The 56,416-nt window shown below is 71.4% G+C and carries 54 protein-coding genes (1 of these 54 only partly in view); 34 read left to right on the top strand and 20 right to left on the bottom strand.

From position 1 onward, the window contains the following. Positions 1-17: 17 nt before the first annotated feature. On the top strand, positions 18-314 hold the full coding sequence (locus AC067Z_RS01460; RefSeq protein WP_478787355.1) for a YggT family protein: 297 nt from the start codon (positions 18-20) through the stop codon (positions 312-314). A gap of 49 nt (positions 315-363) precedes the next feature. Then, complete coding sequence (locus AC067Z_RS01455; RefSeq protein ID WP_478787354.1) at positions 364-1,449, top strand: DivIVA domain-containing protein; 1,086 nt, start codon at positions 364-366, stop codon at positions 1,447-1,449. A 531-nt stretch (positions 1,450-1,980) separates the two neighbouring features. On the opposite strand, the gene ileS is transcribed toward AC067Z_RS01455, so the two are convergent. Next, on the bottom strand, positions 1,981-5,118 hold the full coding sequence (gene ileS / locus AC067Z_RS01450; protein ID WP_478787353.1) for an isoleucine--tRNA ligase: 3,138 nt from the start codon (positions 5,116-5,118) through the stop codon (positions 1,981-1,983). 568 nt (positions 5,119-5,686) lie between these two features. Between ileS and AC067Z_RS01445 the strand changes: the two genes are divergently transcribed. From AC067Z_RS01445 to AC067Z_RS01425, 5 genes are all read left to right on the top strand, one after another. Next, a complete protein-coding gene (locus AC067Z_RS01445; protein WP_478787352.1) occupies positions 5,687-6,688 on the top strand; it encodes a TraR/DksA family transcriptional regulator in 1,002 nt (333 codons plus the stop codon). A 249-nt stretch (positions 6,689-6,937) separates the two neighbouring features. After that, positions 6,938-7,498: a signal peptidase II gene (lspA, locus tag AC067Z_RS01440; protein ID WP_478787351.1), complete on the top strand. Its 561-nt coding sequence runs from the start codon at positions 6,938-6,940 to the stop codon at positions 7,496-7,498. 17 nt (positions 7,499-7,515) lie between these two features. Next, positions 7,516-8,457: an RluA family pseudouridine synthase gene (locus AC067Z_RS01435; RefSeq protein WP_478787350.1), complete on the top strand. Its 942-nt coding sequence runs from the start codon at positions 7,516-7,518 to the stop codon at positions 8,455-8,457. Then, complete coding sequence (locus AC067Z_RS01430; protein WP_478787349.1) at positions 8,454-8,933, top strand: GNAT family N-acetyltransferase; 480 nt, start codon at positions 8,454-8,456, stop codon at positions 8,931-8,933. The genes AC067Z_RS01435 and AC067Z_RS01430 overlap by 4 nt, the downstream gene beginning before the upstream one ends. 96 nt (positions 8,934-9,029) lie before the next feature. Further along, on the top strand, positions 9,030-10,616 hold the full coding sequence (locus tag AC067Z_RS01425) for a Na+/H+ antiporter (RefSeq protein WP_478787348.1): 1,587 nt from the start codon (positions 9,030-9,032) through the stop codon (positions 10,614-10,616). Between the two features lie 12 nt (positions 10,617-10,628). Here the strand turns inward: AC067Z_RS01425 and AC067Z_RS01420 are convergent, their stop codons facing one another. Both AC067Z_RS01420 and AC067Z_RS01415 read right to left on the bottom strand, forming a co-directional pair. Beyond that, positions 10,629-11,147 (bottom strand): SAM-dependent methyltransferase, encoded by a 519-nt coding sequence (locus AC067Z_RS01420; RefSeq protein WP_478787347.1) that lies wholly within the window; start codon positions 11,145-11,147, stop codon positions 10,629-10,631. 39 nt (positions 11,148-11,186) lie between these two features. Then, positions 11,187-12,326: a mechanosensitive ion channel family protein gene (locus AC067Z_RS01415; RefSeq protein WP_478787346.1), complete on the bottom strand. Its 1,140-nt coding sequence runs from the start codon at positions 12,324-12,326 to the stop codon at positions 11,187-11,189. An 87-nt stretch (positions 12,327-12,413) separates the two neighbouring features. On the opposite strand from AC067Z_RS01415, the gene AC067Z_RS01410 reads away from it, so the two are divergent. Further along, positions 12,414-12,983, top strand: a complete 570-nt coding sequence (locus AC067Z_RS01410) for a dienelactone hydrolase family protein (RefSeq protein ID WP_478787345.1) — start codon at positions 12,414-12,416, stop codon at positions 12,981-12,983. Positions 12,984-13,000: 17 nt separating this feature from the next. Here the strand turns inward: AC067Z_RS01410 and AC067Z_RS01405 are convergent, their stop codons facing one another. The 6 genes from AC067Z_RS01405 to AC067Z_RS01380 form a co-directional block, all read right to left on the bottom strand. Continuing rightward, entirely contained in the window at positions 13,001-14,527 is a 1,527-nt protein-coding gene (locus AC067Z_RS01405) for a serine/threonine-protein kinase (protein WP_478787344.1), read from the bottom strand. 27 nt (positions 14,528-14,554) lie between these two features. After that, positions 14,555-15,556: a zinc metalloprotease gene (locus AC067Z_RS01400; protein WP_478787343.1), complete on the bottom strand. Its 1,002-nt coding sequence runs from the start codon at positions 15,554-15,556 to the stop codon at positions 14,555-14,557. 295 nt (positions 15,557-15,851) lie between these two features. Next, a complete protein-coding gene (locus tag AC067Z_RS01395) occupies positions 15,852-17,501 on the bottom strand; it encodes an alkaline phosphatase D family protein (RefSeq protein WP_478787342.1) in 1,650 nt (549 codons plus the stop codon). 126 nt (positions 17,502-17,627) lie between these two features. Then, positions 17,628-18,443, bottom strand: a complete 816-nt coding sequence (locus tag AC067Z_RS01390; protein ID WP_478787341.1) for a DsbA family protein — start codon at positions 18,441-18,443, stop codon at positions 17,628-17,630. A 48-nt stretch (positions 18,444-18,491) separates the two neighbouring features. After that, a complete protein-coding gene (locus AC067Z_RS01385) occupies positions 18,492-19,181 on the bottom strand; it encodes a hypothetical protein (RefSeq protein WP_478787340.1) in 690 nt (229 codons plus the stop codon). A gap of 37 nt (positions 19,182-19,218) precedes the next feature. Continuing rightward, positions 19,219-20,568 (bottom strand): DUF2252 domain-containing protein, encoded by a 1,350-nt coding sequence (locus tag AC067Z_RS01380; RefSeq protein WP_478787339.1) that lies wholly within the window; start codon positions 20,566-20,568, stop codon positions 19,219-19,221. Between the two features lie 234 nt (positions 20,569-20,802). Between AC067Z_RS01380 and dnaE the strand changes: the two genes are divergently transcribed. After that, the gene (dnaE, locus tag AC067Z_RS01375) at positions 20,803-24,342 is read left to right on the top strand and encodes a DNA polymerase III subunit alpha (protein ID WP_478787338.1); all 3,540 of its coding nucleotides are present in this window, start codon (positions 20,803-20,805) and stop codon (positions 24,340-24,342) included. Between the two features lie 97 nt (positions 24,343-24,439). Here dnaE and AC067Z_RS01370 read toward each other — a convergent pair whose 3' ends face one another. Continuing rightward, a complete protein-coding gene (locus tag AC067Z_RS01370) occupies positions 24,440-24,610 on the bottom strand; it encodes a hypothetical protein (protein WP_478787337.1) in 171 nt (56 codons plus the stop codon). Positions 24,611-24,928: 318 nt separating this feature from the next. On the opposite strand from AC067Z_RS01370, the gene AC067Z_RS01365 reads away from it, so the two are divergent. The 4 genes from AC067Z_RS01365 to AC067Z_RS01350 are packed head-to-tail and all read left to right on the top strand — an operon-like array spanning position 24,929 to position 28,737. Then, positions 24,929-26,215, top strand: a complete 1,287-nt coding sequence (locus AC067Z_RS01365; RefSeq protein ID WP_478787336.1) for an NYN domain-containing protein — start codon at positions 24,929-24,931, stop codon at positions 26,213-26,215. A 29-nt stretch (positions 26,216-26,244) separates the two neighbouring features. Further along, positions 26,245-27,210, top strand: a complete 966-nt coding sequence (locus AC067Z_RS01360) for an ABC transporter ATP-binding protein (RefSeq protein WP_478787584.1) — start codon at positions 26,245-26,247, stop codon at positions 27,208-27,210. Further along, entirely contained in the window at positions 27,207-28,034 is an 828-nt protein-coding gene (locus tag AC067Z_RS01355; RefSeq protein ID WP_478787335.1) for an ABC transporter permease, read from the top strand. The genes AC067Z_RS01360 and AC067Z_RS01355 overlap by 4 nt, the downstream gene beginning before the upstream one ends. 34 nt (positions 28,035-28,068) lie before the next feature. Beyond that, positions 28,069-28,737, top strand: a complete 669-nt coding sequence (locus tag AC067Z_RS01350) for an ABC transporter permease (protein ID WP_478787334.1) — start codon at positions 28,069-28,071, stop codon at positions 28,735-28,737. Between the two features lie 59 nt (positions 28,738-28,796). Here the strand turns inward: AC067Z_RS01350 and ybaK are convergent, their stop codons facing one another. The 4 genes from ybaK to AC067Z_RS01330 all read right to left on the bottom strand — a co-directional run bounded on the left by ybaK (position 28,797) and on the right by AC067Z_RS01330 (position 32,852). Continuing rightward, on the bottom strand, positions 28,797-29,294 hold the full coding sequence (ybaK, locus tag AC067Z_RS01345) for a Cys-tRNA(Pro) deacylase (protein ID WP_478787333.1): 498 nt from the start codon (positions 29,292-29,294) through the stop codon (positions 28,797-28,799). 16 nt (positions 29,295-29,310) lie between these two features. After that, complete coding sequence (locus tag AC067Z_RS01340) at positions 29,311-30,051, bottom strand: LON peptidase substrate-binding domain-containing protein (protein WP_478787332.1); 741 nt, start codon at positions 30,049-30,051, stop codon at positions 29,311-29,313. 5 nt (positions 30,052-30,056) lie between these two features. Beyond that, on the bottom strand, positions 30,057-31,082 hold the full coding sequence (locus tag AC067Z_RS01335) for a hypothetical protein (protein WP_478787331.1): 1,026 nt from the start codon (positions 31,080-31,082) through the stop codon (positions 30,057-30,059). 168 nt (positions 31,083-31,250) lie between these two features. Further along, complete coding sequence (locus AC067Z_RS01330; protein ID WP_478787330.1) at positions 31,251-32,852, bottom strand: oxidoreductase; 1,602 nt, start codon at positions 32,850-32,852, stop codon at positions 31,251-31,253. Between the two features lie 201 nt (positions 32,853-33,053). On the opposite strand from AC067Z_RS01330, the gene hisD reads away from it, so the two are divergent. The 10 genes from hisD to AC067Z_RS01280 all read left to right on the top strand — a co-directional run bounded on the left by hisD (position 33,054) and on the right by AC067Z_RS01280 (position 41,904). Further along, positions 33,054-34,376, top strand: a complete 1,323-nt coding sequence (gene hisD / locus AC067Z_RS01325) for a histidinol dehydrogenase (RefSeq protein ID WP_478787329.1) — start codon at positions 33,054-33,056, stop codon at positions 34,374-34,376. Beyond that, entirely contained in the window at positions 34,373-35,479 is a 1,107-nt protein-coding gene (locus tag AC067Z_RS01320) for a histidinol-phosphate transaminase (RefSeq protein ID WP_478787328.1), read from the top strand. Before hisD ends, AC067Z_RS01320 begins: the two co-directional genes overlap by 4 nt. Further along, on the top strand, positions 35,476-36,072 hold the full coding sequence (gene hisB / locus AC067Z_RS01315) for an imidazoleglycerol-phosphate dehydratase HisB (protein ID WP_478787327.1): 597 nt from the start codon (positions 35,476-35,478) through the stop codon (positions 36,070-36,072). The genes AC067Z_RS01320 and hisB overlap by 4 nt, the downstream gene beginning before the upstream one ends. A 3-nt stretch (positions 36,073-36,075) precedes the next feature. Further along, positions 36,076-36,243: a hypothetical protein gene (locus AC067Z_RS01310; RefSeq protein WP_478787326.1), complete on the top strand. Its 168-nt coding sequence runs from the start codon at positions 36,076-36,078 to the stop codon at positions 36,241-36,243. Beyond that, entirely contained in the window at positions 36,234-36,881 is a 648-nt protein-coding gene (hisH, locus tag AC067Z_RS01305) for an imidazole glycerol phosphate synthase subunit HisH (RefSeq protein WP_478787583.1), read from the top strand. Before AC067Z_RS01310 ends, hisH begins: the two co-directional genes overlap by 10 nt. After that, positions 36,881-37,606: a bifunctional 1-(5-phosphoribosyl)-5-((5-phosphoribosylamino)methylideneamino)imidazole-4-carboxamide isomerase/phosphoribosylanthranilate isomerase PriA gene (priA, locus tag AC067Z_RS01300; RefSeq protein ID WP_478787325.1), complete on the top strand. Its 726-nt coding sequence runs from the start codon at positions 36,881-36,883 to the stop codon at positions 37,604-37,606. The genes hisH and priA overlap by 1 nt, the downstream gene beginning before the upstream one ends. Further along, positions 37,603-38,016, top strand: a complete 414-nt coding sequence (locus tag AC067Z_RS01295) for a RidA family protein (protein WP_478787324.1) — start codon at positions 37,603-37,605, stop codon at positions 38,014-38,016. Before priA ends, AC067Z_RS01295 begins: the two co-directional genes overlap by 4 nt. Beyond that, positions 38,013-38,768: an imidazole glycerol phosphate synthase subunit HisF gene (gene hisF / locus AC067Z_RS01290; RefSeq protein WP_478787323.1), complete on the top strand. Its 756-nt coding sequence runs from the start codon at positions 38,013-38,015 to the stop codon at positions 38,766-38,768. Before AC067Z_RS01295 ends, hisF begins: the two co-directional genes overlap by 4 nt. 552 nt (positions 38,769-39,320) lie before the next feature. Beyond that, on the top strand, positions 39,321-40,589 hold the full coding sequence (locus tag AC067Z_RS01285; RefSeq protein ID WP_478787322.1) for an MFS transporter: 1,269 nt from the start codon (positions 39,321-39,323) through the stop codon (positions 40,587-40,589). A gap of 112 nt (positions 40,590-40,701) precedes the next feature. After that, the gene (locus AC067Z_RS01280) at positions 40,702-41,904 is read left to right on the top strand and encodes a winged helix DNA-binding domain-containing protein (RefSeq protein WP_478787321.1); all 1,203 of its coding nucleotides are present in this window, start codon (positions 40,702-40,704) and stop codon (positions 41,902-41,904) included. Here the strand turns inward: AC067Z_RS01280 and AC067Z_RS01275 are convergent. Next, positions 41,888-42,520 carry a TIGR03085 family metal-binding protein gene (locus AC067Z_RS01275; RefSeq protein ID WP_478787320.1) on the bottom strand — a complete coding sequence of 211 codons (633 nt, stop codon included), beginning with the start codon at positions 42,518-42,520 and terminating at the stop codon, positions 41,888-41,890. The genes AC067Z_RS01280 and AC067Z_RS01275 overlap by 17 nt on opposite strands. An 84-nt stretch (positions 42,521-42,604) precedes the next feature. On the opposite strand from AC067Z_RS01275, the gene hisI reads away from it, so the two are divergent. The 11 genes from hisI (at position 42,605) to lgt (ending at position 51,751) form a co-directional block, all read left to right on the top strand. Next, complete coding sequence (gene hisI / locus AC067Z_RS01270; RefSeq protein ID WP_478787319.1) at positions 42,605-42,967, top strand: phosphoribosyl-AMP cyclohydrolase; 363 nt, start codon at positions 42,605-42,607, stop codon at positions 42,965-42,967. An 11-nt stretch (positions 42,968-42,978) separates the two neighbouring features. Beyond that, positions 42,979-44,481, top strand: coding sequence for an anthranilate synthase component I (locus tag AC067Z_RS01265; RefSeq protein ID WP_478787318.1), 1,503 nt, complete (start codon positions 42,979-42,981; stop codon positions 44,479-44,481). Next, positions 44,481-45,131, top strand: coding sequence for a TIGR02234 family membrane protein (locus tag AC067Z_RS01260; protein WP_478787317.1), 651 nt, complete (start codon positions 44,481-44,483; stop codon positions 45,129-45,131). The genes AC067Z_RS01265 and AC067Z_RS01260 overlap by 1 nt, the downstream gene beginning before the upstream one ends. A 108-nt stretch (positions 45,132-45,239) precedes the next feature. Further along, positions 45,240-45,494, top strand: a complete 255-nt coding sequence (locus tag AC067Z_RS01255) for an HGxxPAAW family protein (RefSeq protein WP_478787316.1) — start codon at positions 45,240-45,242, stop codon at positions 45,492-45,494. An 85-nt stretch (positions 45,495-45,579) separates the two neighbouring features. After that, complete coding sequence (locus tag AC067Z_RS01250; RefSeq protein WP_478787315.1) at positions 45,580-46,161, top strand: DUF2752 domain-containing protein; 582 nt, start codon at positions 45,580-45,582, stop codon at positions 46,159-46,161. Positions 46,162-46,277: 116 nt separating this feature from the next. Continuing rightward, positions 46,278-47,087, top strand: a complete 810-nt coding sequence (trpC, locus tag AC067Z_RS01245) for an indole-3-glycerol phosphate synthase TrpC (protein WP_478787314.1) — start codon at positions 46,278-46,280, stop codon at positions 47,085-47,087. Positions 47,088-47,094: 7 nt separating this feature from the next. After that, positions 47,095-47,340: a tryptophan biosynthesis modulator TrpM gene (gene trpM, locus AC067Z_RS01240; protein ID WP_478787313.1), complete on the top strand. Its 246-nt coding sequence runs from the start codon at positions 47,095-47,097 to the stop codon at positions 47,338-47,340. 304 nt (positions 47,341-47,644) lie between these two features. Next, positions 47,645-48,937: a tryptophan synthase subunit beta gene (trpB, locus tag AC067Z_RS01235; RefSeq protein ID WP_478787312.1), complete on the top strand. Its 1,293-nt coding sequence runs from the start codon at positions 47,645-47,647 to the stop codon at positions 48,935-48,937. After that, positions 48,934-49,749 (top strand): tryptophan synthase subunit alpha, encoded by an 816-nt coding sequence (trpA, locus tag AC067Z_RS01230; protein ID WP_478787311.1) that lies wholly within the window; start codon positions 48,934-48,936, stop codon positions 49,747-49,749. Before trpB ends, trpA begins: the two co-directional genes overlap by 4 nt. Before the next feature lie 63 nt (positions 49,750-49,812). Beyond that, positions 49,813-50,649: a DsbA family protein gene (locus AC067Z_RS01225; RefSeq protein ID WP_478787310.1), complete on the top strand. Its 837-nt coding sequence runs from the start codon at positions 49,813-49,815 to the stop codon at positions 50,647-50,649. A 139-nt stretch (positions 50,650-50,788) separates the two neighbouring features. Further along, positions 50,789-51,751 carry a prolipoprotein diacylglyceryl transferase gene (gene lgt, locus AC067Z_RS01220; RefSeq protein WP_478787309.1) on the top strand — a complete coding sequence of 321 codons (963 nt, stop codon included), beginning with the start codon at positions 50,789-50,791 and terminating at the stop codon, positions 51,749-51,751. Positions 51,752-51,817: 66 nt separating this feature from the next. Here the strand turns inward: lgt and AC067Z_RS01215 are convergent, their stop codons facing one another. The 5 genes in view from AC067Z_RS01215 to AC067Z_RS01195 are tightly spaced (each overlapping or abutting the next) and all read right to left on the bottom strand, a layout consistent with a single transcriptional unit that may run on beyond the window. After that, positions 51,818-52,621: an HpcH/HpaI aldolase/citrate lyase family protein gene (locus AC067Z_RS01215; RefSeq protein WP_478787308.1), complete on the bottom strand. Its 804-nt coding sequence runs from the start codon at positions 52,619-52,621 to the stop codon at positions 51,818-51,820. Beyond that, complete coding sequence (locus AC067Z_RS01210) at positions 52,618-53,841, bottom strand: CaiB/BaiF CoA transferase family protein (RefSeq protein WP_478787307.1); 1,224 nt, start codon at positions 53,839-53,841, stop codon at positions 52,618-52,620. The genes AC067Z_RS01215 and AC067Z_RS01210 overlap by 4 nt, the downstream gene beginning before the upstream one ends. Beyond that, entirely contained in the window at positions 53,838-54,725 is an 888-nt protein-coding gene (gene rbsK / locus AC067Z_RS01205; protein WP_478787306.1) for a ribokinase, read from the bottom strand. Before rbsK ends, AC067Z_RS01210 begins: the two co-directional genes overlap by 4 nt. Then, entirely contained in the window at positions 54,722-56,251 is a 1,530-nt protein-coding gene (locus AC067Z_RS01200) for an ADP-ribosylglycohydrolase family protein (protein ID WP_478787305.1), read from the bottom strand. The genes rbsK and AC067Z_RS01200 overlap by 4 nt, the downstream gene beginning before the upstream one ends. After that, positions 56,248-56,416 carry the final stretch of an ADP-ribosylglycohydrolase family protein gene (locus AC067Z_RS01195; protein ID WP_478787304.1) on the bottom strand. Its footprint extends 1,028 nt past the window's final position, so only the last 169 of its 1,197 coding nucleotides appear in the window; its start codon lies off the right edge, out of view; the stop codon is at positions 56,248-56,250. The genes AC067Z_RS01200 and AC067Z_RS01195 overlap by 4 nt, the downstream gene beginning before the upstream one ends.

The raw sequence follows: 56,416 nt of genomic DNA, 5'->3' as shown, positions 1-56,416 counted from the left end.
GAGAGGGAAGCGCGGGCATGGACGTCGCACTTTTCGTGGTCTACGTCGCGCTGATGTGCTTCCTGGTCGTGTTGATCTTCCGGCTCGTCATGGACTACGTCTTCCAGTTCGCCCGTTCATGGCAACCCGGCAAGGCGATGGTGGTCGTTCTGGAGGCCACCTACACTGTCACCGATCCACCGCTCAAGCTTCTGCGGCGGTTCATCCCGCCGCTGCGTCTCGGGGGCGTGGCACTCGACCTGTCCTTCTTCGTTCTGATGATCATCGTCTACATCCTGATCTCCATCGTCCGCGGAGTGGGGAACTCGATGTGAGCGATACGGTCCTGCCGACTGCCGACGACTACGTAGAGGTGAAGAAGAGATGCCGCTGACCCCCGAGGACGTGCGGAACAAGCAGTTCACGACCGTCCGCCTCCGAGAAGGCTATGACGAGGACGAGGTCGATGCCTTTCTCGACGAGGTCGAGGCCGAGCTGACCCGCCTGCTTCGCGAGAACGAGGACCTGCGCGCCAAGCTGGCCGCGGCGACCCGTGCGGCTGCGCAGAACCAGCAGCAGCAGGGCATGCGCAAACCGCCGGAGCCGCAGGACGGCCGCGGTCCGGGTGCGCCCGTCCCCGCTGCCATATCCGGTCCGCCGGTCCAGCAGCAGCCCCCGCAGATGGGTCCGCCCCAGCTGCCCGGTGGAGCGCCGCAGCTTCCGGCCGGTCCGAGCCACGGCGGCCCGCAGGGCCCCGGTCCGATGGGCCCCGGCCCGATGCAGGGCGGCCCCATGGGCGGTCCGATGGGTGGCCCCATGGGTCACGGCGGCCCGCAGGGTCCCGGCCCGATGGGTCAGGGTCCCGGCGGCGACAGCGCCGCGCGTGTCCTCTCGCTGGCCCAGCAGACCGCCGACCAGGCGATCGCCGAGGCCCGCTCCGAGGCCAACAAGATCGTCGGCGAGGCGCGCTCGCGCGCCGAGGGCCTGGAGCGCGACGCGCGCGCCAAGGCCGACGCCCTCGAGCGGGACGCCCAGGAGAAGCACCGCGTCGCGATGGGCTCCCTGGAGTCCGCGCGCGCGACGCTGGAGCGCAAGGTCGAGGACCTGCGGGGCTTCGAGCGCGAGTACCGCACGCGACTGAAGTCGTACCTGGAGAGCCAGCTGCGTCAGCTGGAGACCCAGTCCGACGACTCGCTGGCTCCGCCGCGCGCCCCGGCGGCCGCGTCGCTGCCGCCGTCCCCGGCGCCCTCCATGGCACCGGCCGGCGCGAGCGCGCCGTCCTACGGCGGCGGCCAGACGATGGGCGGCCACGGCGGTCCCTCGCAGGGCGGCCCGTCGTACGGCGGTCAGCAGCAGATGTCGCCGGCGATGACCCAGCCGATGGCACCGGTGCGGCCGCAGGCGCCGCAGCCGATGCAGCAGGCGCCGTCGCCGATGCGCGGCTTCCTGATCGACGAGGACGACAACTGACGGGGCTGCGCGCTGAGCGCGCGTAGCCGTCGGCAGACAGCGGGGCCGGGCCCGGAGTGCGCATGCACTCCGGGCCCGGCCTTTTGCTGTGCGCGGCCGGGTGCGGGGCCGCTGCGCGGGGCTTGTTCCCCTCCCCGCCTTCCTCCTACGGCCTGGCGGCCGTGGGAGGTTCCCCCATCCCGAACCGGGCTCCGCCCGGACCCCGCACCGCGTTGCGCACGGTGTCCTTGATCTCCCCGGCGCCCCGCAGGCGTGGGGGATCCCAGACGGGCTGACAACTCAGCCCCGCTGGGGCACTCCCTCAGACTCTGTCCGGGCATGGCCGTGCTCGGCCGCCAGGCCGTAGGGGGAGAGCGGGGCGCGGGGGCGGAGCCCCGCAACACCGCGCGCAGCGCTGTGCCGGGTCCTGGGGTCCCCCCCACGCCGCCAGGCGTTGGGGGAGGAGCCCGGTTCGGGAAAGGGCGGGAGGGAAAGCAGAGGGGCCCGGCAGCGTGCAGCTGCCGGGCCCCTCCGCTTCTGCGTGCGCGCGGACTACGCCTTGCGGAGGCGGAACGTCAGGGACAGGCCCTCGTCCGTGAACGGCGGCCCGTACGACCTGTCCGCCTCGCCCGTCGTGAAGTCCGTCGCCAGCACCTCGTCCGCGATCAGCGACGCATGGTCCGTGAGCGCCGACGTGACCTCGGGGTCATCGGAGGACCAGCGCAGCGCGATCCGGTCGGCCACGTCCAGGCCGCTGTTCTTGCGCGACTCCTGGATCAGACGGATCGCGTCGCGCGCCAGGCCCGCCCGCCGCAGCTCCGGCGTGATCTCCAGGTCCAGGGCGACCGTCGCACCGGAGTCGGAGGCCACCGACCAGCCCTCGCGCGGAGTCTCGGTGATGATGACCTCCTCGGGGGAGAGGGTGATCGTCTCGCCGTTCACCTCCAGCGTCGCCTCGCCGGAGCGCAGGGCCAGTGACAGAGCCGCCGCGTCCGCCGCGGCCACGGCCTTCGCCACGTCCTGGACGCCCTTGCCGAAACGCTTGCCCAGCGCCCGGAAGTTGGCCTTCGCGGTCGTGTCGACGAGCGAGCCGCCCACCTCGGAGAGGGAGGCGAGCGAGGAGACGTTCAGCTCCTCCGTGATCTGGGCCTGGAGCTCGTCCGAGAGCGCGGAGAAGCCGGACGCTGCCACCAGCGCACGCGACAGCGGCTGACGCGTCTTCACGCCGGACTCGGCGCGGGTCGCCCGGCCGAGCTCGACCAGGCGGCGCACCAGCGCCATCTGCGACGACAGCGTCGGGTCGATCGCTTCCAGGTCGGCCACCGGCCACGAGGACAGGTGCACCGACTCGGGGGCGTCCGGCGTCACCGGAACGACCAGGTCCTGCCACACCCGCTCCGTGATGAACGGCGTCAGCGGCGCCATCAGCCGCGTGACCGTCTCCACGACGTCGTGGAGGGTGCGCAGCGCCGCCGCGTCGCCCTGCCAGAAGCGGCGGCGTGAGCGGCGCACGTACCAGTTCGACAGGTCGTCGACGAACGCCGAGAGCAGCTTTCCGGCCCGCTGGGTGTCGTACGCCTCCATCGCCTGCGTGACCTGGTCCACCAGCGCGTGCAGCTCGGACAGCAGCCAGCGGTCGAGGACCGTGCGCTCGGCGGGCGCCGGGTCGGCCGCGGAGGGCGCCCAGTTCGACGTACGGGCGTACAGCGCCTGGAAGGCGACCGTGTTCCAGTACGTCAGCAGGGTCTTGCGGACGACCTCCTGGATCGTGCCGTGGCCCACGCGGCGGGCCGCCCACGGCGAGCCGCCGGCCGCCATGAACCAGCGCACCGCGTCGGCGCCGTGCTGGTCCATCAACGGGATCGGCTGCAGGATGTTGCCCAGGTGCTTGGACATCTTGCGGCCGTCCTCGGCGAGGATGTGGCCCAGGCACACCACGTTCTCGTACGACGACTTGTCGAAGACGAGCGTGCCGACCGCCATCAGCGTGTAGAACCACCCACGCGTCTGGTCGATCGCCTCCGAGATGAACTGCGCCGGGTAGCGCTTCTCGAAGATCTCCTTGTTCTTGTACGGGTAGCCCCACTGCGCGAACGGCATCGAACCCGAGTCGTACCAGGCGTCGATGACCTCCGGCACACGCGTCGCCGTGCCGGAGCACTGCGGGCAGGCGAAGGTGACGTCGTCGATGAAGGGACGGTGCGGATCCAGGCCGGACTGGTCGGTGCCCGTCAGCTCCGACAGCTCGGCGAGCGAGCCGACGCAGGTGAGGTGGTCGTCCTCGCAGCGCCAGATCGGCAGCGGGGTGCCCCAGTAGCGGTTGCGGGACAGCGCCCAGTCGATGTTGTTGTTCAGCCAGTCGCCGAACCGGCCCTGCTTCACCGAGTCCGGGAACCAGTTCGTCGCCTCGTTCTCCTCGAGGAGCCGGTCCTTGACGGCCGTCGTGCGGATGTACCAGGACGGCTGCGCGTAGTAGAGCAGCGCGGTGTGGCAGCGCCAGCAGTGCGGGTAGCTGTGCTCGTACGGGACGTGCCGGAACAGCAGACCGCGGTCGTCGAGGTCCTGGGTGAGCGCCTCGTCGGCCTTCTTGAAGAAGACGCCGCCGACGAGCGGCACGTCCTCCTCGAAGGTGCCGTCGGGGCGGACGGGGTTGACGACCGGCAGGCCGTACGCGCGGCAGACCTTGAGGTCGTCCTCACCGAACGCGGGGGACTGGTGGACCAGACCCGTACCGTCCTCGGTCGTCACATAGTCGGCGTTGACCACGAAGTGCGCCTCGGCCGGGAACTCGACGAGGGAGAAGGGCCGGTCGTACGTCCAGCGCTCCATCTCCGCGCCGGAGAACGTGGTGCCCGTGGCCTCCCACCCCTCCCCGAGCGCCTTCTCCAGCAGCGGCTCGGCGACGACCAGCTTCTCCTCGCCGTTCGTCGCGACGACGTAGGTGACCGACGGGTGCGCGGCGACTGCGGTGTTGGACACCAGCGTCCACGGCGTCGTCGTCCACACGAGGAGCGAGGCCTCGCCCGCGAGAGGGCCGGAGGTGAGCGGGAAGCGCACGAAGACGGACGGGTCGACGACCGTCTCGTAGCCCTGCGCCAGCTCGTGGTCCGACAGGCCGGTGCCGCAGCGCGGGCACCAGGGGGCGACGCGGTGGTCCTGCACCAGCAGGCCCTTGTCGAAGATCTCCTTCAGTGACCACCACACCGACTGGACGTAGTCCGGGTCCATCGTGCGGTACGCGTCGTCGAGGTCGACCCAGTAGCCCATGCGGGTCGTGAGCTCGGCGAACGCGTCCGTGTGCCGGGTCACCGACTCACGGCACTTGGCGTTGAACTCGGCGATCCCGTACGCCTCGATGTCCTTCTTGCCGGAGAAACCGAGCTCCTTCTCCACGGCGAGCTCGACCGGCAGACCGTGGCAGTCCCAGCCGGCCTTGCGGGCCACGTGGTAGCCGCGCATGGTGCGGAAGCGGGGGAAGACGTCCTTGAAGACGCGGGCCTCGATGTGGTGCGCGCCGGGCATGCCGTTCGCCGTGGGCGGGCCCTCGTAGAACACCCACTCCGGGCGGCCCTCGGACTGGTCAAGGCTCTTCGCGAAGATCTTGCTCTCGCGCCAGAAGTCGAGCACGGCGTGCTCAAGCGCGGGCAGGTCTACCTGAGCGGGCACCTGGCGGTACTGCGGCGGTGTCATCGGCGGTCTCCTCCGGCGGACTGCTTCTCGTTCCGTCGGAGGGACGAGAGCGCCGATGCTGGCGCGGCTCCCGCGGTACCACCCTCCTTGGCCCGGGCGGGTGTGCCCCGGGCCCCCTCATTGGGGTCGCGATGCCGGGTCTACTGGCCGCGGGGCGTCCGTGGCTTTCTTCCGGCGGCTCCGGGGTGATGCTTCACCTCGCGCTGGCCCCCGGGCTCTCACCGTCCCCGGGTCGCTCATGGCTGCTCGCGACGCTACTCGTCCCCATCCATGCCTTTCGCTGCGCCCAGTGTACGGGCCCCGCTGAGGGGCGGCCGACCGGTTTTCGGCGGCCGTCACCGGGCCGCGGGGGTTGAGCCGAATGCCATACGGCGGCCGACGAGGTGCACGGACGCCGTTCGCGGCGGATTACGGGGCGGGGAGCTGGGCACAACGGAGGCAGGCCCGGCTCCTCGCAGCCCGGGGCGGGCCGAACCGGCGGCGTGCCCCGTTGCCGCGGGGCTGGTGTCGATTTATCGTCCCAGCACGATTCGCGAGCAAGATCACAAAATGTGAAGGGGCCGCGGTGATGGTGGCGAAGAAGACCGCCGAGAAGACGGCGTCAGCACGTTCCGCCGCCATGCCGGAGCGAGCGTCGCAGGAGTCCGTGCCGTCCGGGACCGTGTCCCGGAAGTCCACGCCGGAGCAGTCGGGGAAAGCGCACACGAAGAAGGCGTCGGCCCGCAGGACCACGGCGGAGCAGGGGCCGGACGGCAAGGCGAAGAAGCCCCCGGCGTCGAAGACGCTCCCGGACGTTCCCCCTCAGGAGAACGCCCCGCCCACGAAGAAGGCGTCCGCCTCCGGCCGCAAGGCGGCTCAGAGCAAGGCGCCGACGGCAGAACCCCACCCCGCGACGACGGCCGGGAAGCCTGCGCGGAAGCGCTCGGCGTCCGCCGCCAAGAAGGCTGCCGCGGTGGGGAAGGCCGCGGGCAGAAAGACGGTGGCGGGCAGGAAGACCGTCGGCAAGAAGACGGCGACCGCCAAGAAGGCGGGCGCGAAGCAGGCCGCGAGCGCGGCCGAGCGGGCGGCCGAGGCCGCGGAACAGACAGGAGCCAGGACGGTGGGAGCGAAGAAGACCGCAGCCGGGAGCGCGGTGGCGGTGCCCACGGCCCGTACGGCGGCGGCGACGCCTCCGGGCGAGCTGGCGGTACGGCCCGGCGAGGATCCATGGACCCCCGAGGAGGTCGCCGAGGCCAGGGCGGAGCTGGCGGGTGAGTCGGCCCGCCTCACCGCCGAGATCACCTCCTCGGAGACGGCGCTCGTCGGACTCATGCGCGACTCCGGCGACGGCGCGGGCGACGACGAGGCGGACACCGGTACGAAGAACATCACCCGCGAGCACGAGATGGCCCTGGCCGCGAACGCCCGGGAGATGCTGGAGCAGACCGAGCGGGCGCTGCAGCGGCTGGACGCCGGGACCTACGGCCTGTGCGAGAGCTGCGGCAACCCGATCGGCAAGGCCCGTATGCAGGCGTTCCCGCGCGCGACCCTGTGCGTGGAGTGCAAGCAGAAGCAGGAACGGCGGGGCTGACGCCGGACGCGTGTGCCGTACCCTCGTGCCTAGGGGCTGTCCGGTGGATCTTTGCCGGGGCCACGACGTCCGGCACGGTACCTCGCCGCGTTGTCGAAATGCCCGCACGGCTCCGCCGTCAGGGTGCTCCGGCGGCACGCGATGCGTTCCCCCGGGCTCTTCGGGCCCGGGGACCCATGCACCCGACGGCGCTTCCCGTCCGGGCCGCCGGACGGTCCCCTTGTCAGGCACCTAGGTTGAGGGACTCACGTGGCAGAGGCGGAGCGCATCATCGGTACGCCAGACGTTGACGACGAGGCGGCTGCGCCCGCCGAGCAGCCCAAGGGCAGGCACAGGGTTCTCGCGCTGTTCCTCGTGGCACTCGTCGCCTATCTGCTGGACCTGTTCAGCAAGATCATCGTGGTGGAGAAGCTGGAGCACCACGAGCCGATCGAGATCATCGGCGATCTGCTGAAGTTCGAGGCGGTACGCAATCCCGGCGCCGCCTTCGGCATGGGCGAGGCCTTCACCGTGATCTTCACGTTCATCGCGGCGACCGTGATCATCGTGATCGTCCGGCTGGCGCGAAAGCTGTACAGCCTGCCGTGGGCCATCGCGCTCGGCCTGCTGCTGGGCGGTGCGCTCGGCAATCTCACCGACCGGATCTTCCGGTCGCCCGGTGTCTTCGAGGGCGCGGTCGTGGACTTCATCGCGCCCGCGCACTTCGCCGTCTTCAACCTCGCCGACTCGGCGATCGTCTGCGGCGGTGTCCTGATCGTGCTGCTGTCGTTCAAGGGCCTCGACCCCGACGGGACGGTCCACAAGGACTGACAAGGCATACTCGACGGGTGAGTACCCTTCCCGAGATCCGCACCCTGCCCGTACCCGACGGTCTGGAGGGCGAGCGCGTCGACGCCGCCATCTCCCGCATGTTCGGGTTCTCCCGCACGAAGGCGGCCGAACTGGCCGCCGCCGGGAAGGTGCAGGTCGACGGCTCGGTCGTCGGCAAGTCCGAGCGCGTGCAAGGCGGCGCGTGGCTCGAGGTCGAGATGCCGCAGGCACCCGCGCCGGTACAGGTCGTGGCCGAGCCCGTCGAGGGCATGGAGATCGTGCACGACGACGACGACATCGTCGTCATCGTGAAGCCGGTCGGCGTGGCCGCGCACCCGAGTCCCGGCTGGACCGGGACCACGGTGATCGGCGGGCTCGCTGCCGCCGGCTACCGCATCTCCACCTCCGGCGCCGCCGAGCGACAGGGCATCGTGCACCGGCTCGACGTCGGCACCTCCGGACTCATGGTGGTCGCCAAGTCGGAGCGGGCGTACACCCTGCTGAAGCAGCAGTTCCGGGAGCGCACGGTCGACAAGCGCTACCACGCGCTGGTGCAGGGCCACCCCGACCCGCTGAGCGGCACCATCGACGCCCCCATCGGCCGCCACCCCACCCTCGACTACAAGTGGGCCGTGACGGCCGAGGGCAAGCCGTCGGTGACGCACTACGACCTCATCGAGGCGTTCCGGGCGGCGTCGCTGCTGGACATCAAGCTGGAGACGGGGCGCACGCACCAGATCCGGGTGCACATGGCGGCGCACCGCCACCCCTGCGTGGGCGACCTGACGTACGGCGCCGACCCCACGATGGCCAAGCGGCTCGGGCTGACCCGTCAGTGGCTGCACGCCGTGCGGCTCGGCTTCGAGCACCCCTCGGACGGGTCGTGGGTCGAGTTCGCGAGCGACTACCCGGACGATCTGCAGCAGGCTCTGGACAAGATCGCGGCGGAGAGCGCATGAGCGGATACACCGTGCGCCTCGCGATCGGCACCGCCGACCGCGAGGCATGCTTCGCGGTCCGCAAAGAGGTCTTCGTCGCCGAGCAGCAGGTGCCCGAGGACATCGAGTACGACGCGTACGACGCCGAGGACGCGGAGACGATCCATGTCCTCGCCGTCGGCGACGACGGCGTGCCGCTGGGCACCGGGCGGCTGCTGCACGGCCCGGCCGCGGCCGGGAAGACCGGCGGCGACCTCACGGTCGGCTCGCTCGGACGCCTCGCCGTGAGCAGGCACGCGCGCGGGCTCGGCGTGGGTGTGGCGCTGGTGCACGCCATCGAGGGCGCGGCCCGCGGACGGGGGCTCGCCGCCGTCGATCTGCACGCACAGACGCATGCGCTCGGCTTCTACGAGCGGCTCGGGTACGAGGCGTACGGCGAGGAGTTCCTCGACGCGGGTATCCCGCACCGGTCCATGCGGCGCCACCTGCACGCCTGAACGGGTCCGGCCCGCGGTGTCGGACGGCTTCGCGGAGCCTGCGTGGCAGGGTTGAGACCTTGATCCTCGGGGTTTCGAGCTGCCGGAGGGCGCATCGTGGACCAATTGGCGCTGCTGTTCGTCCTGTTGTTCGGCGCGGTGGTGACCGTGCCGCTCGGGCAGCGGCTCGGGCTGCCGGCGCCGGTACTGATGACCCTCGTCGGGATCGTGCTGGCGTTCCTGCCGTTCGTGCCGAGCGTCGACGTGCCGCCCGAACTCATCCTCCCGCTGCTCCTTCCGCCCCTGCTGTACGCGGCCGTGCAGCGCACCTCCTGGCGGCAGTTCGCCGCCAACGCCCGGCCGATCCTGCTGCTCGCCGTCGCGCTCGTGTTCGTCACGACCGCGGCGGTCGCCGCCGTCGCCCACGCGGTCGTGCCGGGTCTGCCGATCGCCGCCGCCGTCGCCCTCGGGGCGCTGATCGCCCCGCCCGACCCGGTCGCGGCCACCGCGGTCGCCGGTTCGCTGGGACTGCCCCGCCGACTGGTGTCGATCATGGAGGGGGAGGGGCTGTTCAACGACGTCACGGCCATCGTGCTGTACCACGTGGCGATCGCGGCGGCTGTCAGCGGAGAGTTCTCCTGGGGTGCCGCGGCAGGGGAGCTGGTGCTGTCCGCCGTCGTCGCCGTGGCGGTCGGGCTGGCACTCGGCTGGCTGTCCAACAAGCTGATGAGCCTGCTCGGTGACGCGACCCTGCAGGTCGGTCTCTCGCTGATGGTGCCGTTCGTCAGCTACGTACTGGCGGAGGAGCTGCTCGGGTCCGGCGTCCTCGCCGTGCTCACCACGGCCCTGTTCCTCGCCGAGCACACCGCGGACGCCGACGACGTGATGGGCCGCCTGGCGGGGAACACCTTCTGGGAGATCGTCGACATCCTCGTCACCGGAGTGGCCTTCGGGCTCATCGGGCTGGAGCTCCACCACGTCTTCGACACCGCCGAGGGCCGGCTGGGGGAGCTGCTCGGCTGGAGCGCGGTGGTCATCGCCGTCGTCGTCGGCGTACGGCTGCTGTGGCTGCTGCCCGCCGCCTGGCTCGCCAAGCGGATGCACACCCGGCGCGACTACGACGAGGACATCCCCACCGGCTGGCGGGAGACGATCGTGATGTGGTGGTCCGGGATGCGGGGCGTGGCATCGGTCGCGCTGGCTCTCGCGGTTCCGCTGCGGACGGACGCCGGAGAGGACTTCCCCGGCCGGGACGTGATCATCTTCATCGCCTTCGCCGTCGTCATGGCGACCCTCGTCTGCCAGGGCCTGACCCTGCCGTGGCTGGTACGGCGCCTCGGCGTACGGGCCGACACCGATGCCGAACGGGAGCTGGAGCGCAGCCTCGCGCTCCGCGCGGCGAAGGCGGCCAAGGCGCGGCTCAAGGAGATCGAGGCGGTCGAGGAGCTCCCGGAGGAGGTCGGCGAGCGGCTGCTGCGCGGCGCGTTCGACATCGGGGCGCGTATCAGCCCCGACATCGTCGACGACGAGCGGCGCGAGTGGTTCGCCAAGCGCGCCCAACGGCAGAAGGCGGTGCAACGCATCCAGCGGGAGATGATGTCGGCTGCACGCCACGAGGTCCTCTCGGCGCGCAACGAGCCCGGTGCGAACCCGGAGATCGTGGACCGGGTACTGCGGCATCTGGATGTGCGCAGCATGCGGTGAGCGCCCGTGGTCTCAGCGCACGGTCACTCGCACCGACAGCAGTGTCGAGCGGTCGGTCCGTCCGGACGCACTGACCGTGGTGGCCTCGGGCCAGGACAGCTTCGGCAGCAGCACCGCCTCCAGCTCGTGGGCGCACTCGGGGGCAGGTGGCTCGTAGAACAGCGCAAACGTGCCACCCGGCGCCAGCAGCCGCTGCACCAGGGCCAGTTCACGGTCGGCGGCGGTCGTCCAGAAGACGTTGACGTTCACCGCGAAGATCTTGTCGAAGTGCCGGCCGTCGGGGTTCAGCTCGGCCAGCGCGACATGCCGGACCGTGGCACGCCCGGCCGTGAGATGGGCGTCGTTGCGCCGCCGGGCCGCGTCGACCGCCGTGGCCGAGCGGTCGATCGCCGTGACGGTGCCGGTGCTCAACTGCTGGGCGACCATGTCCACGGCGACGCCGGAGCCGCAGCCGATCTCCAGGACGCGGTCGCCGGGCCGGATGCCCAGTTGCTCCACGGCCCAGACCAGTCGCTGCGGCACGGAGGTCACCTTCCCAGGGTAGGCCGGGCGGAGGCACCACCGGAGGCGTCAGCCGCGGCCCGTGCGCGGCGGGGGCTCCTGCGACGGCAGCTCGGCGGCCGGGACGTACGCCTCAGGGGCGGCGGCAGGAGTGGGCCACTGGCCGGACGGCGGCAGGGACGCCGCCGACGTCGCTATCCGCGGCAGCGCGTACGGATGCTTCTCGCACAGCCAGGCGACCATCTGCTCGCGGATCGTGCACCGCGCCGTCCAGATGTCGTCCGCGTCCTTCGCGGTCACCACCGCCCGCACCTCGATCGTGCTCGGCGTGGTGTCCGTGACCGCGAGGCTCCAGTCGCGGCGGTCCCACGCGGGGCAGTCCTCCAGCATCTCGCGCAGCTTCTCCCGCATCAGCGCCACGGGCGCCGAGTGGTCCAGGTGGAAGAAGACCGTGCCCGTCATCTGAGCACCGCCGCGGGACCAGTTCTCGAACGGCTTGGAGGTGAAATACGACACGGGCATCGTGATGCGCCGCTCGTCCCAGGTCCGTACGGCGAGGAAGGTGAGCGTCACCTCCTCGACCACCCCCCACTCGCCGTCCACCACGACGGTGTCGCCGATGCGCACCATGTCGCCGAACGCGATCTGGAACCCGGCGAAGAGATTGCCGAGGGTGGACTGCGCCGCCACACCCGCGACGATGCCGATGATGCCCGCCGACGCCAGCATCGATGCGCCGATCTTCTCCATGCCGGGGAAGGTCAGCAACATCGCGGCGAGCGCCACGACCGCGGCGACGGCGGTGACGATCCGCATGATCAGCGTGACCTGGGTGCGCACCCGCCGGACGCGCGCGGGGTCCCGGGTCGAGGACGCGTAGCGGGCATAGGTCGACTCCACAGCAGCGGAGACGATGCGAACGACCAGCCAGGCGCTCGCGCCGATCAGCACGAGCGACAGGACGTGGCCGATGCCCGCCCCGTGCCGTGCGACGACGGACAGGTGCAGTTCGCCGTACGACGCCCGCATCAGCGCGCCGAGGAGCACGACCTGCAGCGGAAGCCGACAGCGGCGCAGCAGGCCCCACAGCGGGGTTTCCGGATGGCGGGCGTCCACGCGGCGCAGCAGCCGGTCGACGGCCCAGCCGACGAGCAGCGTCAGCACCACCGAGCCGCCGAGGACGGTCAACGGGCGCAATACGTTCTCCATGTCTCCCTACCGACTCCGTGGGGAAAGGCCCTTTCGAGGGCCGTGGGGCGGGCCCGGGAGACCGAACGCGGCTGGCAGGATTGCCGGATGAACATCATCCTTTTCCACTCCACCTTCGGTCTCCGGCCTGCCGTGCATGCCGCTGCCGACCGGCTGCGGGCCGCCGGGCACGAGGTTCGCGTGCCCGACCTGTACGACGGGCAAACCGCGGAGACCGTCGAGGAGGCCCGGGACATCAGGGCCGGGATCGGGCACGAGGAACTGCTGCGCCGCGCGATCACGGCCGCGGCGCCGTACTCCGATGCGGGTCTGGTGTATGCCGGGTTCTCCCTCGGCGGCGCGATCGCCCAGAACCTCGCGCTCGGGGACGAGAAGGCACGCGGACTGCTGCTTCTGCACGGTACGTCCGACATCGCGCAGGGCACGACCGTGGACCAGCTGCCGGTGCAGCTGCACGTCGCGAGCCCCGACCCGTCGGAGCCCGACGACTGGCTGAACAGCTGGTACCTGCAGATGCAGCGGGCGGGCGCGGACGTGGAGATCCATCGCTACCCGGGCGCAGGCCACCTCTACACCGATCCCGGTCTGCCCGACTACGACGAGGAGGCGGCCGAGCGGACCTGGCGGGTCGCACTCGGATTCCTCGACACGCTGTAGCCCCCCGCCCCGGCGGATCAGGGCCGGGTGCAGCGTCCCGTGGGGCTGCTCGCCGGAGGCCGGCACTGCAGGCCGTAGTCCGCCGCGCTCGCGCTCAAGTAGCGGCCCATGCAGGCGTTCGGAGTGGTCCGGCCCCGCTCCGCGCAGAAGTCCAGTGCGGCCCTGCCGTCGGTGAACGGGCCTGGCGCGTAGATGACCCAGAAGCCCGGCCGCAGCGAGGCGTAGTCGTCGCTGCGGACGAACTGGGCCTCGGGGACCGTCTCGCGGACCCTCGCGAGCCGCAGGTCGCGCTCGGCGGTCCCGGAACCGACCGGCTCGGAGAACAGTTGGGCGATCCACCGCCCGGCGGGCGGTGCGGTACTCGGACTCTCCGACGGGGACGGTGTGGGAGTGGGAGTGGGCGACGGGGTGGGTGACGGCGACGGGCTCGGGCTCGCGGAAGTGCGCGTCGCGGACGGCGTCGCCGGGGACGAACTGCCCTTGCCCTCGGTCGTACCGCCCGAGGTGTCCGTCCCTCCCTCGCGGAGCGCCAGCACCAGCGCGGTCGCGGCGGTGATCGCGACCGCCACCGCGATGACGGCGACGACGACGGGGGTGCGGCTGCCGCGCCGGGCCGGCGGCGGAACGGTGGGCTGGGGCTGCGGAACCGTCGGCCGCGGGCTGTCCAACTGCGTGGGCACCGGCGGGAAGTGGGCGGGCGGCGCCGTCCTCGTCATCGTCGGCTGCGCCCATGGCGGGGCGGCGCCCGACTCCACGTGGGCGAGCATCGCGTCCAGACGGGCGGCGTCGGGACGGCCTGCCGGATCACGCACCAGCAGCGCCTGCAGGACGGGGGTCAGCGCCCCCGAACGGACCGGTGGCGGCACCTCCTCGTCGAGCACGGCCGCCAGCGTGGCCAGGGTTGTTCCCCGGCGCAGCGGACTCACCCCCTCCACGCACACGTAGAGGACCAGCCCGAGGGACCACAGGTCGGATGCGGGGTCGTCATCACGGCCCCGAATGCGTTCCGGCGCCATGTACTCGGGGGAGCCGACGAGTTCACCGGTCGCGGTGAGAGAGCTGGAACCCTGCAGCGCGGCGATGCCGAAGTCGGTGAGCACCGCGGTGCCGTCGGTCCGCAGCAGTACGTTGGCGGGCTTCACGTCCCGGTGCTGGATACCGGCCGCGTGCGCCGCGCGCAGCGCCGAGAGCACCTGCCGGCCGGTGCGTGCCGCCTCGGCCGGCGTCAGCGGTCCCCTCTCGAGCCGGTCCTGGAGGTTCGTGCCCTCGACCAGTTCCATGACGATCCACGGATGCGGATCGCTGTCCACGATGTGGTGGACCGTGACGACATGCTGGTGACTGAGCCGCGCGAGCGCCCGGGCCTCGCGGAGAACACGCTCGCGCACGGCGCCGGACGCACCCGCGTCGGACCTGACCGCCTTCAGGGCGACTTCGCGGTGGAGCACGGTGTCGCGGGCCCGCCACACCGTGCCCATTCCTCCGCTGCCGAGCCTCTCGATCAGCTCGAAACGCTCGTCGACCAGGTCCCCCGGCGCATTCATGGCGCCAGGTTAGAGCAACCGGATCGGTCAGCCCGCCCGGTATGCGGTCCAGTGGTCCTTCATGCGCTGCACCTGGCCCGCGCTGAACTGGTACATGCAGGCGTCGTAGGTGTAGTCCATGAAGTTGTGGATCGGGTCCACACCGGTCTTGTTGGTGCAGGTGTCGCGGCCGGTCGGGCAGGCGTACGCGGCGCTCTTCTCGGCGGGGGTGTCGGCCACGTAGTCGCCGTTGCCGTTACAGCCGCCCTGGAAGGTGTGGTACAGCCCCATCCAGTGGCCGACCTCGTGGGTGGCAGTGTCGCCCTCGTCGTAGTTGGTGGCCGAACCGCCGGGCAGCGAGGCGTCGAGCACGACGACTCCGTCCATGGACGGGCTCGACTTGTACGAGGACGGGAAGGTCGCCCAGCCGAGCAGTCCGCCCCCGAGGTTGGCCGTGTAGAAGTTGAGCGCGCCCGCGCCGCCCTTGCGCAGGGTGGACTTCATCTGCTTCTCGGCGGTCGAACCGGAGGACAGGTTGTACCAGGAGGCGTTGTCCGTGTAGTCGGTGCCGGCCAGCGTGAACTGGAAGCCGGAGTCGGTGTTTCCGGTGCCGTGGCCCGCGTAGGCGGCGTTGAGGACGGCGAGCTGGTTGTTGATCTGGGTGGCGGTGAGCTTGCCGGTCGAGCCGCTGTGGATGACGTGGAAGTAGACCGGGATGCTGGTCGCGGCGGCCGCCGAGAAGCCGCGGGCGCTCGTACGCGCCGATTCCAGTCTCTTCTTCAGGTCGGTGTCCATGGCCTTCGCCTTGGCCTCGGTGACCTCGTTGGGTTCGTGGGCGTGGCCGGCGCCGGGGCGGGTCTCCCGGGCGGAGGCACTCGCGGGCGCCTCCTCGGCGCACTTGTCGGCGGATGAGGCCGCAGAGACCGCGGACTTGGGGGCGGCAACGCTGCCGGGGGCGGAGAACGGAGCGATGGCCAGGGTTCCGGCCATGATCGCCGTACCGACTGCACGGTGGGGCAGACGGGGGGATATACGGGCAAGAGCTCGCATTGACGTCTCCTCGCGGGGGGTTGGGGAGGGGCCTTCTTGGCCACCGCGGGGAGATTACGGGTGCATGTCAGATCTTGATGAGGATCGATCAAGCCCATTCGTTCATGAAGTAATTACGGACATCGGGGAGAAAATTTTTGGCCATGTCCAGCACGTGAGATCTGCACGTAACGGATGGCATGCCAACGGCGGGTGGTGTGTCCGCATTCGTGCTGCGGAACACGCCACCCGCCGTAGTGATGTGATCTTCCGTTAACAGTTCGACAGTTGGCCGAAAAGTGCCCCTCGCTGCCGGCTAGCGCACCGGCTGATTCACGCGCTCGACCTTCTGCGTTCCGCTCAACGTGCGGTAGGAGCGGGACCAGGCGGACGTTGCGTCCTGCTTCGTCCGGTCCGAGACGGTGTAGTAGTCCATCTGTGTGCGCTCGGCGGTGACGTCGAGGACGCCGTAGCCGTGCCCGTCCATGTCCACCCACTTCACATGGCGGTTGGCCGCGCGCACCGCGGCCTGGGCGACCAGTGAGACCGAGCCGGGGGCGACATGGAGGATGTCGTCGAGATTGTCGGAGGTCACCGACGTCACCACGAACTCGGTCGCCGCGGACTGCGACAGCGGGTACGTCGCGGCCTTCACGGGAACGTCGTTCGCCCAGGCCATGTGGATGTCACCGGTGAGGAAGACCGTGTTGTCGATGCCGCGCTGCGTCAGATGGGCGAGCAGTTCCTTGCGGTCGTCCGTGTAGCCGTCCCACTGGTCGACGTTGATGGCCAGCCCGCCCGTGGGCAGTCCCAGCAACTCGGCCAGCGGTCCGAGCAGATGGGCGGGCAGGGAGCCGAAGGCGACCGGCGAGATCATGACCGAGGTGCCGACCAGCTTCCAGGACGCGTCGGAGGCCGCGAGCCCCGCCTTCAGCCAGTCCAGTTGGGCGCGGCCGGTGAGCGTGCGCTCCGGGTCGTCGACGTCGCCGTTGCCTATGCCGGACTGCTGCGAGCGGAACGAGCGCAGATCGAGCAGGTGCAGATCGGCCAGCCTGCCGAACCGCAGCCTGCGGTACACGGTGCCCTCGGTCGACGCCCGCACCGGCATCCACTCGAAGTAGGCCTGCTTGGCCGCCGCGACGCGGGCCGCCCATTCGCCCTCGGCGCCCGGGGTGTGGTTCTCGGCGCCGCCCGCCCAGGTGTCGTTGGCGAACTCGTGGTCGTCCCAGATGGCGATGACCGGGTGCGCGGCGTGCAGCGCCTGCAGATCGGCGTCCGTCTTGTACGTGGCATGCCGGATGCGGTAGTCGGCGAGGCTGACGATCTCGTGCCTCGGCTCGTGCTGCCGTACGACGTACTCCGGGGCCGGATAGCTGCCGGTGGCGTACTCGTAGACGTAGTCGCCGAGATGCAGGATCGCGTCGAGGTCGGCACGCGCCGCGAGATGGCGGTACGCGGAGAACCAGCCGGCCTCCCAGTTGGCGCAGGAGACGACACCGAAGCGCACACCCGGGGTCGCGGCGTCGGAGGCCGGTGCGGTGCGGGTGCGGCCGACCGGGGAGACGGTGGCGCCGGCCGTGAAGCGGAAGTAGTAGACGCTCGCCGGACGCAGGCCCCGGACGTCCACCTTCACGGTGTGGTCGGTGGCGGCCCGCGATGTTGCGATGCCCTTCGCGACGACCCGGCCGAAGCCCTTGTCCTCCGAGACCTCCCAACTCACCCCGGTGTCCGCCCCCTTGCCGGATCCGGGGACGGCATCGGCGCTCGGCGTGACACGGGTCCACAGGAGAACGCCGTCGGGCAGCGGGTCGCCGGACGCGACACCGTGCAGGAAGGAGGGGGCCTGGTCCGCGGCGCTGGCGGAGGAGGCGGCGGCCGCGACGACAGGTGCGGCGACAGCAGTGGCGGCGGCGGCCTTGACGACCGTGCGGCGACTGGGAGTTGAGGAGGAAAATCGACTGGTCACGGCCGATCAGACTACTGATCGGTAGCACGAATGGGTGAGCGAACGCAGAAAGTTCGCCCACCCATCCCGAACGGTCAATCGGAGGGTTGCCTTCCGGTCGGCCTTCGGCGGACCGGAAGGCGCGCGTCAGCCCTTGAGGGCCTTCTCCATCGCCGCGTTGAACTGCTCCGCCGTCATGGGCGCGTTGTCGCTGCCGTCCGCGGTGATCTTCTTGCCGTCCATCCTCAGGGTGGGCGTGCCGCGGACTCCGCTCTTGTCGAACGTCGCGGACATCTTCATCGCCCAGGCGTCGTAGGTCCCGCTCTCGACGTTCTTCTTGAACTCGGCGTTGTTCTTGAGCGCGGGCACCGAGTCCGCGATCTGCAGGAGGTACGAGTCCTTGGCGAACTTGTCGTCGTTCTCCTCGGGGTGGAACTTCTCCGAGTAGAGAGCCGCCTTGTAGTCCAGGAACGCCTCGGGGCTCACGTTCAGCGCGGCCCCCAGGGCACTCAGCGCGTTCTTGGATCCCTCACCCCCGGCGCCGTTGTCGATGAACGTCGCGCCGATGTACTTGACCCTGTACTTGCCGGCGTCCACGTCCTTGTCGAGCGTCGTGCCCACCTTCTGCTCGAACACCGCGCAGACCGGGCAGCGCGAGTCCTCGTACAGCTCCAGCGTCTTCTTCGCGTCGGCCTTGCCGATGACGACGGTCGTGCCGTCCTTGCCCTCGGTGTTCTTCGGTGCCGTGACCGAGGTGGCATCGGCCACCGACTCCCAGTGCGAGGGCTTGTTGGCCTGCATGATGCCGTAGCCGACACCGCCGGCGACCGCCAGCACCGCGATGCCGCCACCGGCGACGATCAGCTGCCGGCGCAGCTTGTCCTTCTTGGCCTGGCGCTCGCGCTCCAGACGCATCCGCTCGCGGGCCGCCGCCTTGTTGGTCTGGCTGTTGCGCTTGCTCATGATCGATCACTCCATGGGGACATCAGGAAAGAAGAGGGGACTGCGGGTTCAGGCGCAGAGCGCGACCGAACGCGGCGGTCCCCTCCGTCCCACGGAGTGCACGAGCAGACGCGTACGGGAGGGGCGGGGCGCGTACTGGCCGGGGCGGGAAGCAGGATGCAGGGGGCCCGGGGTGCGCACCGCCGCTACCGCCAGCAGCAGCGGCCGGAAGGCGACCACGCCCACCGCACGCAACAGCCGGGCGAGCGCCGCCTCGCCGCGCCGCAGCCAGGCCGCGGCGAGCAGCCCGACCGAGACATGCGCGGCGAGCAGCAGCCACGGGACGGCCGGGTCGGGGGAGTTCAACAGGGCGCCCAGGCCATGGTTCTGCGGGACCGCGGCCACTCCGGGCAACTGGGAGCCGACGCCGCCGCCGCACAGCACATCGAGACCGACGGACCGCAGCGACCCGGTGACCGGGCCGCCCGCGGCGCCGTAACAGGCGTGCTGGCCGGCGGTGAACACCGTGTCCGCGGCCAGCTCCAGCGGGACCAGCAGGCCGGCGATCCGCCAGAATCCGCGCTCCCGCCCCGACAGGGCGAACGCCGCCGCGAACACGCCGGCCGCGAGCGCGCCGACGGCCGCCAGCGGCAGCGGGGCGCCCGAGAGCAGCACATGGGAGGCGGCGGACAGCGTCACGACCAGTGCCGTGAAGATCGCCGCCCGCAGCCCCCTGAGCCGCATCCCGGATATGTCCATCGCCGGTGAGTGTCCCACGCCCGCCTGTAAGGAGTCCTTAAAGGCCGGGGGCCACGGCCGCCCGCAGGCCCGGGATCCGGCCGTTGCGGAACAGGTCCACGAAGATCTGGTGGTCCGCACGCGCCCGTGCGCCGTAGCTGTGCGCGAAGTCGACCAGCAGCTCGCCGAAGCCGTCCTCGTCCGCCGCGATCGCCGCGTCGATCGCACGCTCCGTGGAGAACGGCACCAGCGAGTGGCCGCTCTCGTCGTCCGCGGCCGCGTGCATCGTCGCCGTCGCCCGCCCCAGGTCGGCGACCACCGCGGCGATCTCCGCCGGGTCGTCGATGTCCGACCAGTCCAGGTCCACCGCGTACGGGGAGACTTCGGCGACCAGCTGGCCCGCGCCGTCCAGCTCGGTCCAGCCCAGCCACGGGTCGGCGTGGTCCTGAAGCGCCCGCTGGGAGATCACCGTGCGGTGGCCCTCGTGCTGGAAGTAGCCACGGATCCCCGGGTCGGTGATGTGCCGGGAGACGGCTGGGGTCTGCGCCTGCTTCATGTAGATCACGACATCGTTCTCCAGGGCGTCGCTGTTGCCCTCCAGGAGGATGTTGTACGACGGCAGGCCGGCGGAACCGATGCCGATGCCGCGGCGGCCCACCACGTCCTTGACCCGGTACGAGTCGGGACGGGTCAGGCTCGATTCGGGGAGCGTCTCCAGGTAGCCGTCGAAGGCGGCCAGCACCTTGTACCGGGTGGCCGCGTCCAGCTCGATCGAGCCGCCGCCCGAGGCGAACCTGCGCTCGAAGTCGCGGATCTCCGTCATCGAGTCCAGCAGCGAGAAGCGGGTCAGCGAGCGGGCCGCCCGCAGCGCACCCAGCAGCGGTCCCTCCGCGGTGTCCAGGGTGAACGGCGGCACCTCGTCGTTCTTCGCGCCCGTCGCCAGGGCGTGGATGCGCTCGCGGTAGGCGGCGGCGCACACCCGGACCAGCTCCGTGATCTGGTCGTCGCTGAGCGCCTTGGTGTAGCCGATCAGGGCGAGGGAGGCGGCGAGGCGCTTCAGGTCCCAGGTGAAGGGGCCGACATACGCTTCGTCGAAGTCGTTCACGTTGAAGATCAGGCGGCCGTTGGCGTCCATGTACGTGCCGAAGTTCTCCGCGTGGAGGTCGCCGTGGATCCAGACCCGGCCGGTGCGCTCGTCGAGGAACGGCCCGCTGTGCTGGTCCCGCTCCAGGTCGTTGTAGAACAGGCAGGCCGTGCCGCGGTAGAAGGCGAACGCCGACCCGGCCATCTTGCGGAACTTGACCCGGAACGCGGCCGGGTCGGCGGCCAGGAGCTCACCGAACGCGGTGTCGAAAACGGCGAGGATCTCCTCGCCGCGCTGGTCGGCGGTGGGCTGCGGGTCCGACATCGCGGGGTGCCTCCGGTGCATGACATGGGGGACAGCGGTTCCGTCCCGTCCAACGCATGAAGGTACGCAGGAGTGCCCCGCCCGTCACCCGGCCACCGCCGCACGATCGAGGGGCGTGGCCCCGCTGCTTTCCCTCGGAGTGTCAGTCCGGCGTCGTAGACTTCCACGCTGTCCCCCAAAGCGGGGGTCTGGGGTTTCGACCCCCAGGAGATTGCAGCCCGGAGGCGCACCGCCGTGACCAAGCCGCCCTTCACGCACCTTCACGTCCACACGCAGTACTCGCTTCTGGACGGTGCCGCGCGGCTCAAGGACATGTTCGACGCGTGCAACGAGATGGGCATGTCGCACATCGCCATGTCCGACCACGGCAACCTCCACGGCGCGTACGACTTCTTCCATACCGCGACGAAGGCCGGGGTCACCCCGATCATCGGCATCGAGGCGTATGTCGCGCCCGAGTCCCGGCGCAACAAGCGCAAGATTCAGTGGGGCCAGCCGCACCAGAAGCGGGACGACGTCTCCGGCTCCGGTGGTTACACCCACAAGACGATCTGGGCGGCCAACGCGACGGGGCTGCACAATCTGTTCCGGCTGTCCTCCGACGCATACGCCGAGGGCTGGCTGCAGAAGTGGCCGCGGATGGACAAGGAGACCATCGCCCAGTGGTCCGAGGGCCTGATCGCCTCCACCGGCTGCCCCTCCGGCGAGCTGCAGACCCGCCTGCGTCTCGGACAGTTCGACGAGGCCCTGAAGTCCGCCTCGGAGTACCAGGACATCTTCGGCAAGGACCGGTACTTCCTGGAGCTGATGGACCACGGCATCGAGATCGAGCGCCGCGTCCGCGACGGTCTGCTCGAGATCGGCAAGAAGCTCGGCATCCCGCCGCTGGTCACCAACGACTCCCACTACACGTACGCGCACGAGGCGACCGCCCATGACGCGCTGCTGTGCATCCAGACCGGCAAGAACCTCTCCGACCCCGACCGCTTCAAGTTCGACGGCACCGGCTACTACCTGAAGTCGACCGACGAGATGTACGCGATCGACTCCTCCGACGCCTGGCAGGAGGGCTGCCGCAACACCCTTCTGGTCGCCCAGCAGATCGAGACGGAGGGGATGTTCGAGAAGCGCGACCTGATGCCGAAGTTCGACATCCCCGCCGGGTACACCGAGGTGACCTGGTTCCAGGAGGAGGTCCGGCGCGGCATGGAGCGCCGCTTCCCGGGCGGCATCCCGGAGGACCGCCAGAAGCAGGTCGAGTACGAGATGGACGTCATCATCCAGATGGGGTTCCCGGGGTACTTCCTCGTCGTCGCCGACTTCATCATGTGGGCGAAGAACCAGGGCATCGCGGTGGGACCGGGCCGTGGTTCCGCGGCCGGTTCGATCGTGTCGTACGCCATGGGCATCACCGACCTCGATCCCATCCCGCACGGCCTGATCTTCGAGCGGTTCCTCAACCCCGAGCGTGTCTCGATGCCCGATGTCGACATCGACTTCGACGAGCGCAGGCGCGTCGAGGTGATCAGGTACGTGACCGAGAAGTACGGCGCCGACAAGGTCGCCATGATCGGCACGTACGGCAAGATCAAGGCGAAGAACGCGATCAAGGACTCCGCACGCGTCCTCGGCTACCCCTACGCGATGGGCGACCGGCTCACCAAGGCCATGCCCGCCGACGTCCTCGGCAAGGGCATCGACCTCAACGGCATCACCGACCCCTCCCACCCCCGCTACAGCGAGGCCGGCGAGATCCGAGGGATGTACGAGAACGAGCCGGACGTGAAGAAGGTCATCGACACCGCGAAGGGTGTCGAGGGCCTGGTCCGGCAGATGGGCGTGCACGCGGCCGGCGTGATCATGTCCAGCGAGACCATCACCGAGCATGTCCCTGTGTGGGTCAGGCACACCGACGGCGTGACCATCACCCAGTGGGACTACCCGCAGTGCGAGTCGCTCGGCCTGCTGAAGATGGACTTCCTCGGCCTGCGCAACCTCACGATCATGGACGACGCCATCAAGATGGTGAAGTCCAACAAGGGCATCGACCTCGAGATGCTCGCCCTCCCGCTCGACGACCCCACGACCTTCGAGCTGCTCCAGCGCGGCGACACCCTCGGCGTCTTCCAGTTCGACGGCGGCCCCATGCGGTCCCTGCTGCGGCTGATGAAGCCCGACAACTTCGAAGACATCTCCGCCGTGTCCGCGCTCTACCGCCCGGGCCCGATGGGCATGAACTCCCACACGAACTACGCGCTGCGCAAGAACAAGCAGCAGGAGATCACGCCGATCCACAAGGAGCTGGAGGAGCCGCTCGAAGAGGTCCTCGCGGTCACCTACGGTCTGATCGTCTACCAGGAGCAGGTCCAGAAGGCCGCCCAGATCATCGCCGGATACTCGCTCGGCGAGGCCGACATCCTCCGCCGCGTCATGGGCAAGAAGAAGCCCGACGAACTGGCGAAGAACTTCGTCCTCTTCCAGAAGGGCGCCCGGGAGAAGGGCTACAGCGACGAGGCCATCCAGGCCCTGTGGGACGTGCTGGTCCCCTTCGCCGGATACGCGTTCAACAAGGCCCACTCCGCCGCGTACGGACTGGTCTCCTACTGGACGGCATACCTCAAGGCCAACCACCCCGCCGAGTACATGGCGGCGCTGCTCACCTCGGTCAAGGACGACAAGGACAAGTCGGCCGTCTATCTGAACGAGTGCCGCCGCATGGGCATCAAGGTCCTGCCGCCCAATGTCAACGAGTCCATGTCGAACTTCGCCGCACAGGGCGACGACGTGATCCTCTTCGGCCTCACCGCCGTGCGCAACGTCGGCCAGAACGTCGTCGAGTCGATCATCAAGTCCCGCAAGGCCAAGGGGAAGTACAGCTCCTTCCCCGACTTCCTCGACAAGGTCGAGGCCGTCGTGTGCAACAAGCGCACCGTCGAGTCCCTGATCAAGGCCGGCGCCTTCGACGAGATGGGGCACACCCGCAAGGGCCTGGTGGCCCACCACGAGCCGATGATCGACAACGTGGTGGCGGTCAAGCGCAAGGAGGCCGAGGGACAGTTCGACCTCTTCGGCGGGATGGGCGAGGAGGAGAGCAAGGAGCCCGGCTTCGGCCTCGACGTCGAGTTCTCCGACATCGAGTGGGAGAAGTCCTACCTGCTCGCGCAGGAGCGCGAGATGCTCGGCCTCTACGTCTCCGACCACCCGCTCTTCGGCATCGAGCACGTCCTGTCCGACAAGACCGACGCGGCCATCTCCCAGCTGACCGGCGGCGAGCACGCGGACGGCGCGGTCGTCACCATCGGCGGCATCATCTCCGGCCTCCAGCGCAAGATGACCAAGCAGGGCAACGCCTGGGCCATCGCCACCGTCGAGGACCTCGCCGGTTCGATCGAGTGCATGTTCTTCCCGGCGACGTACCAACTGGTGTCCACCCAGCTCGTCGAGGACACCGTCGTCTTCGTCAAGGGGCGGCTCGACAAGCGCGAGGACGTCCCGCGGCTGGTCGCGATGGAACTGATGGTCCCCGACCTCTCCTCGGCCGGGACCAACGCACCGGTGGTCGTGACCATCCCGACAGTCAAGGTCACCCCGCCCATGATCAGCCGCCTCGGCGAGATCCTCAGCCACCACAAGGGCAACACCGAGGTACGGATCAAGCTCCAGGGTCCTCGCAAGACCACCGTGCTCCGGCTCGACCGGCACCGGGTCCAGCCGGATCCCGCTCTCTTCGGGGACCTCAAGGTGCTGCTCGGCCCGTCCTGCCTGGCCGGCTGATCCGCCCGAGTCGGCCTGCCACCCGAAGCCGCCCGCGCATCAGCAGAAGGGGCGCGCCCGTTCACCACGGGCGCGCCCCTTCTGCTGATCAGCAGTGTCAGTTGTGACCGAAGCGCTTCTGCCGGCCCTTGTGGGCCACGTCGGTCGGCGTCACCTGCGCGGCACGCTGCTCCGACTGCGCCTCCAGTGAGGACTTGGTCGCCTCCTGACGGCCGCGCTCCGCCGGGGACGACTTCTGACTGCGTTCACGATTCTTGTTCTTGGCCATGGGGGGTGCCTCCTTGAGGTTCAGGGCCTGCCCGCGGATCAGGGCCGGACAGCCCCTGGGGGCCAGGGTCGCGACCAGACTCACATACACGAAATACCGCCGCATTTTGGATCATTGCGGACCGTAGTCGGACCGCGGAGCCACGGAGTCGGCCGATCCGCCACGCCGATGATCGAGTTCCGGCCGTTAACCATCCGGCGGTCGGGCAGACTCGAAGGAAACCCGGAACAATCCCTGATCCGGACCCTTCCCGAACCCGGATTCCGAAGATCCGGAAGGGTTCTCGGAACCTGTCGCCGGAAGTGTCCCCGAAAGAGGGTGGAACGCGTGGACCGCTGCGTCGTCCTGGTGGACGCCGGATATCTGCTGGGTGCGGCCGCGAGTCTTCTCGCGGGAGAACCGGCGCGCTCACGCATCACCGTCGACCACGCCACCCTCATCCAGGGCCTGCGCGACCTGGCAGAGGCCGATACGGAACGGCCTCTGCTGCGGATCTACTGGTTCGACGGCGCCCCCGACCGGGTGCCCCAGCCCGAGCACCGCAGGCTGCGCGTGATGCCCCGGGTCACTGTCCGGCTCGGCGCCCTGACCCGCAGCGACGGCCGCTGGGCGCAGAAGGGCGTGGACGCCGCCATGCACGCCGAGCTCACGGAGCTGGCCAGGAATCGCGCCTGCTCCGATGTCGTGCTCGTGACCGGCGACGGCGACCTGCTGCCCGGGCTGATGTCCGCCAAGGAGCACGGCGTCGCCGTCCACCTGTGGGCGGTGCAGGCCGCCGACGGTGACTACAACCAGTCCGAGGATCTCGTCGCCGAGGCGGACGAGCGCCGGGTGCTGGACCGCGCCTGGATCACCCGCGCAGTCCGCGCCAAGGAACTCACCGGCATCTGCGCACCGCCGCCCGCGCCCCGCCCCGAGATCGCCGCCATCCTCTCCGCACCCCTGCCCGAATCGGCGCTCGCCGCCTCGGCCGAGCGCGCCGCCGAGGCCGCCGTCCGCAACGGCACGACGGCCGCGCCCCCCGACACCGACGACGACACCTCCGCAGCCCCCGCCGCGCCCAAGGGCGGAGTCCCCACCCCGAAGGACCTCGCCGGACTGCGTGCCCCGGGGCAGCACCCGGCACCGCATCCGGCGAACGCCACCCTGCGCTGGTCCTCCGACAGGGGCTGGGTGGAGCGTCCCGGCGGTGGCGCGCTCGGAGAGCCGCCGGAGACCGCGTCGCTGCCCACCCTCGCCCAGCTCACCAGCGCCGAGCAGCGCTGGGCCGACCGCGAGGAGGACATCACCACTGTCGGCGGCGACCCCTTCGAGGTGGGCCAGGTCTTCGCCCGCCGCTGGATGGCACGGCTGCCGGAAACGGGCCATGTGCAGAAGCTGTCCACCATGTATCCCCGCATCCCGCACCGCATCGACGGCGAACTGCTGCGGTACGCCGCCCGGTTCGGACTCCTCGCACACAAGGACGACCAGATCGACGAGCACGACCGCTACGCGATCCGTGCGGGATTCTGGCGCGAGATCGACGTACGGACCGCCGCCGAGCACGCTCCTACTGGTGAGCAGTCGGGGCCCGAGGGCATCCGGGGCGGCCGGACCCCGTAGTCTCGTACCTCGTGAGTACGGTGTGCGTGGTGCGGGATCTGGTCAAGACGTACCCCGCCGCGCGCGGCAGGAGGGGCGCACCCGGGACACCCGAGGTGCGTGCCACCGACGGCATCAGCCTCGACGTCCGGCGCGGCGAGATCTTCGGCCTGCTCGGACCCAACGGAGCCGGCAAGTCCACCCTCGTCCGCCAGCTGACCGGGCTGATGCGCCCGGACTCGGGCGGCGTCACACTCCTCGGCCACGACCTGGTGCGCCACCCCGAGCGGGCGGCCCGGCTCATCGGCTACCTCGGACAGGAGTCGACGGCGCTCGACGAGCTGACCGTCGCGCTCGCCGCCGATACCACCGGCCGGCTGCGTGGACTGACAGCACGGCAGGCCAGGGACGAACGGGACGCCGTCCTGGACGAACTGGGACTGACGGCGCTCGCCGCACGCCCCCTCAAGAAGCTGTCCGGCGGCCAGCGCCGGCTCGCCTGCTTCGCGGCCACCCTGGTCGGCGAACGCCCGGTCCTGGTGCTGGACGAGCCCACCACCGGGATGGACCCCGTCGCCCGGCGTGCGGTGTGGGCCGCTGTCGACCGGCGGCGGGCCATGAACGGAACCACCGTTGTCCTCGTAACCCATAACGTCATCGAGGCAGAAACCGTCCTCGACCGTGTCGCCGTCCTGGACCACGGCCGGGTCATCGCCTGCGACACCCCCTCGGGGCTCAAGGAACGCGTCGCCGGCGAGGTACGGGTCGAGCTGGTGTGGCGCGATCGGGCCCCGCTGGACGTGCCCGAGGTCGCCGCCCTGCGGGGCTCCGCACAGGAGTCGGGCAGGCGCTGGGTCCTGCGGCTGGCACCGGACGAGGCACGGGCGGCGGTCGCTGCGGTCACGGGCGGCGCGGCCTTCGCGGCGCTCGACGACTTCACGCTGGCCACACCGAGCCTGGAGGACGTCTACTTGGCACTCGGCGGGAACGCGACGAAGGGGCTGGTCAAGGCGTGAGCATCGTGTCCGCCGATTCCGCGAAGGCGGTGACCGCACGCAGCGCGCCGACCGACGACCGGCACGCCGTCGCACCGCTCGCGCCGCGGGCCCGGCTGCTGCCGGCACTCGCCGCCGTCTACCGGGCGCAGCTCTCCCGGGCACGCGTCGCCCGTATCCCGCTGCTGTTCGTGGCGACCTTCCAGTCCGTCGGGATCATGGTCCTGATGCGCGGGGTCGTGGACGGCGGTGCGGAGGCACGGGCGGTCGTGGCCGGGGCGAGCGTGCTCGTCGTCGCCTTCGTCGCGCTCAATCTGCTCGCCCAGTACTTCGGGCAGCTTCGGGCCGGAGGCGGACTCGACCACTACGCGACGCTGCCGGTGCCGCCCGCGGCGGTCGTCCTCGGGGCGGCGGGCGCGTACGCCTCCTTCACCGTCCCCGGGACGCTGGTCACGGCGGTCGTCGGCAGCGTGCTGTTCCAGCTGCCGCTGACGCATCTGTGGATCCTGGTCGCGGTGATCCCGCTCTCCGGCGCAGCCCTGGCCGGGCTCGGTGCCGCGCTCGGCCTACTGGCACCCCGCCAGGAACTGGCCACCCTCCTCGGCCAGCTGGGCATGTCGGCGGCGCTGCTCCTGGGCGTGCTGCCGGAGGAACGGCTGCCGGGGCCGATCTCGTACGCGCGGGATCTGCTGCCCTCCACGTACGGTGTCGAGGCGCTCGCCCGGACCTTCGGCCCGCGTCCCGACTGGGCGGCGGTCGGTCTCGACCTCGCCGTCTGCGCGGTCGTCGGCGTCCTCTCGCTGGCGGTGGCGACGTGGGCGTACCGGCGGGCAGCGGTCCGGTGAGGCGTCGCGCCGACGCGCCTGGCACGATGGCGGTGTGACCGCACCTCTGACGCCTCCCCACCAACCCCACCAGCCGTCGTCGGACGGCAACCCGTGGCAGTCCCCGCCGTCGGGTCAGGCCCCCGCCGGGTCGACCTGGACGCCCGAGGCCCATGGCCGGCGTCCGGACAAGGACGAACTGAAGCGGGACCTGCGGGACGCGGCTCTGGTACTCGTGGGCGTGACGGTGCTCGGCGTGGTGCTCGGCCTGCTGTGGCTGTGGCTGGCGCCGCGGGTGCCGCTGGTCGCCAACGACGGCGGCGTCTTCCTCAAGGACACGGAGGGCGAGGAGGCGATCGGCGCGGACGGAACGTTTGTCCTGCTGGCCGTGGGGCTCGGCGCGCTGAGCGCCCTGGCCGTCTTCCTCCTCCGCCGCCGCGGCGGTATCGCCCTGGTCATCGCCCTGGCGGCCGGCGGCCTGCTGGCGTCGCTGCTGGGCTGGGGCGTGGGTGTCTGGCTCGGCCCGACGACGGATGTGGCGCAGCACGCGCGCCAGGTCGGGGAGGGTGTCACGTTCGACGCGTACCTGGAGCTGGGGGCGAAGGGGGCGCTGCTGGCGTGGCCGCTGTCGGCGATGGTGGTGCACCTGGGGCTGACGGCACTGTTCGGCCCCGACGACCCGGAGCCGGAACTCCCGCCGCCGGGCTGGCCGCAGTCGGGCTGACGTTCAGGGGGCCGCCGCCCTCCGATCCGCCCCTCCGCGGGGAAACCCCGCTCGCAGGGCTACGCGCGGCCGATCGGTGCCAGCGTCGCCGACGTCAGTGTCGCCAGATCCTTCGGAGCCAGTTCGACCTCGAGTCCCCGCCGTCCCGCCGAGATGCAAATCGTCGCGTGGTCCGACGCCGACGCGTCCAGCACCGTCGGCAGCCGCTTGCGCTGGCCCAGCGGTGAGATGCCGCCCCGCACGTAGCCCGTCGTGCGTTCCGCCGCCGCCGGGTCCGCCATCGTCGCCCGCTTGCCGCCCACCGCCGTCGCCAGGGCCTTGAGGTCCAGCTGGCCCGCGACCGGGACGACCGCCACGGTGAGTGCGCCGTCCACATCGGCGACCAGCGTCTTGAAGACCCGGTCGGGGGAGACGCCGAGGGCCTCGGCGGCCTCCTCGCCGTACGACGGGGACGACGGATCGTGGTCGTAGGAATGCAGCGTGAACGGCGTACCGGCCGCGGTCAGTGCCACCGTCGCGGGCGTACCTCCGGCCTGCTTCTTCGGCTTCTTCGCCACGTCAGGATTCCTCGCGTCAGTTGGGACTCGTCGGCTGCCGGGTCAGGTCGACCGCCGGCAGCGACGGAAGATGGCGCAGCACGGCCGTCTCCGCGCGCAGCAGCTTCAGTTCCTCGCGCAGCCGTGTCGCCGTGTCCGGCGCCTGCAGCAGCCGCTGCTTCGTGGGGGTGTCCAGAACCGCCGCCGCGGCGACCAGGTAGGAGACCACCGAGGGCTCGTCCGGCAGGTCCGCGCCGGTCGACAGCGAACGTTCCCGCGCACCCGCCAGCCGCTGCTGGTAGCTGCGGAAAGCACGCAGCACGCCCTCCGCGAGCGCGCCCGCGCCGTCGCCCGCCTCCTCCGGGATCTCCTCCAGTTCGGCCGTCAGGAACGGCCCGCTCGCGTCCACGGACAGCAGCTTGACGCGGGTCGTGCCGGTGGCGAGCACCTCGAAACTGCCGTCCTCGCGTTCCCGGATCGTCGCCGCGTCCGCGATGCAGCCCACCCGGTTGAACGACTGGATGGGGTCCGGCCCGAAGCCCGCCGCGGGGCCGCGCTCCACGACCGAGGTCTGGTCCGGCATACCGGGTGCGGTGGGCGCGACCTCGCGCCCGTCGCGGATGGCGACGACGGCGAAGCGCCTCGGTTCCTCCTCGTCCGTCTTCAACAGCTCGCGCATCATGGCGCGATAACGCTCCTCGAAAATGTTCAGAGGCAGCACGAGCCCCGGGAACAGCACCGAGTTCAGCGGGAAGAGAGGGAGGCGAGCGGTGGTCACAGCGGTCAAGAGTAATGGTCGGCGGAACGGCCCCGGCCCCCGCACAGGGGCATCGTGGACGCGACCTCGATCCGCACCCCGTCCCGCGCCCCCAGGAACCGGCCCAGCGGGTCGTCGGTCACCGACGCCCAGGGGAAGGATGTGGCATACGGGCCGATCAGCCGGAACTGTTCCAGCGCGTCCGTCCACCGCTTTCGCGCCACCAGGACATGGGTGAGCAGATTACGGACCTCGGCCGGCCACGGATCGCCGACCGTGTAGTCGGCGGAGAGCGCGATCGCGAGATCCGCCGCCGCATCGATCCGGTCGTCCTGGACGGATGTCCGGGGCTCACCGGCGAGCAGCTGCGCGAACGCGGCACGGACCGGCAGTGCCTGTATCAGCGAACCGGGCAGCGCGTCGGCGGCCGCCTGCTCGGCGAAGTCGAAGCACTCGCGGTGCGAGCCGTACCACTGGGCGGAGAGGTACTGCAGCGCCGCCACATGACAGCCGTAGTGGTGCGAGGACCGCCGGATCGCCTGCTCCCACAGGGTCTCGAACGCGGTGTGCGTCGCATGGGTGCCGCGGGCATGGTCGAGCGCGATGCGCCAGGGCACCGGGTCGTGCGGCTCGGCCTCCGACGCGGCGTCGATCAGCGGCCCCACCTCCCGCAGCCGTTCCGCGCGCGCAGGGGACTCCCACGCACGGTCCATGGCGAGCTGTGCCTTGACCAACAGGGCGTCCGGGTCGCGGGGGGAGGCGCCGAGCCAGCTGCTGATCCACTCGTCGCGGCTGCGGGCGAACGCGGCGAGCCGTATGACGTACCGGTCGCGGTTCTCCCACTCGGCGGATTCCCGGGTGGTCGCCAGCAGTTTCGCCGCGCCCTCGTACTCGCCCTCGGCGGCCCCGACCAGCGCGGGACCGAGCCGCTCGTCGGGGGCGTCGAGCAGTACCGCCTCGTCGGGCACGAGGCCGTCGCACAGCCGGGGCGTATGACGGATCATGCGCGCGGTACGGATCAGAGCACGAAGCAAAGACATGGTGCGGACCATTGAAAACTGCAGGTGAACGCCACGCCAGAGGGCGCCTGTGAAACTTTGGTAGCGGCGGAAAGGTTGCTCGGGAGCCGGTCAAGACACCGTAAAGGAAGTGCCTCTTGTGTCCCGTCGGCCCTCATCCGCTCCCGTCCGCTCCCTCCTTCCGCACCGGCCCCATCGGCATCATCCGCGCCGCAGCAGCCGGGACGCACCCGCCGCGACGGTGGTCGCCAGGATCCAGCCCAGCAGCACCAGGGCGGCCGACGCCCACTGCCAGTGGTCCTCCAGCCGCCAGTAGCCGTCCTGGCCCAGGTTGATCACCGGGATCAGCAGATCCAGGGCGTACAGCGCCGGATTCCACTGCGGATGCTCGCTCTCCTTGATGGGCGCCGGAGCGACCTGTGCGAAGGCGATCGCACCCGCCGCCCACAACACCGCCATCCACAGCGCGGCGCGGCCGGGCCGATAGCCGTACGCCACCGTCCAGTCCTGCAGATAGCCCCACAGCTTGGCGGCCAGCGGCAGGGTCTCCCGGCGCCGTCTGAGCTTGGCCAGCAGCACCTCACGGGCGTCCGCGTCCTCGCCGCTGTTGCGCAGCACGGTCGCGAGACGTTCGTAGGGCTCCGGGGAGTACTCCGGGGTCGCCGACGCCACCCACTCCAGCCTCCGCGACAGCGGGAACTCCTCGTGGGGCACGAGGTTCTCGTACACGAATCCGCCCATGGCCAGGCCGCCCGGCCCCGGCCAGCTCGCCGCCAGGTCGATCAGCGTCACCACCTTCGCGCCGTTCAGCACGACCCGGCCCTCCTCGGGACGCTCCGCGTTGAAGCGCAGCTCCGGGGCCGTGATGCGGCGCAGCGACAGCTCCTCGTGAGGGCTCAGCACGAACCGGGCGCGGTTCAGGTCGACCGCGTCGCCGAACCGGCCGTCGTCCAGCCGCACCCCGCCGCGGCATTCGAACGGCTGCAGCCGGGAGCCCCGCGCCGGTGTCCCGTCGGAGGTGATCCCGAACGGGGGAGTGGCGCCCAGGTTGCCCGTCGCGACGCTCACCCAGGCTCCCGTCATGTACAGCGTGCGCTCCACGCTCAGCTGCGGTGCGTTCAGTGCGCGCCGCTCGCCCGCCGCACGCAGCCGGCTGCCCCGCAGGCTGAGCGACACCCCGACCTTCGCGCCGCGCAGGCTGAACTCGCCGTACGTCTCGATCAGTTCGGCCTGTAAATCCTGCGCGACCGACATGCCATCGGCGGCGATGGCCCGTCCGCGGCGGTCCGGGCGCACATGGATCTGGTTGATCAGCAGGTCCGTGCCGATCTGCGCGTCGGTGAGCCGGATCCCGTGCTCCACCCGGCAGCGCGGCAGATGCAGATCGCCCTCCGTGCGCAGCCGGGCCGCCTCGATGCGCGGGATGGCGCAGCTGACCATGCGCACGGTGGTGAAGTGCGCCTCGGGCATCAGCAGTTCGTTCTCGAAACGGCAGCCGTTCAGCTCCACGTACGGGGAGATGCTGCCGCCCGCCAGCTTGAGCGTCCCGGTGATCTGCACGCCCCGCAGCTTCAGAGCGGCCACCCGGCCGGGCCTGGCGGAGGGCCCGCTCAGCAGCAGCCGGGCCACGATTGCCGCCCGTACGCTGCGCTCGGGGCCCCACGGGCGGGGGGAGAACGGGTCGTTCAGCAGGGGGTCGGTGTCGCTGAGGTCGTACGTGCTTCCGTTTCTGAAGGCGTTCCACATGTGCTGCTCGGTCGGGCTCAGTCCCTCCGGAGGCCCGTCGTCCAGCGGCTCGGTCACTGCCGCCCCTCCGATTCGTTGGCTCGTACAGCTGTTCTTCCCGCTGAGTGACGGCCTGAACGCTAGTGGTGATGGTCAACTGGAGATAACAGGGGTGGCGCTTTTGCGCCTATGAGAGGCGTTGGCCGGGAGACGGGTGGGGCTGTATCAGCCACTGATACGGATAACGGACGCCTGAGGCGGTCTGAGAGAATTGTTTCCGTGATCTCTCGAATCGATCTGCGCGGCGACGCCCTCCCCGAGGGTGGCGCCCTGCGCGACCTGCTGCCCCGTGCCGAGTTCGACGTGGAAGCCGCCCTGGAGAAGGTGCGGCCGATCTGCGAGGACGTGCATCATCGTGGCGACGCGGCGCTGATCGAGTACGCGGAGAAGTTCGACGGTGTGTCCCTGGACCAGGTCCGGGTCCCGGTCACCGCCATCACCCGGGCGCTGTCGGACCTCGACGAGGACGTCAGGGCCGCCCTGGAGGAGTCGATCCGGCGGGCCAGGATCGTGCACCGCGCCCAGCGCCGCAAGGACCACACCACACAGGTCGTGCCCGGCGGCACGGTCACCGAGAAGTGGGTCCCGGTCGAGCGCGTCGGGCTGTACGCGCCCGGCGGCCGTTCCGTCTACCCCTCCTCCGTGATCATGAACGTGGTGCCGGCGCAGGAGGCCGGCGTCGAGTCCATCGCGCTGGCGTCCCCGGCGCAGAAGGAGTTCGGCGGGCTTCCGCATCCGACGATCCTCGCGGCCTGCGCCCTGCTCGGCATCGACGAGGTCTACGCCGCGGGCGGCGCCACCGCCGTCGCGATGTTCGCGTACGGCACCGCGTCGTGCGCCCCCGCCAACATGGTCACCGGCCCCGGCAACATCTGGGTCGCGGCCGCCAAGCGGTACTTCACCGGCCGCATCGGCATCGACGCCGAGGCCGGCCCCACCGAGATCGCCGTCCTCGCCGACTCCACCGCAGACCCGGTGCACGTCGCCGCCGACCTGATCAGCCAGGCCGAGCACGACCCGCTGGCCGCGGCCGTGCTCGTCACCGACTCGGAGGAACTGGCCGCTGCCGTCGAGCGCGAGCTGGTCCCGCAGGTCGCCGCAACCAAGCACGTCGTGGACCGGATCAAGCCCGCCCTGAGCGGCCGCCAGTCGGCGATCGTCCTCGTGTCGGACCTCGCCGACGGTCTCAAGGTCGTCGACGCCTACGGTGCCGAGCACCTGGAGATCCAGACCGTCGACGCCGCCCAGGTCGCCGACCGCGTGCGCAACGCCGGCGCGATCTTCGTCGGCCCCTGGGCGCCCGTGTCCCTGGGCGACTACGCCGCCGGGTCCAACCACGTCCTGCCGACCGGCGGCTGCGCCTGCCACTCGTCCGGACTGTCCGTCCAGTCCTTCCTCCGCGGCATCCACGTCGTCGACTACACGCGCGACGCGCTCGCCGATGTCACCCACCACGTGGTCACGCTGGCGGAGGCGGAGGACCTGCCCGCGCACGGCGCGGCCATGAAGGCGCGGTTCGGCTGGAAGGTGCCGCAGCGGTGACCGGTATCGACGATCTCCCCATCCGCGACGAGCTGCGCGGCAAGTCGCCCTACGGCGCGCCCCAGCTCGATGTCGCCGTCCGGCTGAACACCAACGAGAACCCCTACCCGCTCCCCGAGCCGCTCGTCGAGCGCATCGCCGAACGGGTCCGCGACGCCGCCCGCACGCTCAACCGCTACCCCGACCGGGACGCGGTCGAGCTGCGCACCGAGCTGGCCCGCTACCTCACCCGCACGACGGGACACGAGGTCGCCTTCGAGAACGTCTGGGCGGCCAACGGCTCCAACGAGGTCATCCAGCAACTGCTGCAGACCTTCGCCGGCCCGGGCAGGACCGCCATCGGCTTCGAGCCGTCGTACTCCATGCACGGGCTGATCTCCCGCGGCACCGGCACCGCCTGGATCTCCGGCCCGCGCAAGGACGACTTCACCATCGACGTCGCCGCGGCCGCCGCCGCCGTCGCCGAGCACCGCCCCGACGTCGTCTTCATCACCTCGCCGAACAACCCCACCGGCACGGCCGTCGGCGCCGACACCGTCCTCGCCCTGTACGAGGCGGCGCAGGCGGCCGGGCCCTCGCTCGTCGTCGTCGACGAGGCGTACGTCGAATTCAGCCACGGCAGCTCCCTGCTGCCGCTGATCGACGGCCGGCCCAACCTGGTGATCTCCCGGACCATGTCCAAGGCCTTCGGTGCCGCCGGACTGCGTCTCGGCTACCTCGCCGCCCACCCGGCCGTCGTCGACGCCGTCCAGCTGGTGCGCCTGCCGTACCACCTGTCCGCCGTCACCCAGGCCACGGCGCTCGCCGCGCTGGAGCACACCGATACGCTGCTCGGGTACGTCGAGCAGCTGAAGACCGAGCGGGACCGCCTGGTCGCCGAGCTGCGCGCCATCGGCTACGAGGTCACCGAATCCGACGCCAACTTCGTGCAGTTCGGCCGGTTCGAGGACGCCCACGCGACGTGGCAGCAGATCCTCGACCGGGGCGTCCTGGTCCGTGACAACGGCGTACCGGGCCGACTGCGGGTCACCGCCGGCACGCCCGCAGAGAACGACGCGTTCCTCGATGCGGTACGCGCCATCAAGAAGGAGCAGAACTCATGAGCGGCCGCGTAGGACGGGTCGAGCGCACCACCAAGGAGACCTCCGTCGTCGTCGAGATCGACCTCGACGGCACGGGCCAGGTCGATGTCGCCACCGGCGTCGGCTTCTACGACCACATGCTCGACCAGCTCGGCCGTCACGGCATGTTCGATCTCTCCGTCAAGACCGACGGCGATCTGCACATCGACACGCACCACACCATCGAGGACACCGCGCTCGCGCTCGGCGCCGCCTTCAAGCAGGCGCTCGGCGACAAGGTCGGCATCTACCGCTTCGGGAACTGCACCGTGCCGCTGGACGAGTCCCTCGCCCAGGTCACCGTGGACCTCTCCGGCCGCCCGTACCTGGTGCACACCGAGCCGGAGAACATGGCGCCGATGATCGGCAGCTACGACACGACGATGACCCGGCACATCTTCGAGTCGTTCGTCGCCCAGGCGCAGATCGCGCTGCACATCCACGTCCCGTACGGGCGCAACGCCCACCACATCGTGGAATGCCAGTTCAAGGCCCTCGCCCGCGCACTGCGCTACGCCTCCGAGCGCGACCCGCGCGCCGCCGGAATCCTTCCGTCCACGAAGGGCGCTCTCTAAGCCATGACCGGCCTCTCCACCATTCTCATCGTCGTCGGGCTCTTCCTCGCAGGCGGTGTGTACTCCTTCTCCAAGCAGAAGCTGCCCAAGGGCCCGATCGTCCTGCTCTCCCTCGCCTCGGCGATGTGCCTGGTCGCCGGAGTCCTGCGGATCCAGGGGATCTGGACATGAGCACTCGGAAGAACGTCGTCGTCTTCGACTACGGCTTCGGAAACGTCCGCTCGGCCGAGCGCGCACTCGCCCGCGTCGGCGCCGACGTCGAGATCACCCGGGACTACGACACGGCCATGAACGCCGACGGGCTCCTCGTCCCCGGCGTCGGCGCCTTCTCCGCCTGCATGGACGGGCTCAAGAAGGCCCGCGGCGAGTGGACCGTCGACCGCAGGCTCTCGGGCGGCCGCCCCGTCATGGGTATCTGCGTCGGCATGCAGATCCTCTTCGCCCGGGGCATCGAGCACGGCGTCGAGACCGAAGGCCTCGACGAGTGGCCCGGCACCGTCGGCCCGCTCAAGGCCCCGATCGTCCCCCACATGGGGTGGAACACCGTCGACGCGCCTGCCGCCAGTGAACTGTTCGCCGGCGTCGACACCGATGCCCGCTTCTACTTCGTGCACTCCTACGCGGTGCACGAGTGGACCCTCGACGTCACCAACCCGGCCATGCGCGCACCCCAGGTCACCTGGGCCACGCATGGTGAGCCCTTCGTCGCTGCCGTCGAGAACGGGGCACTGTGGGCCACCCAGTTCCACCCCGAGAAGTCCGGCGACGCCGGAGCACAGCTGCTGACCAACTGGATCGAGACGCTCTGATGCCGAAGCTTGAACTCCTCCCCGCCGTCGACGTCCGCGACGGCCAGGCAGTCCGCCTCGTCCACGGCGAGTCCGGTACGGAGACCTCCTACGGCTCCCCGCTGGAGGCCGCCCTCACCTGGCAGCGTTCCGGCGCCGAGTGGCTGCACCTGGTCGACCTCGACGCCGCCTTCGGCACCGGCGACAACCGCGCCCTGATCGCCGAGGTCGCCGAAGCCATGGACATCAAGGTCGAGCTGTCCGGCGGCATCCGCGACGACGCCTCCCTCGAGGCCGCCCTCGCAACCGGCTGCCGCCGCGTCAACCTGGGCACGGCCGCGTTGGAGACCCCCGAGTGGGTCGCCAAGGTCATCGCCGAGCACGGCGACAAGATCGCCGTCGGCCTCGATGTCCGAGGCACCACCCTGCGCGGCCGCGGCTGGACCCGCGACGGCGGCGACCTCTACGAGACGCTGGCCCGCCTCGATGCGGAGGGCTGCGCCCGCTACGTCGTCACCGACATCGCCAAGGACGGCACGCTGCAGGGCCCCAATCTGGAGCTGCTGAAGAACGTCTGTGCCGCGACCGACCGGCCCGTCGTCGCCTCCGGCGGCGTCTCCTCGCTGGACGACCTGCGCGCGCTCGCGTCCCTGGTGCCGGAGGGCGTCGAGGGCGCGATCGTCGGCAAGGCGCTGTACGCGAAGGCGTTCACGCTGGAAGAAGCACTCGCGGCGGTGGCCGCATGACCGCATCCGTCCGCAGGGTCGGCTCGGACGGCCCGTGGGAGGAGTCCATCGGCTACTCCCGCGCCGTCCAGCTGCCGAACGGACTGGTGCTGGTCTCCGGCTGCACCTCCGTCGTCGGCGGCGAGATCTCCGCGGGCGGCCCGTACGAGCAGGCGATCACCGCGTTCGGGGTCGCTCTCGACGCGTTGAAGCAGCTCGGGCTCGGGGCCCAGGACGTGGTGCGTACCCGTATGTACCTCACCCACGCCCGGGACGTGGAGGAGATCGGCCGCGCCCACAAGGAACTGTTCGGCGAGGTCCGGCCGGCCGCGTCGATGATCATCGTGTCCGGTTTCGTCGACCCCTCGCTGGTCGTCGAGGTCGAGGTCGAGGCGTACCGGCCGGACGCCACCGACGGAGGTGCCGCATGACCCTCGCGGTGCGAGTGATCCCCTGCCTGGACGTCGACGCCGGACGGGTCGTCAAGGGCGTCAACTTCCAGAACCTGCGCGACGCGGGCGACCCCGTCGAGATGGCCAGAATCTACGACGCCGAAGGCGCCGACGAGCTGACCTTCCTCGACATCACCGCCTCCTCCGGCAACCGGGAGACGACCTACGACGTGGTGCGCCGCACCGCCGAGCAGGTCTTCATCCCGCTCACCGTCGGCGGCGGGGTGCGCAGCGCCGACGACGTCGACAAGCTGCTGCGCGCCGGAGCCGACAAGGTCGGCGTCAACACGGCCGCCATCGCCCGGCCCGAGCTGATCCGCGAGATCGCCGAGCGGTTCGGCCGCCAGGTGCTGGTGCTCTCCGTGGACGCCCGCCGCACGGCCGAGGGCTCGTTCGAGGTCACCACGCACGGCGGCCGCAAGGGCACCGGCATCGATGCCGTCGAGTGGGCGCACCGCGCCGCCGAGCTCGGCGCCGGCGAGATCCTGCTCAACTCCATGGACGCCGACGGCACCAAGGACGGCTACGACACGCAGATGATCGCCGCCGTGCGCAAGCACGTGACGATCCCGGTGATCGCCTCCGGCGGCGCCGGAAGGCTCGCGGACTTCGCGCCGGCCGTCGAAGCCGGCGCCGACGCGGTGCTCGCCGCCTCCGTGTTCCACTTCGGAGACCTGCGGATCCCGCAGGTCAAGGACGCACTGCGGGAAGCGGGCCACCCGGTCCGCTGACGCCCGCCCGGGCCGGTCGTGCCGCGACCGGCCCGGGCGTCGTGGACTCTCCTGCTCGCCGGCGGACCGTGATGCCCCGAGAGCGGCGACCCCTTGGGAGCCCCGGCGCGGTAATACATTCTGCGGCGGTCGGGAGTGTCCGGCACGCGTTCCGGGCGCCGCGCCGCGAGCCGGGCCGTCGGCCGGTGGCCTTGGTGTGCACCTGCGTGGTCGTCATCGGGCTCGGAGCGTCGGCGCTGGTGGGCGCCGAACGCCTGCGCGCCTCCGCCCCGCTCGGCAACACGGCCCTCCCGTTGATCGCCCCGGCCCTGGGCCCTGGCAACGGCGCCGACAGCGGTCCCGACGCCCCGGCCCTGGACCCTGGCAACGGCGCCGACAGCGGTCCCGACGCCCCCTCCCGACGCCCCATGGGCCGGGAGGCGCTGAGAAGACGGCAGCCGATCAGCACGGACCGTCGGCCGTACGCCGGGGAGGTACGGCCGGCTGCCGGAATGCCGACCTGCACACGCGTGTACGGTTTCCCGGTCCCGCCCCGAAAGGACCCCAGCCCGCATGCCCGCCGTGGACGACCCCGCGCACACCCCTGTGGCCCCCGCCGCCGAGAGGCCCGCCCACCGCGACGGCAATGTGCTGCGCTGGCTGGGCGCGTACACCTCGTCGACCGTCGGCGACACCGTCTACTACCTGGCCCTGTCCTGGGCGGCCACCCGCGGCGGCAGCGCCGCCGAGGCGGGCGCGGTCATGGCGGTGAGCGCCGTACCACGGGCCCTGCTGATGCTCGGCGGGGGAGTCCTCGCCGACCGGCTCGGACCCCGCCGGGTCGTCATCACGAGCGACGCCGTCCGCAGTGCGATCGTGCTCGGTGTGGCCGCGCTCCTCCTGGTCACCGCCCCCGACCTGTGGCTGCTCGCCGCGGTCGCGGTGGTTTTCGGCATCCTCGACGCCGTGTTCCTGCCCGCGGTCGGCGCGCTCCCGCCCCTGCTGGCGGCGCCCGGACAGCTCGCCCGGATCCAGGGCATGCGGGGACTCGCCGGACGCGCCGCCGCGGTGGTTGGCGCCCCGCTCGGTGGCATCGCCGTCGGCTTCGGCGGCCCGGCGGCGGCGTTCGGTCTCGCGGGGATGCTGTTCGCCCTCTCGCTGCCGCTGCTTCTCGCCCTGCGCATCCCGCCGGTGCTCACCGTCGCCGACGCCGGTACCGAGCAGCCCCGGACCGGCGTCCTGCGGGACCTGGCCGACGGCCTGCGCCACGTGCGCCGCCACCGCGTCCTCGCCCCGCTGCTCGTCGTCATCGCCCTCAGCGACCTCGGCTTCGTCGGCCCGCTGGGCGTGGGACTCGCCCTGCTCGCCGACGCCCGGGGCTGGGGCGCCTCGGGCATGGGCTGGGTCCTCGCCGGTTTCGGCGCCGGCTCGGGTGCCGCTTCGCTGCTGCTCGCCGTACGGGGCCGGGTGCCGCGCGCCGGGTTGGTCATGGGGCTCGCCCTGGTCACGGGCTCGGCGGCGATCGCCGCGCTGGCCCTCTTCCCCGGTGTCGCCACCGCGGTCGGCATCGCCGTGGCCATCGGCCTGCTGACCGGCGTGAGCGGATCGCTGTGCAGCGCCCTGCTGCAGACCCAGTCCGACCCCGCCCACATCGGCCGCGTCACCTCCCTCGCGGGCTTCCTCAGCCTCGGCCTCGCGCCGCTCAGCTTCCCGCTCACCGGCGCGGCGGTGGGCGCATGGGGAACGACCCCTGTGTTCGCGGTCAGCGCGCTGGTCTGCGCCGCGGGAGCTCTGTACGGGCTGTCGTCGCAGAGCCTGCGCCGGGTGGAACTCCCGCACTGAGCGGGCCGGCCGGGGGTGGATGACGACGCCCCCGTCCACCGCGCCGGGTTGTCGGTGCCGCACGTTACGGTGACCCGCACGACGGGCGCCGATCACGAGGGGATGATGCGCGGTGGGCGGTGCGCCCCGCAGGATCACGGCCGAGGAACGACGTGCCCGTATCGGTGTCCGCCATCTCCTGGCGCCCGCTGCCCGCGCGGCGCGGGCCGAGGACGTCGCGGAGGCGCTCGTCGCGCTGCACGCCACGGACCCGGCCACCGTTCATCTCGCCGCCGCGGCCAGGATGCGCACCCCCGACGTCGCCGACGTCGAACGCGCCCTCTACGACGACCGCACCCTGGAGCGAATGCTCTGCATGCGGCGCACGATGTTCGTCGTCCCTGCCGCTCTCGCCCCCGTCGTGGAGGCGTCCACGGCCCGCGCCATCGCCGCCAAGGAGCGCACGCAGTGCGCCAAGTACCTCCTGGAAGGCGTCGGCTGGGACGCCGAGCGGCACGAGCAGGTCGACACGGCCGTCCTCGAAGCAGTCGCCCGCCGCGGCGCCGCGACCGCCGCCGAGCTCGGCACCGACGTACCCGAACTGCGCAGCCAGGTCGTGGTTGCACCCGGCAAGCCGTACGAGAGCCGCCAGGCCGTCTCCTCACGCGTCATCCGGGTGCTCGCCGCCGAAGGCCGCATCCGGCGCGGCCGCCCGGTCGGCACGTTCTCGTCCAGCCGGTTCCGCTGGACCCTGCCCGCCGCGGCGCAGGCCGCGTCCGGCATCGGCGTCGCGGAGGCCAAGGCCGAGCTGGTGCGCCGCTACCTCGCCGCGTTCGGTCCGGCCACCGTCGAGGACGTCAGGTGGTGGACGGGCTGGACCCTCACCGACACCCGGCGGGCGATCGCCGCCGTCGGCGCCGAAGAGGTACGCATCGACGAGGGGACCGGGCTCGTCCTGCCCACAGACGTCGGACCCGTCCGGGCCCCCGAGCCATGGGCCGCCCTGCTGCCCGCGCTCGACCCCACCGCGATGGGACGGCGGCAGCGCGACAGCTTTCTCGACCCCGAGCACGTCCTGGCCCTCTTCGACCGCAACGGCAACATCGGCCCCACCATCTGGTGGAACGGCCGCATCATCGGCGGCTGGGCCCAGGACCGAACCGGGCACATCCACCACCGGCTGCTCACCGACGCGGGCAGCGAAGCCCGCGCCGCCGTGGAACGCGAGGCCCGGCGGCTCGCCGCCTGGCTCGGCGACATCCGACTCACCCCCAGCTTCCGCACCCCGCTGGAACGCGAACTGGCCGGGACCGGGACCGCTACACGCCCAGCTTGACCTCGCGCAGCCGCGCGATCGCGTCCTTGTCGCCCTCCAGGTCGACCCGGGCCACCTCCTGGCGTCCGAACGCGAACAGCGTCAGCTCGCCCGGCTCGCCGGTCACCGTCACCACCGGTGCCCCGCGGTGTGCCACCGCCGTCTGCCCGTCCGGCCTGCGCAGCACCAGACCCACCGGTGACCTGCGGCCCAGCAGCCTGGCGCCCTTCTCCAGACGCGACCACAGGACGTTCTCGAACACCGGGTCCAGATCGCGCGGCGCCCAGTCGGGCTGCGCCCGCCGCACGTCCTCCGCGTGCACGAAGAACTCGATCGTGTTCGCGGCCTCGTCGATCTGCTTGATCCCGTACGGGGACAGCCTCGGCGGGCCCGTACGGATCAGCTGGATCAGCTCGTCGTACGGCTTCGCGGCGAACTCGGCCTGGATCCGTTCCGCCCGGTCCTTCAGGGCCTTCAGCAGTATTCCGCCCGCCGCGTCCGGCCGGCGCTCGCGCATCACCACGTGCGCGGCGAGATCCTGTGCCTGCCACCCTTCGCACAGGGTCCGGGCATCGGGTCCCGCCGCCTCCAACAGGTCGGCGAAAAGGAGTCGTTCACGCTTCGCATGGGTCGACATGTCCGCCAGCGTACGGCGACCGCACCGGGTCCGCCCAGTGGACGCGACGTCCGCCGCCCCCGGTCGGCACGGCACAATGGGCGCATGACCAGCAGTGTCCCCGCCAGCGCCCTCGACCCCGCCGTCGCCGCCCGCCTCAAGCGGGGCCCCGATGGACTGTTTCCCGCCATCGCCCAGCAGTACGACACCGGTGAGGTGCTGATGCTCGGCTGGATGGACGACGAGGCGCTGCACCGCACCCTGACCACCGGCCGCTGCACCTACTGGTCCCGCAGCCGCCAGGAGTACTGGGTCAAGGGCGACACCTCCGGCCATGTGCAGCACGTGAGGTCCGTCGCCCTCGACTGCGACGCCGACACCGTCCTCGTGAAGGTCGACCAGGTCGGCGCCGCCTGCCACACGGGCGCCCGTACCTGTTTCGACGCCGACGTGCTCCTCGACAAGTAGGGTCTGCCGCCATGGATCTCGAGACGTTCCGCAAGCTGGCCGCCGACCGCCGCGTCATCCCCGTCAGCCGCCGTCTGCTCGCGGACGGCGACACGCCCGTCGGCCTCTACCGCAAGCTCGCCGCGGAACGCCCCGGCACGTTCCTGCTGGAGTCCGCCGAGAACGGCAGGTCCTGGTCGCGGTACTCCTTCATCGGTGTCCGGTCCGACTCCACGCTGACCGTCCGGGACGGGCAGGCCCACTGGCTCGGCACCCCGCCCGTCGGCCTTCCGGCCGGCGGCGATCCCCTGCACGCCCTGCGCGAGACCGTCGAGACCCTGCACACTCCCCGTGACCTCGCCTCCGGAATGCCGCCCTTCACGGGCGGCATGGTCGGCTACCTCGGCTACGACATCGTCCGGCGGCTGGAGAAGATCGGCCCGGGCGAACGGGACGATCTGCAGCTGCCCGAGCTGACGATGCTGCTCACCTCGGACCTCGCCGTACTCGACCACTGGGACGGCACCGTCCTGCTGATCGCCAACGCGATCAACCACAACTGCCTCGACACCGGCGTCGACGAGGCGTACGCGGACGCCGTCGCCCGCCTCGACGCGATGGAGAAGGACCTCTCCCGCCCGGTCGCCTCCGTTCCCGCCGCGCTGCCGCCGTCCGAACTGCCGGAGTTCTCCGCCCTGTGGGGCGGCAAGGATTACCAGGACGCCGTCGAGGACATCAAGGAACGCATCCGCGCCGGCGAGGCCTTCCAGGTCGTGCCCTCGCAGCGGTTCGAGACGCCGTGCGCCGCGAGCGCACTGGACGTCTACCGGGTGCTGCGCGCCACCAACCCCTCGCCGTACATGTACCTCTTCCGCTTCGACGGCTTCGACGTCGTGGGCTCGAGCCCCGAGGCGCTGGTCAAGGTCGAGGACGGGAACGCCATGGTCCACCCCATCGCCGGCACCCGCCCGCGCGGCGCCGGCCCGCAGGAGGACCACGACCTCGCCGAGGAACTGCTGGCCGATCCCAAGGAGCGTGCCGAGCACCTGATGCTCGTCGATCTCGGCCGCAACGACCTGGGCCGCGTCTGCGCGCCCGGCAGCGTCGAGGTCGTCGACTTCATGTCGATCGAGCGCTACTCCCACGTCATGCACATCGTCTCCACCGTGACCGGCAAGGTCGCCGAGGGCCGCACCGCCTTCGACGTCCTCACCGCCTGCTTCCCCGCGGGCACCCTGTCCGGAGCGCCCAAGCCCCGCGCGATGCAGATCATCGACGAGCTCGAACCCTCGCGGCGCGGCCTGTACGGCGGCGCCGTCGGATATCTGGACTTCGCCGGGGACTCCGACACCGCCATCGCCATCCGTACCGCCGTGCTTCGTGGCGGGACCGCGTATGTGCAGGCCGGAGCCGGTGTCGTCGCCGACTCCGACCCGGTCGCCGAGGACACCGAATGCCGCAACAAGGCGGCCGCGGTGCTGCGCGCCGTGCACACGGCCAACCGCCTGAACGGCTCCGGGAGCCGTAAGGGATAGTGGAGGCCGTGAGTGCCGTACCCGTACCCCAGCCCCGCGCCGCCGCCGAGCCGGCCGCCCGGAGCAGCCGCCGCAGCGTTGCCGCGGCCCTGTTCCTCGGTGCCGTCGGAGCGACGGTCGTCCTGCTCGCCGCCGGCCAGATCTGGGCGGAGGGCACCGCGTCCGTCGGCGGCGGCACAGTCGCGCTGGACGCCGAGGGCGGAGACGTCACCGGCGTGCCCACCGCCCTCGCGATCGTCGGCCTCGCCGCACTGGTCGCAGTTTTCGCGGTGCGCAGCGGCGGCCGGCTCCTCGTCTCCGCACTCCTCGCCCTCAGCGGCGCGGGTGCGACCACGGCCGCGCTGCTCGGCGCCTCCGACAGCGGCGCGCTGGACGAGAAGGCCGCCAGGACCACCGGCGACGCCGCCGCCACGGTCGAGGCACTCACCCACACGGCATGGCCCTACGCGACCGCGGCCGGTGGGCTGCTGATCCTGCTGGCCGGGCTGCTGGCCCTGCGGTACGGCAGCCAGTGGCCGACCATGTCGGGCCGCTACGAGCGCGACGGCACGCCCCGCAACCGCAAGGCCCCGGCACCCGTGGACCCCGACCGGCCCGAGGACCTGTGGAAGGCTCTCGACCGCGGCGAGGACCCGACGCGCGAAGGGTGACCCCAGCTCACCGCACGCGTTGGCGTACGGGACAATGACAGCGAGCGTTCGCTCAGCACGAGCACCGGCTCACGACGACAGCGCACCAGTTACACAAGGAGCAAACCAATGGCGGGCAGCAGCCACGGACACACCCCGGCCGCCTGGACCGGTTCCACCATCGCTTTCATCGGCTTCTGCGTCGCAGGCGTCTTCATGGTCGCGGACAGCCCGGCCGGTTTCTGGGCCGGTTCGGCACTGATCGTGCTCGGCGCGGTGGTCGGCGGCGCCATGAAGATGGCCGGCCTCGGTACGCCGAAGGAGCCGGAGTCCGTGGTGGAGGCGCGCAACCGCGCCGCCGCGCAGGAAGGTGTCGCCGCGTGACGCGGTGACCTCCAGAGGTGACGGACGGCGCAGTCCCGGCGGGGCCGGGGCTGCGCCGTCCGCGTGTACCGGGGACAATCACGGGGTGACCGCGACCCCGACCCCCTCCGACCCGGCCCCGGCTGCTGCCGCGGACTCCGCGTCGGCACCCGACCGGACCCCTCTGCTTCCCGGACCCGACATCCCCCCGGCCGCCGGTGCCGGGCCGGTGCAGGTACCGGGCCAGTGGGCGGCGGGGCCGGGGGACTCCCCGGCAGGACCCGGCGACGCGTCGCTCGGCCGCCGGGTCGCGATGCCGCTGGCCGCCATCGGCTCCGTCGCCGCCGCCTTCGCCTACGTCGGCACCGTCGACCCCAACGAGCCCGGCCACTACCCCGTGTGTCCGCTGCTCAGCCTCACCGGCCTGTACTGCCCCGGCTGCGGCGGGCTGCGCAGCGCTCACGCCTTCATCCATGGCGATCTGGCCGCCGCCTTCGGGGCCAACGCCGCCGCCGTCGTCGGTTACGTAGTGTTCGCCGTCGTGTGGACGGTGTGGCTGATTCGCGCCGTACAGGGCAGGCAGTTCCGCATCGGCCTCAGCCCCGCCTGGTGGTGGGCCGTCGGCAGCGTTCTGGTGATCTTCAGCGTGGTGCGGAACCTGCCGTTCGGCTCGGCGCTCGCCCCATGAAAGTCCCAGCTGGTGGGACAGGAACCCACCGGATGTGAGCCCTCGGCCCTCCTGCGGATACCATCGAGTTGGCTGAACCTGAACCTTTGTCACCGTCCCGGAAGGGGGCCGCTCGCGTGAGTGTGCTCGACGAGATCATCGAAGGTGTGCGCGCCGACCTGGCAGAGCGGCAGGCGCGTGTCAGCCTCGACGAGCTCAAGGAGCGCGCCGCCAAGGCTCCTGCGGCCAAGGACGGCGTCGCCGCACTGCGCGGTGAGGGCGTCAAGGTGATCTGCGAGGTCAAGCGCTCCAGCCCGTCGAAGGGCGCGCTCGCCGCGATCGCCGACCCGGCGGCGCTCGCCGCTGACTACGAGGCGGGCGGCGCGGCCATCATCTCCGTGCTCACCGAGCAGCGCCGCTTCGGCGGATCGCTCGCCGACCTGGAGGCGGTGCGCGCCAAGGTCGACATCCCGGTGCTGCGCAAGGACTTCATCGTCACCTCGTACCAGCTGTGGGAGGCCCGGGCGTACGGCGCCGACGTCGTGCTGCTGATCGTGGCCGCGCTGGAGCAGGAGGCCCTGGTCTCGCTGATCGAACGTGCCGAGTCCATCGGGCTCACCCCGCTGGTCGAGGTCCACGACGAGGACGAGGTCGAGCGTGCCGTCGACGCCGGGGCGAAGATCATCGGCGTGAACGCCCGTGACCTGAAGACCCTCAAGGTCGACCGCTCCACCTTCGAGCGGGTCGCCCCCGAGATCCCGGCGCACATCGTCAAGATCGCCGAGTCGGGCGTGCGCGGCCCCCACGACCTGATCGCCTATGCCAACGCGGGCGCGGACGCCGTGCTCGTCGGCGAGTCCCTGGTGACCGGCCGCGACCCGAAGTCGGCCGTCGCCGACCTGGTCGCCGCGGGTGCCCACCCGGCGCTGCGCCACGGGCGGAGCTGACCCTGCCATGACCACCGCCCGCCGCCGCTCCGGACCGCCCCCGGGTTCCTGCCTGGGGCGTGCCGTCGTGGCGCGCCCGGCAGCCGCCGCGGGCGACCCGTACGCACGGCTCGCCCGCGGTTGCCGTCCGCGGGGCTGCCGCGCGCCGGCGCGGCGGGTGCACGGGCGGCGCGTGCGGTACGTCATAGGCGACGAGCCGGGCCAGGTCAACGGGATGCGATGGCGCGGCGCGCCTGCGCGCGTCGGCCGCTAGGGCCTCTCGTTCGGATCTTGCCGGGCTCGCGTGCTCTGGTAGCACGCTCACTGATCCGGCCTGATCCGAACGAAAGACCCCAGGCCTTCTTCCAGCGGGTTGCTGTCCCCTGCCCGCCCCATTTCTCGACCGGGCTCCGCCCCGGCTCTCCGCGCGAGCGCGGTACGACGCCCGGGGTCTGCCCCGGTTCGGTATGGGGTTCCACCCACGGCCGCCGTGCCGTAGAGGGAGGGTGGGAGTGAGCAGACCCGCCGCAGGCGCCACCGCGTCCCGTACACCCGCCCCGACAAGGAGCTGCGTCGCCATGTCCAGCGACTACTTCATTCCCGACCCGGAGGGTCACGTCCCGAACGCCGAGGGCTACTTCGGTGCCTTCGGCGGCAAATTCATCCCCGAGGCACTCGTCGCCGCCGTCGACGAGGTCGCCGTCGAGTACGACAAGGCCAAGTCCGATCCCGCCTTCGCCGCCGAGCTCGGCGAGCTGATGGTCGACTACACCGGGCGCCCCAGCGCCCTCACCGAGGTGCCGCGGTTCGCCGCGCACGCAGGCGGAGCGCGGATCTTCCTCAAGCGCGAGGACCTGAACCACACCGGCTCACACAAGATCAACAACGTGCTGGGGCAGGCGCTGCTCACCCGGCGCATGGGCAAGACCCGGGTCATCGCCGAGACCGGCGCCGGCCAGCACGGCGTGGCCACCGCCACCGCCTGCGCCCTGTTCGGACTCGAATGCACCATCTACATGGGCGAGATCGACACCCAGCGCCAGGCGCTGAACGTGGCCCGGATGCGCATGCTCGGCGCCGAGGTCGTCGCCGTGAAGTCCGGCAGCCGCACCCTCAAGGACGCCATCAACGAGGCGTTCCGCGACTGGGTCGCCAACGTCGACCGCACCCACTACCTCTTCGGCACGGTCGCGGGCCCGCACCCCTTCCCCGCCATGGTGCGCGACTTCCACCGTGTCATCGGTGTCGAGGCCAGGCGACAGATCCTGGAGCGGGCGGGACGCCTCCCCGACGCGGCGGTCGCCTGTGTCGGCGGCGGATCGAACGCGATCGGCCTGTTCCACGCCTTCATCCCGGACGCCGACGTGCGCCTGATCGGCTGCGAGCCCGCCGGGCACGGTGTCGAGACCGGTGAGCACGCGGCGACGCTGACCGCGGGCGAGCCCGGCATCCTGCACGGCTCGCGTTCCTACGTCCTCCAGGACGACGAGGGGCAGATCACCGAGCCGTACTCCATCTCGGCCGGGCTCGACTACCCGGGCATCGGCCCCGAGCACTCGTACCTCAAGGACTCGGGCCGCGGCGAGTACCGTGCGGTCACCGACGACGACGCCATGCAGGCGCTGCGGCTGCTGTCCCGCACCGAGGGCATCATCCCGGCCATCGAGTCGGCGCACGCGCTGGCCGGTGCGCTGGAGGTGGGCCGCGAGCTGGGCAAGGACGGGCTGATCCTGGTCAACCTGTCCGGCCGCGGCGACAAGGACATGGACACGGCCGCCCGCTACTTCGGGCTGTACGAGACCGATGCCCAGGTCGAGGCCGACGCCTCCGCCGACAACGGTGCCGCCGAGATCCAGGGGGACGTGAAGTGAGCGGAAACATCGAGCTGCTGAACGACACACTCGCGGCGGCGAAGAACGAGAACAGGGCCGCGCTCATCGCGTACCTGCCCGCCGGGTTCCCGAGCGTCGACACCGGGATCGAGGCCGTCAAGGCCGCGTTCGACGGCGGCGCGGACGTGGTCGAGGTCGGACTCCCGCACAGCGACCCCGTTCTGGACGGACCGGTCATCCAGACCGCCGACGACATCGCCCTGCGCGGTGGCGTGCGGATCGCCGATGTGATGCGCACGGTCCGCGAGGCGCACACCGCCACCGGCAAGCCGGTGCTGGTGATGACGTACTGGAACCCGATCGACCGCTACGGCATCGAACGCTTCACCGCCGAACTCGCCGAGGCGGGCGGTGCCGGGTGCATCCTGCCGGACCTGCCGGTCGAGGAGTCCGGACCGTGGCGCGAGCACGCCGAGAAGCACGGTCTGGCCACCGTCTACGTCGTCGCACCGAGCAGCAAGGACGCCCGGCTGGCCACGATCACCGCGGCCGGCTCCGGTTTCGTCTACGCGGCGTCCCTGATGGGTGTCACCGGCACCCGTGAATCGGTCGGCGAGCAGGCCCAGGACCTGGTGCGCCGCACCCGCGCCACCACGGAGCTGCCGGTCTGCGTCGGTCTCGGCGTGTCCAACCCGGCGCAGGCGGCCGAGGTCGCTTCCTTCGCCGACGGCGTGATCGTCGGCTCCGCGTTCGTCAAGCGGATGCTCGACGCGCCGGACGACACCGCGGCCGTCGCCGCCGTACGGGAACTGGCGGGCGATCTCGCCAGGGGCGTGCGCGGGGACGCGTAGCTCATACGGGTGGAAGTCGGACCGGGGAGGCGTGCGCACGCCTCCCCGGTTCGTTTGCGGTTCGTGAGCGAGAACCAAGAACGCAGGCGGACCGCACGTGAGCGGCTCCAGCAGGAACGCGAACGCGACAAGGCGCGCGAGAGGCGACGGCGGACCATGATCGTGGCGGCAGCCGTGGTCGCCGTCCTCGGCCTGGCGGCCGTCGTCGGACTGGTCGCGGCCAACAGCGGCGACGACAAGGACGGATCCTCGCAGGCGGGACCGCTCCTCGCACCGAGCGGTGTGCAGGGCGAGGAACAGCTGGCGATCCCCGTCGGCGCGAGCGACGCCCCCTCCACCCTCACGGTGTGGGAGGACTTCCGCTGCCCGGCCTGCGCCGGCTTCGAGAACGCCATGCGTGACACGATCCACGAGCTGGAGCAGGCCGGAAAGATCAAGGTCGAGTACCACCTCGCCACGATCATCGACGGGAACATGGGCGGCACCGGCTCCCTGCGCGCCGCGAACGCCGCGGCCTGCGCCCAGGACGTCGGCAAGTTCGCCGAGTACCACGACGTGCTCTACATGAACCAGCCGCCGGAGCCGGACGACGCATTCGCCGACAACGGCAAGCTGATCGAACTCGCCGGCAAGGTGGACGGCCTGGACACGCCGGCCTTCCGCAGCTGTGTGAACGACGGCAAGCACGACAGCTGGGTGGAGAAGTCCAACACCGCCTTCCAGAACGGCGGTTTCCGCGGCACCCCGACAGTGCTGCTCAACGGGGATTCGATCTTCCCGACCAAGGGCGACGAGCAGCTCTCGGTGGCCAGTTTCAAGAAGTGGGTCGACGAGGCCAACAAGGGCAAGAAGCCCGGCACACAGCGTCCGACGCCGGCCGGCAGTCCGACGGCCTCCTGACGGCGGCCGGGCGCCGTCGGGGGCGCGGGGCGGGCGGCGCCGCCCCGAGCAGAGGGCCCTCGGGCCCTGCCCTCGTTACCCAGACGTTGCCGGGTGGGTTGCCGTACGTCCCACCCGGCAGGGTAGCGTCGGTGCTGCCATGGACATCGCCTACATTCCCAGCCCGTCGACCGGAGTGATCCACCTCGGACCGCTCCCGCTGCGCGGCTATGCCTTCTGCATCATCATCGGCGTCTTCGTCGCCGTCTGGTTCGGCAATCGGCGCTGGATCGCCCGTGGCGGCAAAGCCGGCACCGTGGCCGACATCGCCGTCTGGGCCGTGCCGTTCGGCCTCGTCGGCGGCCGGCTCTACCACGTGATCACCGACTACCAGCTGTACTTCAGCGAGGGTGAGAACTGGGTCGACGCGTTCAAGATCTGGGAGGGCGGCCTCGGTATCTGGGGCGCGATCGCGCTGGGCGCGGTCGGCGCCTGGATCGGCTGCCGCCGCCGGGGCATCCCGCTCCCGGCGTGGGCCGACGCCCTCGCGCCCGCGATCGCGTTCGCGCAGGCCATCGGCCGCTGGGGCAACTGGTTCAACCAGGAGCTGTACGGCAAGGAGACCGATCTGCCCTGGGCGCTCAAGATCACCGAGGGGGCGAACCGGGAGCCGGGCCTCTACCACCCGACCTTCCTCTACGAGTCCCTGTGGTGCATCGGCGTCGCGCTGCTCGTGATCTGGGCCGACCGCCGCTTCAAGCTGGGCCACGGCCGGGCGTTCGCGCTGTACGTCGCCGCGTACTGCGTGGGCCGCGGCTGGATCGAGTACATGCGGGTCGACGAGGCGCACCACGTGCTGGGCCTGCGGCTGAACGTGTGGACCTCGATCCTGGTCTTCGTGCTGGCCGTCGTGTACATGGTGGTCTCGGCCCGGCTGCGTCCGGGACGCGAGGAGATCGTGGAGCCCGCCGCGGTTGATCTGGCGAAGCCCAAGGCCGGTGGCGACACCGACAGCACGGAGGGTTCCGACGACACGGCTGTCGAGGACGCCGCCCCGAACGACAGCGGTGGCGATGGCGAGGACGCCGTGGACACGGATGCCAGGTCGGCCGGGAAGGGCTGACACCGCAGCACACGAAGACCGCCGGAGGCAGCAGCCTCCGGCGGTCTTCGCGTTGCGGCGCCCTTCCTACGGCTCCCAGTCCCGGGCAGCGAGGCCGAGCGTGCGCTGCGCCGCGGCGACCACCGCCGCGTCGACGAAGCGGCCGTCCGGAAGGGCCATCGCACCCTCGTCCGACGCGGCCGCCTTCACGATCTCCTCGGCCGCTTCGATCTCCTCCGGGGTCGGCCGGTACGCGCGTTCGATGACCGGCAGCTGACGGGGGTGGATGGCCGCCCGGCCGAGAAAGCCGATCGAACGGCCGTGGGCGCAGGACGCATGCAGCGCGTCCAGGTCGAGGATGTCGGGGAAGACGGACTGGGCCGGGGGCGCGAGCCCGGCCGCACGGGCGGCGACCACCGTGCGAGTGCGCGGCCAGTCCAGCCCCGTGTCGCCGCGCACTCCCAGGTCGGCACGCAGATCCGACTCGCCCAGCGCGATACCGCGCACAGCCTCGTGAGCGGTGGCGATGGCGTACGCGTGCTCGACCGCGAGCGCCGACTCCAGCAGCGCGTACAGCGGCACGTCGGGCGCCGCGGCCGCGGCCTGCTGAATGTCAGTGGCGTATGCGACCTTGGGGATACGCAGTGCCGTGAGACCCGGCAGTCCGACGAGGGTCTCGATGTCCTGGGGGGAGTTGATGCGGACATGGACCGGCAGGGGCAGGTGGGAGGCGAGCAGTTCGGCCGTGGCGGCGAGGGCGTATTCCTTGCGGCCCTGGGCGACCGCGTCCTCGAGGTCGACGATGACGACGTCGGGGCGCGCGGCGATGGCCTTGTGCACGACGTCGGGGCGGTCGCCGGGGGCGTAGAGCCAGGTCAGGGGGAAGGTCATAGCGCTCCTTCGGTGCGGAGTGCGGCGATGTCGGCGGGGGTCAGACCCAGTTCGGCCAGGACCTCCTCGGTGTCGGCGCCGTGCGGTCGGCCGGCCCAGCGGATGGCGCCGGGGGTCTCCGAGAGCCGGAAGAGGACGTTCTGCATACGCAGCGGCCCGAGTTCGGGATCGGGCACCTCGGTGATGGTGCCGAGCGCCTGGTACTGAGGATCGGCGAGGACGTCGCGGATGTCGTAGACGGGTGCGATCGCCGCCTCGGCCTTCTCGAAGGCGTCCAGGGCGTCGGTGCGGGTGTTCCGGGCGATCCAGCCGCCCACGGCCGCGTCGAGCACGTCGGCGTGCTCCGCCCGGCCGCTGCCGCTGGCGAACCAGGGCTCGTCGATCAGTTCGGGGCGGCCGACGAGATGCATGACGCGTTCGGCGACGGACTGGGCGGAGGTGGAGACGGCGAGCCAACTGCCGTCGGCGGTCCGGTAGATGTTGCGGGGCGCGTTGTTGCGGGAGCGGTTCCCGGTGCGCGGCTGGACGTAGCCGAGCTGGTCGTACCAGAGCGCCTGCGGGCCGAGCACGGCGAGCATGGGTTCGATGATCGCCATGTCGACGACCTGGCCGCGGCCGGTTGCGGTGCGGGCGGCGAGTGCGGTCATGACGGCATAGGCGGTCGCGAGGGCGGCGATCGAGTCGGCGAGCCCGAACGGCGGCAGGGTGGGCGGCCCCTCCGGTTCGCCGGTCGCGGCGGCGAATCCGCTCATCGCCTCCGCGAGCGTTCCGAAGCCGGGCCGGTGCGAGTAGGGGCCGAACTGCCCGAAGCCGGTGACCCGGGTGAGCACGAGACGGGGGTTGGCCGCGCTCAACTCCTCCCAGCCCAGGCCCCATTTCTCGAGGGTGCCGGGCCGGAAGTTCTCGATGACGACATCCGCGGTGCGCACGAGGCGCAGCAGTGTGGCGCGGCCGCCGGGGGTGGACAGATCGAGGGTGACAGTGCGCTTGTTGCGGCCGAGGACCTTCCACCAGAGGCCGACGCCGTCCTTGGCGGGTCCGTGGCCGCGGGAGGGGTCGGGACGGGTCGGATGCTCGACCTTGACGACCTCCGCACCGTAGTCGCCGAGCAGCGTCGCGCACAGCGGACCGGCGAAAAGGGTGGCGAGGTCGAGGACGCGCAGGCCGTCCAGCGGCGGGGCGGGCGGGGGCGGAGTACGGGGCGTGTCCGACGGGGTCATGAGGCGGCGTCGATCTCGGGGCGGTACGGCATGGAGGTGGAGGCTCCCGGGCGCTGGACGGACAGGGCGGCGGCCGTGGATGCCCAGGCCAGGGCCTGGGGGACCGGTCTCCCTTCGCCGAGCGCGACGGCGAGGGTGCCGACGAAGGTGTCGCCGGCCGCGGTGGTGTCCACGGCGGTGACCCGCGGCGCGGACACGGTCACGGGCTCGGCGCCGCGGGCCGCGTACAGACAGCCCGCGGAACCCAGGGTGATCACGACCTCGGGCACCTGGCGCAGCAGCGTCGTGGCGGCCTCGTGCGGATCGGCGACACCGGAGAGCGTGGCCGCCTCGTGCTCGTTGGGGACCAGCAGATCGGTGACGGAAAGGAGTTCGGGTGGCAGTGGCTGCGCGGGAGAGGGGGTGAGGACGGTGCGTACGGCATGCCGACGCGCGGCCTCCGCGCCGGCGAGCACGGCGCTGAGCGGGAGTTCGAGCTGGAGGAGGAGGGTGTCGGCGGTGGCGATCAGCGCTTCCTCGCCGGGCGCGAGACCGGTCACGGTGCCGTTGGCACCGGGGATGACGACGATGGAGTTGCCGCCGTCGTCGTCGACGACGATGTGCGCCGTGCCGGATGGTCCCTCGGCGGTGCGCAGAAGGTCGATGTCGACGCCGGACGCGTCGAGTGTGTGCCGCAGAACGGCGCCGAAGTCGTCGGAGCCGACCGCGCCGAGCATGGTGACGTCACCACCCGCACGGGCGGCGGCCACGGCCTGGTTGGCGCCCTTGCCGCCAGGGACCGTACGGAACTCCCGTCCCGTGACGGTCTCGCCGCGCTTCGGTGCGTGGGCGACAAAGGCTACGAGGTCCATGTTGGTGCTGCCGAGCACCACGATGCCGGTCATGGGCGGAGTGCCTCCTTAAGCGTGAGTCGGGCGAGGGTGTCGAAGCCGGTGCCGTCGAAACCGGCGACGGAGGTGCTGAGCCGGTTCTTCAGCGGGGCGGTCCAGCGGTCGGGCAGTGCGCCGGGGCGGCCGGCGAGCAGCCCGGCGAGGGAGCCGGCCGTCGCACCGTTGGAGTCGGTGTCCAGCCCGCCGGCGACGGCCCGGCAGACGGAGCCGGTGAAGTCGCCGTCGGCGTGGGTGAGCGCGGCGGCGAGCAGAGCGGCGTTGGGGACGGCGTGCACCCAGTGGTAGGAGCCGTACGCGGCGTGGACGCGGTCGACGGCACGGTCGAAGTCGGCCTCCGTGCGGGCCGCCTCGACGCCGAACCGGACGGCGCGGGCGAGGCGCGAACGGGGCGGGACCACGGTCAGGCCGACGGCGATCGCCTCGTGCACATCGGTGCTGCGGCCGGCCGCGGCGGCGATCGCGGCAGCGGTGAACATCGCGCTGTACACGCCGTTCGCGGTGTGCGTGAGCACCGCGTCGCGGTAGGCCTGCCCGGCTGCGGCGCCGGGGTCGCCGGGGTTGGTCCAGCCGTGCATGTCGGCGCGGATCGCGGCACCGATCCACTCACGGAACGGATTGCGGAAGGAGGCGGTGAGCGGTGGCTCGATGCCGGTCAGGAGGTTGCGGTACGCGACGCGCTCCGCGGTGAACGTGCGCCCCGCGGCCAGCTCGTCCAGCCACAGCGTGCCGAGCTGGACGGTGCTGAACGCCCGTCCGTGCCGCTGGAGGAGCAGGAGGGTGAGGAGGGGGTGGTTGAGATCGTCGTCCTCGGGCATGCCGTCGATGTTCTCGGCGAGGGATGTGCCGGCGCTGCGCCGGTTCCACGGATGGGCGGCGGCGAGTGAGGCGGGCAGTCCCTTGGCGGTGAACCACGTGCTGAGGGGCCAGTTGCCGGTGGCACGCCCGATGCCGCGGATGGCTTGCAGGGGAAGCTTCTCGACGGGTTTGCCGAGCAGACACCCCACGGCCCGGCCCAGCCAGGCGGCGTGCAGGGCGTCCTCGGTGGGTGCGCTTCGGGGAGGCGGGCCCGTGGCGCGGTCCGGGCACGGGTCCGGTGGGGTGCGCGGTGCGCTGCGTGGCACGGGTCCGACCGCGGGCAGCGGCCGGAAGGGACCGGCCCCGGGCCATGTTCCGGCGGTGGCCGGAGCGGCCGCTCGGTGGCGCCGGGTGGCCTGCTGCCCCCGCGCTGCCGGCCACTGCGGGCAGGAGGCGACCAACGAAGGCCAGTCCGTGGGCTCGTCGGCAGCCAACGGAGAGGGCAGAGCGGCCAGTTCGTCGAGCAGCTCCTCGGCGAGCCTCCGCAGAGCGGGGGCGGCCGGGTCCGCGGATGCCCCCGCCCGCTCCGGGGCGGGCCTGCCGCCCGCCGCCAGCCAGCGGTCGCGGACGGCGGCCGCATCGCGGCCGTCCTCCGCCGCCTGACGCAGCTCGTGGCCGATCAGATCCTCCGGCTGCACCCAGGTGAGGCGCAGCAGGCCGGTCATCGCGCGTCCGTGAGCTCGGCGAACGCCGCCTCGTGGGCGCGTCGGCGGGCCAGGTCCCGGGCGAAGATCTCCCGGGCCACCGACGTCAGTTCGTCGGCAGGCGCCCGAAGGTCGACACGGCTCGCCTCGGCGACCTGACGTGCCCACTCCTGCGGCACCCCCGAC

Source organism: Streptomyces sp. NPDC043812, assembly GCF_056436245.1.
The sequence above is the reverse complement of the archived record's forward strand: the minus strand, read 5'-3'. Positions and strand labels throughout refer to the sequence as shown.

What these genes read in the sequence shown, in the direction of transcription:
- AC067Z_RS01285 (WP_478787322.1), top strand. Translation starts at nt 39,321, where the DNA reads ATGCCCGCCGTGGACGACCCCGCGCACACCCCTGTGGCCCCCGCCGCC.
- AC067Z_RS01415 (WP_478787346.1), bottom strand. Translation starts at nt 12,326, where the DNA reads ATGGAGAACGTATTGCGCCCGTTGACCGTCCTCGGCGGCTCGGTGGTG.
- AC067Z_RS01405 (WP_478787344.1), bottom strand. Translation starts at nt 14,527, where the DNA reads ATGAATGCGCCGGGGGACCTGGTCGACGAGCGTTTCGAGCTGATCGAG.
- priA (WP_478787325.1), top strand. Translation starts at nt 36,881, where the DNA reads ATGCCGAAGCTTGAACTCCTCCCCGCCGTCGACGTCCGCGACGGCCAG.
- AC067Z_RS01335 (WP_478787331.1), bottom strand. Translation starts at nt 31,082, where the DNA reads ATGGTCCGCACCATGTCTTTGCTTCGTGCTCTGATCCGTACCGCGCGC.
- AC067Z_RS01410 (WP_478787345.1), top strand. Translation starts at nt 12,414, where the DNA reads ATGAACATCATCCTTTTCCACTCCACCTTCGGTCTCCGGCCTGCCGTG.
- hisB (WP_478787327.1), top strand. Translation starts at nt 35,476, where the DNA reads ATGAGCGGCCGCGTAGGACGGGTCGAGCGCACCACCAAGGAGACCTCC.
- AC067Z_RS01390 (WP_478787341.1), bottom strand. Translation starts at nt 18,443, where the DNA reads ATGAGCAAGCGCAACAGCCAGACCAACAAGGCGGCGGCCCGCGAGCGG.
- hisF (WP_478787323.1), top strand. Translation starts at nt 38,013, where the DNA reads ATGACCCTCGCGGTGCGAGTGATCCCCTGCCTGGACGTCGACGCCGGA.
- AC067Z_RS01265 (WP_478787318.1), top strand. Translation starts at nt 42,979, where the DNA reads ATGGATCTCGAGACGTTCCGCAAGCTGGCCGCCGACCGCCGCGTCATC.
- AC067Z_RS01445 (WP_478787352.1), top strand. Translation starts at nt 5,687, where the DNA reads ATGGTGGCGAAGAAGACCGCCGAGAAGACGGCGTCAGCACGTTCCGCC.
- trpM (WP_478787313.1), top strand. Translation starts at nt 47,095, where the DNA reads ATGACCACCGCCCGCCGCCGCTCCGGACCGCCCCCGGGTTCCTGCCTG.
- lgt (WP_478787309.1), top strand. Translation starts at nt 50,789, where the DNA reads ATGGACATCGCCTACATTCCCAGCCCGTCGACCGGAGTGATCCACCTC.
- rbsK (WP_478787306.1), bottom strand. Translation starts at nt 54,725, where the DNA reads ATGACCGGCATCGTGGTGCTCGGCAGCACCAACATGGACCTCGTAGCC.
- AC067Z_RS01400 (WP_478787343.1), bottom strand. Translation starts at nt 15,556, where the DNA reads ATGCGAGCTCTTGCCCGTATATCCCCCCGTCTGCCCCACCGTGCAGTC.
- AC067Z_RS01455 (WP_478787354.1), top strand. Translation starts at nt 364, where the DNA reads ATGCCGCTGACCCCCGAGGACGTGCGGAACAAGCAGTTCACGACCGTC.
- AC067Z_RS01310 (WP_478787326.1), top strand. Translation starts at nt 36,076, where the DNA reads ATGACCGGCCTCTCCACCATTCTCATCGTCGTCGGGCTCTTCCTCGCA.
- AC067Z_RS01380 (WP_478787339.1), bottom strand. Translation starts at nt 20,568, where the DNA reads ATGTCGGACCCGCAGCCCACCGCCGACCAGCGCGGCGAGGAGATCCTC.
- AC067Z_RS01370 (WP_478787337.1), bottom strand. Translation starts at nt 24,610, where the DNA reads ATGGCCAAGAACAAGAATCGTGAACGCAGTCAGAAGTCGTCCCCGGCG.
- AC067Z_RS01255 (WP_478787316.1), top strand. Translation starts at nt 45,240, where the DNA reads ATGGCGGGCAGCAGCCACGGACACACCCCGGCCGCCTGGACCGGTTCC.
- ileS (WP_478787353.1), bottom strand. Translation starts at nt 5,118, where the DNA reads ATGACACCGCCGCAGTACCGCCAGGTGCCCGCTCAGGTAGACCTGCCC.
- AC067Z_RS01215 (WP_478787308.1), bottom strand. Translation starts at nt 52,621, where the DNA reads ATGACCTTCCCCCTGACCTGGCTCTACGCCCCCGGCGACCGCCCCGAC.
- AC067Z_RS01295 (WP_478787324.1), top strand. Translation starts at nt 37,603, where the DNA reads ATGACCGCATCCGTCCGCAGGGTCGGCTCGGACGGCCCGTGGGAGGAG.
- AC067Z_RS01275 (WP_478787320.1), bottom strand. Translation starts at nt 42,520, where the DNA reads ATGTCGACCCATGCGAAGCGTGAACGACTCCTTTTCGCCGACCTGTTG.
- AC067Z_RS01430 (WP_478787349.1), top strand. Translation starts at nt 8,454, where the DNA reads ATGAGCGGATACACCGTGCGCCTCGCGATCGGCACCGCCGACCGCGAG.
- AC067Z_RS01210 (WP_478787307.1), bottom strand. Translation starts at nt 53,841, where the DNA reads ATGACCCCGTCGGACACGCCCCGTACTCCGCCCCCGCCCGCCCCGCCG.
- AC067Z_RS01200 (WP_478787305.1), bottom strand. Translation starts at nt 56,251, where the DNA reads ATGACCGGCCTGCTGCGCCTCACCTGGGTGCAGCCGGAGGATCTGATC.
- hisI (WP_478787319.1), top strand. Translation starts at nt 42,605, where the DNA reads ATGACCAGCAGTGTCCCCGCCAGCGCCCTCGACCCCGCCGTCGCCGCC.
- trpB (WP_478787312.1), top strand. Translation starts at nt 47,645, where the DNA reads ATGTCCAGCGACTACTTCATTCCCGACCCGGAGGGTCACGTCCCGAAC.
- AC067Z_RS01460 (WP_478787355.1), top strand. Translation starts at nt 18, where the DNA reads ATGGACGTCGCACTTTTCGTGGTCTACGTCGCGCTGATGTGCTTCCTG.
- AC067Z_RS01385 (WP_478787340.1), bottom strand. Translation starts at nt 19,181, where the DNA reads ATGGACATATCCGGGATGCGGCTCAGGGGGCTGCGGGCGGCGATCTTC.